Below are 57,671 nucleotides of genomic sequence, written 5' to 3' on the forward strand. Positions count from 1 at the left end.
TGCGCCGCCCGTCCGGTTCATCGAGCCTGCTTATGGTCAGACTTTTTCAAGCGATGGTTCCGGGGTCAGCAGGCACGATACACCAAAAAAGAACGAACGTTCAATTTATTCCGGAATGGGGTTTCCCCTGGGACTCGGGGGTCAGCGGACAGCTGCGGCCGTCTTCGAGCGCGGACGGCAGCACGTGGTCGCGGAACAGATCGCGCAGCTTCAGCTTCTGCAGCTTGCCGGTCGCCGTGTGCGGCAGGTCGTCGACGAACACGACGTCGTCGGGGATCCACCACTTCGCGACCTTGCCGTCGTAGTGCGCGAGCAGTTCGTCGCGGGTGACGTCTTGCCCCGCGCGTTTGACGACGACGAGCAACGGGCGCTCGGTCCACTTCGGATGCGCGCACGCGATGCACGCGGCTTCCGCGACCGCCGGATGCGCGAGCGCGACGTTCTCGACGTCGATCGAGCTGATCCATTCGCCGCCCGACTTGATCACGTCCTTCGAGCGATCGGTGATGTGCAGGAAGCTGTCGGGGTCGATCGTCGCGACGTCGCCGGTCGGGAACCAGCCGTCGATGAGCGGCGAGTCTTCCTTGCGGAAATACCGGTCGATGACCCACGGCCCGCGCACGTGCAGATCGCCGAACGCGACGCCGTCCCAAGGCAGCTCGCGGCCATCCTCGCCGACGATCTTCATGTCGACGCCGTAGATCGCATGACCCTGCTTTTCGAGCAGTTTGCGCTGATCGGCGAGCGGCCGCTGGCTCTGCTCCCAGGTCAGCTTCGACAAGGTACCGAGCGGCGACATCTCCGTCATGCCCCATGCATGGATCACCTGCACGCCGTAGTCGTCCTCGAGTATCCGCAGCATCGCGGGCGGACAGGCGGAACCGCCGATCACCGTGCGCTCGAGCGACGAAAACCTCGCGCCCGTTTCGCGCAGGTGGTTCAGCAGACCGAGCCACACGGTCGGCACGCCGGCCGAGAACGTGACGCGTTCGCTCTCCATCAGTTCGTACAGCGACTTGCCGTCGAGATCCTTGCCGGGGAACACGAGCTTCGCGCCGGTCAGCGGCCCCGCGTGCGCGAGGCCCCATGCGTTGACATGGAACATCGGCACGATGGGCAGCACCGAGTCGCGCGCCGACAGGTTCATTGCGTCGGGCAACGCCGCGCCGAACGCGTGCAGCACCGTCGAGCGATGGCTATACAGCGCGCCTTTCGGATTGCCGGTCGTGCCCGACGTATAGCAGAGATACGACGCCTGGCGCTCGTCGAGCGCGGGCCAGTCGAAGCGGCCGTCCTGCCCGTCCATCAGCGTTTCGTAGCACAGCACCGACGTTTGCATCGGCGGCCGATGCGCTTCATCGCATAGTGCGATCCAGCCGCGCACGCGCGGGCATTGCGGCGCGAGCGTGTCGACCAGCGCGGCGAACGTCGTGTCGAACAACACGTACGCGTCGTCGGCATGATTGACGATGTAGGCGATCTGGTCGGGGAAAAGCCGCGGGTTGATCGTGTGACACACGGCGCCGAACCCGGTGGTGCCGTAATACGCTTCGAGATGCCGGTAGCCGTTCCACGCGAGCGTCGCGACGCGTTCGCCCGGTTCGACACCGAGCGCGATGAGCGCCTGCGCGAGCTGCTTTGCGCGCTGCTCGCAATCGCGATAGGTGTAGCGATGCAGGTCGCCTTCGATGCGCCGCGACACGATCCCGGTGCTGCCGAAATGCCGCGCGGCATGCGCGAGCAACGATGACACGGTGAGCGGCACGTCCATCATCTGGCCCAGCAGCGGCGTCGTCATAAGGCGGGGTCTCCTCGGCTTGTTAGTGGGTCGATGGGTTGGCGCAAGATCATGGCGGCGTCGAGCGCAGCAGCATGGTCCGAACGATGAAGGCGGCCGCCCAGCAGCGCCGCGGGCGCGGACTTACAATATCGGCTAATCCAGAGGCGCTCAACATGTCGTTTTCCCCAAGCTTTGCAGGGCTATCCGCAGCTTTGACGGATCTTTCCAACACACTCGCCACTCCCCCAGCCAACGCGTTCGCGCGGCTCGGCGGCACGTTCCTCACGCGCCTGCCCGCCGCGCCGCTCGACGCACCCTATCTCGTCGGCTTCTCGGCCGAGACCGCCGCGCGGCTCGGGATGCCCGAGGGCATCGAGCGCGATCCGGGCTTTATCGAGCTGTTCTGCGGCAATGCGACGCGCGACTGGCCGGCCGACACGCTGCCTTATGCGTCGGTGTACTCGGGGCATCAGTTCGGCGTGTGGGCCGGCCAGCTCGGCGACGGCCGCGCGCTCGGCCTGGGCGAGCTCGAACACGACGGCGAGCGCAACGAACTGCAGCTCAAAGGCGCGGGCCGCACGCCCTATTCGCGCATGGGCGACGGCCGCGCGGTGCTGCGCTCGTCGATCCGCGAATATCTGTGCTCGGAGGCGATGCATCATCTCGGCATTCCGACCACGCGCGCATTGTGCGTGATCGGCTCCGACCAGCCGGTGCGGCGCGAGACGATCGAAACCGCCGCGGTGGTCACGCGCGTCGCGCCGAGCTTCGTGCGCTTCGGCCACTTCGAGCACTTCTACGCGAACGATCGTGTCGACGCGTTGCGCGCGCTCGCCGATCACGTCATCGAGCGCTTCTATCCGCATTGCAAGGAGGCCGACGATCCGTATCTGGCGCTGCTCGCCGAGGCGGTGCGCTCCACCGCGGATCTGATGGTCGACTGGCAGGCGGTCGGTTTCTGTCACGGCGTGATGAATACCGACAACATGTCGATCCTGGGCCTGACGATCGACTACGGCCCGTTCGGTTTCATGGATGGCTTCGATGCCGGCCACATCTGCAATCACTCCGATACGCAGGGCCGCTACGCCTACCGGCTGCAGCCGCAAATCGCGTACTGGAACCTGTTCTGCCTCGCGCAGGGACTGCTGCCGTTGTTCGGCGAGAAGCACGACGAAAGCGTGCGCGCCGACAAGGCGGTCGAAGATGCGCAGCACGTGCTAGCCGGCTTCAAGGACCGTTTCGCGCCGGCGCTCGAAAACCGCATGCGCGCGAAGCTCGGCCTCGAACAGGCCCGCGACGGCGACGACGCGCTGGTCAACCGGCTGTTCGAAGTGATGCACGCGAACCGCGCCGATTTCACGCTGACGTTCCGCCATCTCGCGCGCCTGTCGAAACACGATGCGAGCGGCGACACGCCGGTGCGCGACCTGTTCCTCGATCGCGTCGCCTTCGACGCATGGGCGAACGACTATCGCGCGCGGCTCGCCGAAGAGTCACGCGACGACGTTGCGCGCGCCATTGCAATGAATCGCGTGAACCCCAAATTCGTACTTCGCAACCATCTGGTGGAAACGGCGATCCAACGCGCGAAGGAGAAGGATTTCTCCGAGGTGGAACGGCTCGCGGCCGTGTTGCGTCACCCGTTCGACGAGCAGCCCGAATACGCGTCGTATGCGGGCCTGCCGCCCGACTGGGCGAACTCACTGGAAGTGAGCTGTTCGTCATGACGCGCCGGCGCGGTTGATTCGCCACGGCCGCCCCACGAGAAAGCACCGAGACAAACCCGAGACAGGAACCCGACCATGAACAACCCCGACGATCTCAAGCATGACGCCCCAGCCGTACAGAAAAGCGACGCCGAGTGGCGCAAGCAGCTGACCGACATGGAATACCAGGTGACGCGCCATGCGGCCACCGAGCGCCCGTTCACGGGCCGCTACGACGATCACTGGGAACGCGGCGTCTACGACTGCGTGTGCTGCGGCACGCCGCTGTTCGAATCGGACACCAAGTTCGACGCCGGCTGCGGCTGGCCGAGCTATTTCCGCCCCATCAACGGCGAAGTGATCGCCGAGAAGACCGACCGCTCACACGGCATGCTGCGCATCGAGGTGCAGTGCAAGAACTGCGGCGCGCATCTGGGCCACGTCTTCGAGGACGGACCGGCGCCGACCGGTCTGCGTTACTGCATCAATTCGGCTGCGTTACAATTCGAGCCCAAGTAACGCGGCGCGGCAGCATCCCTGCCCGCCTTCGGCGCCGCATTGGAAGTGCGCGCGGCGCCCTTCCAATGCGGCCGTCCCGCTCGCCAGCGGGCACCGCGCACCTTGCACGCCAGGCGGGCGCGCTTCAACGTTCGACTCACTCTCCGACTTCCCGATCAGATAATGAAATTCCTGTTCGATCTGTTCCCGATCATCCTGTTCTTCGTCGCCTTCAAGATCTGGGGCATTTTCACGGCGACGGCAGTGGCGATCGTCGCCACGCTGGTGCAGATCGCGTGGGTGGCGTTCCGCCACCGCAAGGTTGACCCGATGCTGTGGGTGAGCCTCGGCGTCGTCGTCGTATTTGGCGGCGCGACGCTCGTGCTGCACAACGACACCTTCATCAAATGGAAGCCGACCGTGCTGTACTGGGCGTTTTCCGTCGCGCTGATCGTGTCGCAGCTCGGCTTCAACAAGAACCTGATCGAAGCGATGATGGGCAAGCAGATCACGCTGCCGCACGCGATCTGGGGCAAGCTGAACCTGATCTGGGCGGTGTTTTTCGTGCTGCTCGGTCTGCTGAACCTGTTCGTCGCGTATCACTACACGACCGATCAGTGGGTCAATTTCAAGCTGTTCGGCGCGACCGGCTGCCTGCTCGTGTTCATCGTCGGACAGAGCCTGTGGCTATCGAAGTACATGAAGGAGGAATGACATGAGCGACCTGTTCATGCACGCCACCACCGCCGAGCGCGCCGCGCTGATCGAGGCGCGCCTCGCGGCCGCGCTCGCGCCCGTCGAATCGATCCGCATCACCGACGACAGCGCGCAGCACGCGGGCCACGCTGGTGCCGCCGCCGGCGGTCATTTCAGTGTCACGATCGTGGCCGTCGCGTTTGCCGGCAAGCCCCGCGTGGCGCGGCATCGCATGGTGTATGATGCGCTGGCCGATGCCATGCAGCGCGGCATTCATGCCCTTGCCATCACGGCGTATACGCCCGAAGAATTTGCTTTGTTGCCCCGCTAGGAACCTTTCGATGACCTTGAAGAAAACCCGCCTCTGGGTATTGCTGGCTGCGTTCGCGGCCGCACCTGCATTCGCACAGAACATCGCCGTGGTGAACGGTACGCCGATTCCGAAGTCGCGCGCCGATGCGTTGATCCAGCAACTGGTTCACCAGGGACAGCAGGACACGCCGCAACTGCAGCAGGCCGTGCGCGAAGAGCTCGTGAATCGCGAAATCCTGATGCAGGAAGCGCTGCGTCGCGGGCTGCCGAACCGTCCGGACGTCAAGGCGCAAATCGCGGTCGCGCAGCAAACTGTCGTGCTGCGCGCGCTGATCGAAGACTTCGTAAAGAACAATCAGCCGACCGACGCCGAAATCACCGCGCGCTACAACGCGCTCGTCAAGGATGCGGGCGGCAAGGAATATCACCTGCACCATATCCTCGTCGACAACGAGCAACAGGCGAAGGACCTGATCGCGAAGATCAAGGCCGGCGCGAGCTTCGAGGCCCTGGCCAAGCAGTACTCGAAGGACCCGGGATCGGGCAAGAACGGCGGCGATCTCGACTGGTCGGACCCGAAGGCCTACGTGCCTGAATTCGCGGACGCGGCCACGCATCTGCAGAAAGGCCAGATGACCGACACGCCGGTGCATACGCAATTCGGCTGGCACATCATCCGTGTCGACGGCATCCGCGCCGTCACGCCGCCGCCGCTCGAGCAGGTGCGCGCGCAGATCGTGCAGCAGATCCAGCAGGAAAAGCTGCAGGCGTTCGAAGAGAATCTGCGCAAGAACGCGAAGATTCAGTAAGGGTCGGCGGGCAGATTGTCTTCGGATAGTCCGCCTGGCTCTGAAGCCTGAATGCGATAAAGCCGCCCGTGGGCGGCTTTTTTGTTGCCGCAAGATTTGCAGCGGCGGCGTGCGTGGCTGCCGCAAACAGGAGCCGCCGCACGCGGGCGGCAGCCCCCTGACTCATCAACCGAGCCAGCGACGCGCGTTCTGGAACACGCGCAGCCACGGGCTCGCGTCCGTGCCGATCTCGCCCCAGCCCTGCGGATGCCAGCTCATCTGCACCGCGCGATGCACGCGCTCCATGTGCGGCATCAGCACCGTGAAGCGGCCGTCGGCCGTCGTGACCGAGGTGATGCCCTCGGGCGAACCGTTCGGGTTGAACGGATACTGCTCGGTCGCCTGACCACGGTGATCGACATAGCGCATCGCGACCGCGACCTTCGACTTGTCGCCCTGCTGCGAGAAGTCCGCAAAGCCTTCGCCGTGCGCGACCGCGACCGGAATGCGCGAGCCTTCCATGCCGGCGAAAAAGAGCGACGGCGATGCCTGCACCTCGACGAGCGAGAAGCGTGCCTCGAACTTCTCCGACTTGTTGCGCGTGAACTTCGGCCATGCTTCGGCGCCGGGGATCATCGACGCGAGGCTGCTCATCATCTGGCAGCCGTTGCAGATGCCGAGCGCGAACGTGTCGCCACGACTGAAGAACGCGGCGAACATGTCGGCCAGTTGCGCGTTGAAGCGGATCGTCTTGGCCCAGCCTTCGCCGGCGCCCAGCGTATCGCCGTACGAGAAGCCGCCGCACGCGACCGCGCCCGCGAAATCGGCGAGGTTCGCGCGGCCCGCAAGCAGGTCGCTCATGTGCACGTCGTGCGCGTCGAAGCCGGCGCGATCGAATGCATAGGCCGTCTCCAGATGCGAGTTCACGCCCTGCTCGCGCAGGATCGCGACGCGCGGACGCGCGCCCTTGCCAACGCCCCGAAGGAAGTCCCCTTGGGGGACGCCCCGAAGGAAGTCCCCTTGGGGGACGAAGGGCGCGGCGACATCGTCGGCCGGATCGAAGCTCAGCACCGGCGTGATGCCAGGGTCCGACGCGTCGAGCAGCGCGTCGTATTCGGCGTCGGCGCAAGCCGGGTTGTCGCGCAGACGCGCGATGCGCCAGCTCACTTCGCTCCACGTGCGATGCAGTTCGGCACGCGGCGCCTCGTAGAGCTTCTTCGCGTCGCGATAGATCTCGATCACGTCGCGCTCGTTGGTCCTGCCGATCACGTGCGAGCACGCCGACAGACCGTGTTCGCGCAGCGCGGCGAGCACCGCGTCGCGATCGGCCGCGCGCACTTGCACGACGGCGCCGAGCTCTTCGTTGAAGAGTGCGCGCAGCGTGCGGTCGTCGCGGCGGCCGCTGGTCTGCTTCGCCCAGTCCTTCGCGTCGCCGTAATCGGATTCGTGGTGCGCGTCGAGCACGAGCATGTCGACGTTCAGCGACACGCCCGCGTGACCCGCGAACGCCATTTCGCAAACCGTCGCCCACAGGCCGCCGTCCGAGCGGTCGTGGTACGCGAGCAGCTTGCCGTCGCTATTGAGCGCCTGGATCGCGTTGAAAAAGCGCTTCAGATCTTCCGGATCGTCGACGTCCGGCACCGTGTCGCCGACCTGCTGCGTGACCTGCGCGAGAATACTGCCGCCCAGACGCTGCTTGCCGCGGCCGAGATCGATCGCAATCAGCACCGACTCGCCGACTTCGCTCACGCGCTGCAGTTGCGGCGTCAGATGCTTGCGGACGTCTTCAACCGGCGCGAACGCGGAGATGATCAGCGACACCGGCGCGACCACTTCCTTCGCGACGCCGCTCTCTTCCCAGCGGGTGCGCATCGACAGCGAATCCTTGCCGACCGGAATGCCGATACCGAGCGCCGGGCACAGTTCCATACCGATCGCCTTGACCGTGTCGTAGAGCGCGGCGTCTTCGCCAGGCGCGCCGCACGCGGCCATCCAGTTAGCCGACAGCTTGAGTTTGTCGAGCGACGCGATCGGCGCCGCCGCGATGTTGGTGATCGCCTCGCCGACTGCCATACGGCCGGAGGCCGGTGCGTTGATGACGGCGAGCGGCGTGCGCTCGGACATCGTCATCGCTTCGCCGCTGAAGCCTGCGTAGTCCATCGTCGTGATCGCGACGTCGGCCACCGGCACCTGCCACGGACCGACCATCTGATCGCGCGCGGTCGTGCCGCCGACCGAGCGGTCGCCGATCGTGATCAGAAACGACTTGCTCGCGACCGTCGGATGACGCAGCACGCTCTGCGCGAGGTCCTGCAGCGCGAGGCCGGTCACGTCGACCGGTTCGAGCCTGCGCTCGGCACGCTTTACGTCGCGGTGCATACGCGGCGCCTTGCCGAGCAACACTTCCATCGGCATATCGACTGGCTGGTGCGCGCCTTCCTGCAGTTCGGAATCGATGAGCTTCAGCTGACGCTCGGCGGTGGCCGTGCCGATCACCGCGAACGGGCAGCGCTCGCGCTTGCACATCGCCTCGAACACCGGCAGATCGGCCGGCGCGATCGCCAGCACGTAGCGCTCCTGCGCTTCGTTCGACCAGATTTCGCGCGGCGACAGACCGCTTTCTTCGAGCTGGATCTTGCGCAGTTCGAACAGTGCGCCCTTGCCCGCACCGTCCACCACTTCGGGGAACGCGTTCGACAGACCGCCCGCGCCGACGTCGTGAATACTGAGGATCGGGTTCTTGTCGCCGAGTTGCCAGCACGCGTTGATCACTTCCTGCGCGCGTCGCTCGATTTCCGGGTTGCCGCGCTGCACCGAGTCGAAGTCGAGCTCGGCCGTGTTGGTGCCGGTCGCCATCGAGCTCGCGGCGCCGCCCCCCATGCCGATGCGCATGCCCGGGCCGCCGATCTGGATCAGCAGCGAGCCTTCCGGCAGATCGTGCTTGTGCGTGTGCTGGTCGGAGATATTGCCGATGCCGCCCGCGATCATGATCGGCTTGTGATAGCCGCGCACGAGACCCGCGACGTTCTGCTCGTAGGTGCGGAAGTAGCCGCCGAGGTTCGGCCGGCCGAATTCGTTGTTGAACGCGGCGGCGCCGAGCGGGCCGTCGATCATGATCTGCAGCGGCGAGGCGATGCGGTCCGGGCGGCCGTACGCTTCGTGCTGGTCGGCCGGATTGCGCTGCACGAGCGGCTGAGCGGTGTCGCGGGCGTTTTCCCACGCCTCGACGCCGTCCGGCAGTTCGAGGTTCGATACCGTGAAGCCCGCGAGGCCCGCCTTCGGACGCGCGCCGCGTCCGGTCGCGCCTTCGTCGCGGATTTCGCCGCCTGCGCCGGTCGCGGCGCCCGGGAACGGCGAGATCGCGGTCGGGTGGTTGTGCGTTTCGACCTTCATCAGCGTGTGCGTGAGCTCGACGCTGCGGCCATAGTGCTCGGGCAATTCGCTCGCGCCGAGGTCGGCCGGCGTGCGCGGGAACCAGCGCTCGGCCATGCCGCCGACCATGATCGCCGAGTTGTCCGAATACGCGACGATCGTGCCCTGCGGGTTCAGCTTCTCGGTGTTGCGGATCATGTTGAACAGCGACATGTCCTGCTTCTCGCCGTCGATCGTCCAGTCCGCGTTGAAGATCTTGTGGCGGCAGTGCTCGCTGTTGGCCTGCGCGAACATCATCAGCTCGACGTCGGTCGGATTGCGGCCGAGCTTCGTGAATGCGTCGACCAGATAGTCGATTTCGTCGTCGGCGAGCGCGAGGCCCAGTTCCGCGTTGGCGGTTTCGAGCGCGGCGCGGCCGCTCGCGAGCACGTCGACGGTTTGCAGCGGCTTGGCCGGCAATTCGTCGAACAGATGCAACGCGTGGTTGCGCGACGGCGCGACGCTCTCGGTCATGCGATCGTGCAGCGCGGCGGCGACGGCCGCGCGCGCTTCGTCCGACAGCGTCTTCTTGCCGCCGAGCAGGCCGCTTTTCAGCGTCACCGAGTACTCGACGCCGCGCTCGATGCGGCGCACCTGCGTGAGCCCGCACAGATGCGCGATGTCGGTTGCCTTGCTGGCCCACGGCGACACGGTGCCAAAGCGCGGCACGACGAGGAAGGTCTCGACCGCGCCACGCTCCTTGCCTTCTTCGAACGGATCGCCGTAGTGCATCAGCGCCTCGATCTTCGCGCTTTCTTCAGCGGACAGTTCGGTCTGGGCATTGATGAAGTGCAGATACTGCCCGCGCACGCCGGTGATATTCGGGTCGATGCGCGTGAGCGTGTCGAGCAGGCGGGTTTGACGGAAATCGGAGAGGGCCGAAGCGCCGGGGAAACACGAGAAGTGGGCCATGGGACTTGACGTTGCGTCGCTCATTGATGCCGGGGAGCCGCGCATGCATGCGACGTGAGGCGGAAAGGAAGTCGCAGATTATACCCCGGGAACGGGCTTCCAGCGGGCTCCGGGGTGCGTGGGCGGCGGGCCGCGCCGGCCCGCGCGAGGCGTCGCCGCGGTGCCCTTCGCGTCGCCGCGCGGGTGTTTTGACTGCTATCATTCGCGTTTCACCAGATCGGCGCACGCGACCCGGGTTTCACCCGGCGGCGCGCCGCATGTCACAGCCAGCGGGAACGCGCGCGAGCCGCCCGTCGGCACATCGAATCAGAGCATGGATGTCATCGTCATTGGCGGCGGGGTAGCGGGCGTCGCCACCGCTTATCACCTGCGCGCGGCCGGCCACCGGGTATGCGTCGTCGAGCGTCACGCGACCGTCGCGCAAGGCGCCACCTACGGACAAGGCGGCAACGTGCTGCCGACGCCGCTCGACGTCTGGTTCGGCCCGACCTTCATGGCGAGCCGCTACAACGCGAAAAATGGCGTGATCAGCAAGACCGGCTTCAACGGCGCCGCGCGGCAGTTCATCAAGCAGCTCGGAGCATGGCAGGAGCCCGAGGCGTTCGCGCGCCAGTACGCGCTGCTGCGGCCGCTGATCGAATCCTCGCGCGATGCGATGGCCGACGTCGAAGCCCGCTTCGGCCTCGAATTCGAACAGGCGAGCGGTCTGCTGTACCTCGTACGCAGCGCGCACGAATGGGAGCTGAACGCAGCCGCGCTCGATCTGCTGCACCGGTTCGAGGTGCCGCATCACGTGCTGAGCCCGGCCGAATGCGCGGCGTTCGAGCATGCGGTCCCCACAGATCCTGAATTCGCCGGCGGTGTGCTGTTCGAGCACGAGCGCACCGCGAACTGTCCGCTTTTTACCAAGCTCGTCAAACAGGTGCTCGATACCCAAGGCGGCGTGCAGTTCATGCCGAACTGCGAGGTGACCGGCATTCGTCTCGAAAGTCAGCGCGCGGCGGTCGAACTGGCGCCGCGCGACGGCGCGCCCCGCTCGCGCGAGATCGACGTGGTCCAGGCCGACGCCGTCGTGGTCGCCGCCGGTTACGGCAGCCTCGCGCTGCTCGAACGCGCGGGGCTCAGGCTGCCGCTGCATCCGCTGCGGCTGCATTCGCTGGTCGCGCCGATCGCGCACGAGGAATGCGCGCCGCACGTCGCGATCGTCGATGCGGTCAAGCGCATCGGCATCAGCCGCATGAACCATCGGCTGCGGATCGCGGGCGGCGCGGTGCTGCAAAGCGCGAGCCAGATCGACAAGCCGCTCGGCGAAGCGCTGACCAAGGAGGCGCTCGCGTTGCTCGGCCAGGCGACGCACGACTGGATTCCGGGCGCCGCGCGCATTTCGGCGGCGCTGCCGTGGGAAGGCGTGAAACTGCTGTCGCCCGATGGCTTGCCGGTGATCGGCAACGCGCTGCATCCGCGGCTGTTCATCAACGTCGGGCATGGCCCGGCCGGCTGGGGCCTCGCCTGCGGCGCGGGCAAGCTCGTTGCACAGCTGATGTCGGGACAGACGCCGACGTTGCCGCAAGACACGCTCGCTGCATTGAGGCCGGAGCGGTTCCAGTAAGGTTTCGTGCGGTTCCAGGCGGGTATGGCGGGCTGACAGCCCGCTGTCGATACCCCGCGTTCATCGCGCCGCTTCCGCCGCACCCACCGAAACAGCCGCACGCCGTGCGCCTATCGGCACTAACATAGCGATTCCAAAGTCTGCCCGCCGCGCCGCGGGCGCACCGCCAGGTTTCGCCATGACAGACGCAGAAAACTCGCTGCTCTCCCTTTTCGATCCGCTGACCGACTCGCAGCCGCTTGCGCTGCCGCTGCTGACGCTGACCGACTTGCGGATCGCCGAATCCCAGGCCGCCGCGGCCCTGCCCGAGCACACGCTGATGGCGCGCGCCGGTCACGCGGCCGCGCGCTGGCTGCTCGAACGGATCGCCGCGGATACGTCGGTGACGAAGTCGCAGCAGCGCGCGTGGCTGGTCGCCGGCCCCGGCAACAATGGCGGCGACGCGCTGGTCGTCGCGACGGAACTGCACAAGGCCGGCATCGCAGTAGAAGTCTGTATGCCGGTTGAAGTGAAGCCCGCCGACGCGCGCTGGGCGCTCGACGCCGCGCGCGTCGCCGGCGTGCCGATCGACGCGGCGCCGCCCGCCTCGCTCGACGGCTATGGCTGGCTCGTCGACGGTATGTTCGGCATCGGTCTCGCGCGGCCGCTCGACGGCGTCTTCGCGACGCTCGCGCGGCAGTTGTCGCAGTGCACGAAGGCGCGCCCGACACAAGGCGCCGTGCTCGCGCTCGATGTGCCCAGCGGGCTCGACAGCGACACCGGCGCGGTGATCGGCGGCAACGGCGCGGCGGCGGTCCATGCGACGCACACGATCACGTTCATCGGCGCGAAGCCGGGGCTTTTCACCGCGCAAGGCCGCGATCTCGCCGGGCGAGTGACGGTCGCACCGATCGGGCTCGTGGCAGGGATCAACGGCGGGGGCAGCCAGCACGCTGCCACCAGCGCCTCACGTGCGGCGATCCAGCTCAGCGCGCCCGATCTCTTCGGCCCCTTCATGCCCCCACGCAACTTCGCGACCAACAAGGGCACCTTCGGCAGCCTCGCGGTGGTCGGCGGCGACACCGGCATGTGCGGCGCGCCGATTCTCGCGGCACGCGCGGCGCTCTACACCGGCGCGGGCAAGGTCCACGTCGCGCTGCTCGGCGAAGGCGCCCCGCCCTACGATCCGCCGCACCCCGAACTGATGCTGCATCCGATCGACACGCTGCCGCTCGATTCGATGGACGCACTCGCGATCGGCTGCGGCATGGGGCACGGCGAACGCGCGACGCGGGTACTGCACGACGTGCTGCAACTCGACGTGCCCAAGCTGTTCGATGCCGACGCGCTGAACCTGGTCGCCAAGGATCCCGCGCTCGCCGCGGAAGTCACCGCGCGCGGCGTGCAAGGCGATCCGTGCATTTTCACTCCGCATCCGCTCGAAGCGGCGCGCCTGCTTGGCAGCGATGCGGCGAGCGTGCAACGCGACCGTCTCGCGGCCGCGCGTGCGCTCGCGGCGCGTTTTGCGAGCGTCGTCGTGCTGAAGGGCGTCGGCACGATCATCGCCGCGCCCGACGGCCGCCTCGCGCTGAACCCGACCGGCAACGCCGCGCTCGCGACGGGCGGCACCGGCGACGTGCTCGGCGGCATCATCGGCGCGCTGCTCGCGCAGCATCTGCCACGCTTCGAGGCGGCGCTCGCGGGCGTCTATCTGCACGGCCTTGCCGCCGATACGCTGACCGCGCAGGGCCACGGCCCCGCCGGGCTGACGGCCGGCGAGCTGGCACCGATGGTGCGTACCTTGTTGAACCGGCTGTTCTATTCGGCGCCGCTTGCTTGACGCGCGCGATTGCTCTGAATACGAATCGCGTTCGCGGCGCTCGTTCACACCGATGAAACATCGCGATCCCAATCATTGCGAGCGCGCGCAACGCCCTGCTGCCCGTCGCGCAACCCCGCTATACTGATTGCCTGCGCCGCGCGTCGGATCGATCGCGGGTCGCGGCGATACTCCAGCGGGCGCGGGCGCCGCCTCGCGTTTTCGCGAAGTTCACCCGCTTCGCGAAGTATCGTCGGCACCTGTCCCGCTCCGGGCCGCGTGGCATCGCTCTGAGTGCATCGCCGCATCATTCTCGGCCGCGCTTCATGCGCGCGCCTTCCTTCGTGCTCCTTGGTTAGACGGACGCTATGACCCAGAACTCGCTCCCCTCCTGGTCCTCGCTGCAGACGCATTACGACACGATTCGCGATGCGCATCTGCGCGACTGGTTCGCCCCCGAGAACGATCCCGCTCCCACGCGCGCCGAACGCTTCACGTTCGCGGGCGGCGGTCTCTCAGCCGATTTCTCGAAGCACCGCATCACCGACGAAACCCTGCAACTGCTCGTGCAACTCGCCCGCGAAGCCGGCGTCGAAAAGCGCCGCGACGCGATGTTCGCGGGCGAGGTCGTCAACCCGACCGAAGGCCGCGCCGCGCTGCACACGGCCTTGCGCGCAACCGACCCGAAGGCGCCGTTCTTCGCCGAAGTGCAGGCCGAGCGCAAGAAAATGGCCGCGTTCGCCGAGCAGGTCCGCAGCGGCGCATGGACCGGCTATACCGGCAAGCGGATCCGTCATGTCGTGAACATCGGCATCGGCGGCTCGGATCTAGGGCCGAAGATGGTCGTGCACGCGTTGCATCATCTCGCGACGCCCGAGATCTCGACGCACTTCGTGTCGAACGTGGACGGCGCCGATCTGTACAACGTGATGCAGCAGATCGATCCCGAAGAGACGCTCGCGATCATCGTGTCGAAGACTTTCACGACGCTGGAGACGATGACCAACGCGCGCTCGCTGCGCGACTTTTTCATCCAGAAAGGCTGCCCGGAAAGCGCGCTGGCGAAGCACTTCGTCGGTGTGTCGGCCAATACCGCCGAAGTCGTCAAGTTCGGCATCGCGCAAGAGAACGTGTTCTCGATGTGGGACTGGGTCGGCGGACGCTACTCGCTGTGGTCGGCCGTCGGCCTGTCGATCATGATCGCGGTAGGTCCGCAACAGTTCGACGAACTGCTCGCCGGCGCCAACGAGATGGACCAGCACTTCCGCACCGCGCCGCTCGACAGGAACCTGCCGGTGCTGCTCGGCATGATCGGCATCTGGTATCGCAACTTCTTCGGCTCGCAGAGCTATCTGGTCGCGCCGTATTCGCAGGCGCTGCATTTCCTGCCGTCGTATCTGCAGCAGCTCGAAATGGAGAGCAACGGCAAGTCCGCGCGTCTCGACGGCGCGTTCGTCGACTATGCGACTTCCGCAGTCACATGGGGCGAGCCGGGCACGAACGGTCAGCACGCGTTTTTCCAGATGCTGCACCAGGGCCCGACGATCGTGCCGATCGATTTCATCGCGCTGCTGACGCCCGAGCATCCGCTCGCGAGCCATCATCCGAAGCTGCTCGCGAACTGCTTCGCGCAGAGCGAAGCGTTGATGCTGGGTCGCACGCTCGAGGAAGCGAAGAAGGTGGCCGGCCCCGACAAGCCGGAACTCGCACCGCACCTGACGTTCCCCGGCAACCGCCCCACCGCGACGCTGCTGCTCGACGCGTTGACCGCGCGCACGCTCGGCGCGTTGATCGCGCTTTATGAGCACAAGGTGCTGGTGCAGGCGTCGGTGTGGAACATCAACCCGTTCGATCAGTGGGGCGTCGAACTCGGCAAGATTCTCGGCAAGGTGGTCGAGGCCGATCTGGGCGCGGCGAGTGCCGACGTGAAGAAGCATGACTCGTCGACGGCGGCGCTGATCGCGCGGGCCCGGGCTGCGTTGAAGCGCTGAATGGAAGTCTGGAGCGCACGATAGCGGGCGATAACGCGCCACAAACAGAACGAAGCGGGCTATGGCCCGCTTTGTTTTTGCTTCGACGACGACATGCCCGAGGTACGCGAGCGCAAGCCCGCGATCCGCCGGACCATCAAGCGAGCCGCCCCGCTTCGATCGTCACCGTCGTATCGCAACGCCGCGCGAGTTCGATGTCGTGTGTCACGAGCACGAGCGTCGCGCCGTGCGCGCGATTCATCTCGAACATCAGATCGATCACCGCGTGGCCGGTGGCCGCGTCGAGACTGCCGGTGGGTTCGTCGGCGAACAGGATCGCCGGGCGCGTGACGAACGCGCGCGCGAGCGCGACGCGCTGCTGCTCGCCGCCCGACAGCAGCTTCGGATAATGACCGGTACGCTGTCCGAGCCCAACCTGTTCGAGCAGTTCACGCGCACGCGCGGCGGCCTCGCGTGTGCCGATGCCGCCTTGCAGTTCGAGCGGCAACGTGACGTTTTCGAGCGCGGTCAGATGCGGCATCAACTGAAACGACTGGAACACGAAGCCGACCGCGCCGCTGCGCAACGCGGCGCGGCCGTCTTCGTCGAGCTCGCCGAGTTCGCGCCCGAGCAGCCGAACCGAGCCCGCGCTAGCACTGTCCAATCCCGCGAGCAAGCCGAGCAGCGTAGACTTGCCCGACCCGGATGCACCGACGATCGCGACGCTGCTGCCGGCATCGATGGCAAGATCGATGTCATCGAGAATCGTCAGTTCGCCCGCAGCATCCTTAACCCTCTTGCACAAACCCCGCACTTCAATGACTGGATCAGTTCTGTTTGGCATGGTGAAGCGTAGGTTGAAAGTGCGCGCCATCGCCCCTCGCGCCGCGGCGCTGTCTGCGGCATTCGGCGCGACCATGATGGCCGCCGCGCTGGTTTCGTTACCGTTGCGGGCTCACGCGGCGAATACGCCCGAACCCGCAAAGCCGGTGATCGTCGTGCTCGGCGACAGCATCTCCGCTGAGTACGGGCTGCCCCGCGATACGGGCTGGGTCGCGTTGATGCGTCAGCGTCTGGCCGAAGAGCGCATCGATTATAGCGTCGCCAATGCGAGCATCAGCGGCGACACGACGAGCGGCGGACGCGCGCGTCTGCCCGCGCTGATGGAACGGCTCAAACCGAGCATCGTGATCGTCGAGCTCGGCGCCAACGACGCGTTGCGCGGCGTGCCGCTCTCGACGACCGAGGACAACCTGCGCACGATCATCGAACAGGCGCAGCAAGGCCACGCGAAGGTCGTGCTCGTCGGCATGTACGTGCCGCCCAATTACGGCCCCGACTATACGCAAAAGTTCCACGGCCTCTACGGCCAGCTGTCGAAGGAGTTCCATGTGCCGCTCGTGCCGTTTCTTCTCGCCGGCATCGCGGATAAACCGGACATGTTCCAGGCCGATCAGCTCCACCCGACGCAGCAGGCACAGCCGCTGCTACTCGACAACGTGTGGCCCGCTGTCAAGCCACTTCTTCGCACAAGTTCGCCGCACTGAAAGACCTGCTAACGACTTGTTTCCGGAACCTGGGGAACACGGATCGCCGAGCCGTTCGACATATGGGCAATCCCTGCGACCCGGCTCATTCTTGAGCGACTTCTGAGGAGATAACGTTGAAATATTTACCGTTAATCGCTTTGACCATTGCCATCTCGGCCTGCGCGGCTCAACCGCCGGCCGGCGTTCAGTCGGTGGGTCAAAGCCAGCAGCCGCCTCGCGCCGTCGCAACCTGCATCGCGCAGAAATGGGCGGATAGTTCGCAACAACAGGTGGTCTCGCAAACCATCCTCGCCAACGATCAGGCCATGGACGTCTACGTCCCGGGCCAGCAGCCGCCCAACGGCGCGGCCGCGGTGGTCCGTCCTTCGTATAGCGGCAAGGGCACGTGGGTCGGCTTTCGCGCCGGCGGCGCTGGCGGTGGCAACGCCACCGGCGCGATCAGCGGCTGTCTGTAAAGCTGCCACCCGGCTGTAGATAAAAAAAGCCCCGCAAATGCGGGGCTTTTTTTGGACGAGCAGGTAATGCTTACTGCGGCTTACTAATCGGACGGCTGGGCGGCGCTGTCGAGCGTACCGTAGAACTTCACCTTCGAGCGCTCGCGCAGCGCTTTCAGATAGGCTTCGGTCTGCGACTGCGCGTCCACCTGCGCGATCTGCTGCTGCGCGACAGCGAGATGCTGCGCGTCGGTGGCCGCGGGCTGCACGATCTGGTTCACGCGATAGATCGCATAGCCGTCGTCGCCGAGATCGACACCGACGTAGGCCGGCAACTTTTGCGCATCGACCTTGTAGATTGCGCTCAGTGCGGCAGGTGGCACGCCCTGCGCGTCATTGCGCGACACCTTCAGCGGCGACGAGAAACCGGCGGTCGTCTTCGATTTCTCGAACTCGGCCAGTTTCGCGACGCCGTCCTTGTGCGCTGCTTCGTTCGCCTGCACGGCGATCACCTTCTGACGCACCGCGTCCTTCACCACGTCGAATGCGGGCACGGCAGCGGGCTTGTAGTCGGTCACACGCGCGGCGATCAGCGTGTTGTTGCCGACGTCGATGGCCTGCGTATTGTTGTGCGCCGATACCGAGTCGTTCGCGAACACGGCTGCGAGGAACTTCGGGTTGTTCAGCGGGCTGTCGGGCGGCAGCTTCGGATCCGGCTGCGGCGTGACCGTCGCGGTCTGGATCTGCAGCTTGAATTTGTCAGCGGCCGGCTGCAGGCTCTTGGCCTTTTCATAGACGAGCGACGTGAAACCTTCCGAGCTGTCGGTGAACGCCTTGCTCGCCAGTTGCGTCTTCAGCTCCCTGGCGATCTGGTCCTTCACTTCGTCGAACGACTTCGTGACCGCCGGCTTTATATCGGTGACCTTGATGATGTGGAAACCGAAGTCGGTCTGGACGATGCCGCTGATTTCGTCCTTCTTCAGCGCGAACACCGCGTCGTCGAACGCCTGGCCGCCCGCGATCATGCCGCGGCCGAAGTAACCGAGATCGCCACCCTTCGATGCCGAACCCGGATCCTGCGAGTTCCGCTGCGCGATCTGCGCGAACTGGTCCGGATGCGCCTTGAGCTGCGCGAGCAACTCCTCGGCCTTCTGCTTCGCTTTGGCCTTGTCGGCCGCGCTCGCGTCCTTCGGTGCCGCGATCAGGATATGGCTCGCGCGCACTTCGCCTTCGGTGCGGAAGTGGGCGATGTTGTCGTCGTAGTACTTCTTCAGGTCCGCGTCGCTCGGCTGCACCGATGCGCTCAGCGCGGCCGGCGACATCACCAGGTACTGGATCGTCGCCGTAGCGGGCGTCGCGAAGTCGTTGCGATGCGCGTCGTAGTACGCTTGCAGTTGCGCATCGGTCGGCTGGATCTTCGCCGCGTAATCGTGCGGATGGAACGCGATGCCCTGCACTTCACGCTGCTGCTGCGCGAGCTCGGTCAAGTGCTGCGCGAGCGTCTTCGACGTGAACGCGCTCGCCTCGATGCTCGCGGGCAGTTGTTGCATAGCGAGGTTGTAGCGCACGCGCTCGTCGTACTGATCGGGCGTCATGCCCTGCATCGCGAGCAGTTGCTTGTAGCGGTCGAGGTCGATCGACCCGTCGGGATTCTTCAGCGACGAGATCACCGGGTCGGACAGCAGCGCGCGGCGCACCGCTTCGTCCGATGCGCTCAGATGCAGACGCTGCGTTTCGTCGGCAAGCACACGCTGCTCGATCATGCCGTCGAGCATCTGGCGACGGCGCTCCGGCGTGTCGAACGACTTCATGTCGAACTTCGCGCCGAGCATCTGACGCCCGCGGTCGATCTGCTGGCGCATCGCGTCGTCATATTCGACACGGGTGATCTTGTGACCGTTGACACTCGCGACGTTTGCACTTTCGTCAAAGAAGCCGCGGAAACCCTGAATACCCACGAAACCCAACCCCGGCAAAATGACGAGGATGAGCATGAACATCATCAGGCGTTGGTGATTGCGGAAAAAATCGAGCATGCGTGAGGGGTGCCAAAAACAGAAGGCCCGATCTTACAACAGCGGGCAACAAAAAAGGCGAACCGGAGTTCGCCTTTCGTGGATACTGGCGGAGTGGACGGGACTCGAACCCGCGACCCCCGGCGTGACAGGCCGGTATTCTAACCGACTGAACTACCACTCCTTATACTGCACTTTTGCGACTGGAAACACTGCGGCCGAATCTGAAACTGGTGGGTGCTGAGAGGCTCGAACTCCCGACCTACGCCTTGTAAGGGCGCCGCTCTACCAACTGAGCTAAGCACCCGTTTCCTGATTCAGTGCTTGATGTGTTTTCTGCCTTGCCGCTGCCCTCCCCGTGAATCGTTCATGCAGTCGGGTTAAGCAATTCCTCAAGCAGCAAGCGCACTAGTTTAGCGCATCCTTCAGAGCTTTGCCAGGCCTAAATTTAGGAACTTTTGCTGCCTTGATTTTGATCGCGGCGCCCGTGCGCGGATTGCGTCCGGTGCGCGCGGTGCGCTTGCCGACCGCGAACGTGCCAAAGCCGACCAACGTCACAGATCCGCCCTTCTTCAACGTGTTTTTGACGCCCGCGATGACTGCATCGAGCGCACGGCCCGCCGCGGCCTTCGAAATGTCGGCTTGCTGTGCGATGTGATCGATCAATTCCGTCTTGTTCATTCAAACCCCCGTGAATGTTTATTGGCAATCGTGACAGTGCTTTCCAGCACCTCCCGCCACGCGGCCGGCGCGAACGCCAGGCCGCCTCATTAGAAGCGGCCGAAACCCTTGTGTCAACCGGGGTTGAGCCTGATCGGCGTTATTTTGGAGGGGCGCTTTTGTCACAGTATGTTGCAGCGGAAAGACTGGCGATGCGGCCTGGCGACGAAGCCGCGCGGGCAAAAAAAACCCGCGGCTCTTGACCGCGGGTTTTCTGCTTCAGCGAACGACACCGCTGCAGAATGCTTTGGCGTCAGCGCATTCTGATGCGCATCGAACCTTAGTGCTTGACGACGTCCGTCGCGGCATCCTTGCCCGGCTCAGCCCCAACCGGCGCCGAGGGCTTCGGTTCTTCTTCCGGTAACGCCTGCGGTACACGCTCGAGCGCAAGTTCGAGCACCTTGTCGATCCAGCGGACCGGCACGATTTCGATCGCGTTCTTCACGTTGTCCGGAATCTCCGTCAAGTCCTTGACGTTTTCTTCCGGAATCAGCACCAGCTTGATGCCACCGCGATGCGCCGCCAGCAGCTTTTCCTTCAGGCCGCCGATCGGCAGAACTTCGCCACGCAGCGTGATTTCGCCCGTCATTGCGACATCGGCGCGCACCGGAATACCGGTCAACACCGACACCAGCGCGGTCGTCATCGCGATACCAGCCGAAGGACCATCTTTCGGCGTCGCGCCTTCCGGCACGTGGATGTGAATGTCCTGCTTCTCGAACGCTTCGTCCTTGATGCCAAGACGACGCGAACGCGAACGCACGACCGAGCGCGCCGCTTCGACGGATTCCTTCATCACGTCGCCGAGCGAACCCGTGCGGATCACATTGCCCTTGCCCGGCATCACCGCGGCTTCGATGGTCAGCAGATCGCCGCCCACTTCCGTCCACGCGAGACCCGTGACCTGGCCCACCTGATTTTCCTTCGCGGCCAGACCGAAGTCGTACTTGCGCACGCCGAGGAACGTGTCGAGGTTGCTGCCGTCGACCTTCACCGCGCCTTCCGCCTTCTTCAGCAGAAGCATCTTCACGACCTTGCGGCAGATCTTCGAAATTTCACGCTCGAGCGAGCGGACGCCCGCTTCGCGCGTGTAGTAACGAATGATGTCGCGGATCGCGGTTTCCGTCACATCGACCTCGCCATCCTTGAGGCCATTGTTCTTCTTCTGCTTCGGCAGCAGATAACGCTGCGCGATGCTGACCTTCTCGTCTTCCGTATAACCGGACAGACGAATCACTTCCATCCGGTCGAGCAGCGGCGGCGGAATGTTCAGCGAGTTCGACGTCGCGACGAACATCACGTCCGACAGATCGAAGTCGACTTCGACGTAGTGGTCGGCGAACGTGTGGTTCTGTTCCGGATCGAGCACTTCCAGCAGGGCCGACGACGGATCGCCGCGGAAATCCTGACCCATCTTGTCGACTTCGTCGAGCAGGAAGAGCGGATTGCGCACGCCGACCTTGGTCAGGCTTTGCAGGATCTTGCCCGGCATCGAACCGATGTACGTGCGACGGTGGCCACGAATCTCGGCTTCGTCACGCACGCCGCCCAATGCCATGCGCACGAACTTGCGGTTCGTCGCGCGCGCGATCGACTGACCGAGCGAAGTCTTACCGACGCCCGGAGGCCCCACGAGGCACAGGATCGGCGCCTTGACCTTGTCGACACGTTGCTGGACCGCGAGATACTCGAGAATGCGTTCCTTCACTTTCTCGAGACCGAAGTGATCTTCGTCAAGCACGCGCTCCGCATTCGACAGGTCGTTGTTGACCTTGCTCTTCTTGCGCCACGGCAAGCCGATCAGCGTGTCGATGTAGTTGCGCACGACCGTCGCTTCCGCCGACATCGGCGACATCAGCTTGAGCTTCTTCAGCTCGGCGTCGGCCTTCTTCTTCGCTTCCTTCGGCATGCGGGCGGCCGTGATGCGCTTCTCGAGTTCTTCGAGATCCGCACCTTCTTCGCCTTCGCCGAGTTCCTTCTGGATCGCCTTGACCTGTTCGTTCAGGTAGTACTCGCGCTGACTCTTCTCCATCTGACGCTTCACGCGCCCGCGGATACGCTTTTCGACCTGCAGGATGTCGATCTCGGCTTCGAGTTGCGCGAGCAGATGCTCGAGCCGCTCGATCACCGGGAACATCTCGAGGATGTGTTGCTTCTGGTCGAGCTTGAGCGGCAAATGCGCCGCGATCGTGTCGGCGAGACGCCCTGCCTCGTCGATACCCGACAGCGAGGTCAGGATCTCCGGCGGGATCTTCTTGTTCAGCTTCACATACTGGTCGAACTGCGACACGATCGCGCGACGCAGCGCTTCGGTTTCAGCGCTGTCGGCGTGGTCAGGTTCGAGCGGCATGACTTCGCACGAGAACTGCGTTTCCTGTTCTTCGATGGAAAGCGTCTTCGCGCGCTGCAAGCCTTCGACGAGCACCTTCACGGTACCGTCGGGCAGCTTCAGCATCTGCAGGATGTTGGCGATACACCCTACTTCGTACATGTCCTTTTCGGTCGGCTCATCTTTCGCAGCCGTCTTCTGGGCGACGAGCATGATGTGCTTGCCGCCTTCCATCGCTGCTTCGAGAGCCTTGATCGACTTCGGGCGGCCTACGAAGAGCGGAATCACCATGTGCGGGAAAACGACTACGTCGCGCAGCGGGAGCAGCGGCAGCGTAATGCGTTCCGGCGGGAGGAGTTGGGTTCCTGACATTTCATTTCCCCATGAGTGGAATCAGTTCGTTCGATAGGTGAGGCCAGCAAAAAATTTTGCAAGCCTCCGCGTGTGGGAAAAGTTCAGTGACTCCGAAGGTTCAGTGACTCCATAGTTGAGAACAACCAGCCTGACCACACGATAAACGAAAAAGCCGTTCACGTCGCCATGAACGGCCTTTTTGCAGAACTCGAAAGCCGATCAGTTCGAACCCGCGACCTTCGGCGCGTCTTCGTAGATCAGCAGCGGTTTGCCGTCGCCGTCGATAACGTTGTCGTCGATGATGACCTTGCTGACACCTTTCATTTGCGGAAGGTCGTACATGACATCAAGCAACGCCTGTTCCAGAATCGAACGCAGGCCCCGCGCGCCCGTCTTGCGGCGGATCGCCTTGCGCGCCACGGCCTGCAACGCGGCCGGACGGATTTCGAGCTCGACGCGCTCCATGCTGAACAGCTTGTGATACTGCTTGACCAGCGCATTCTTCGGTTCGACGAGAATCTTCATCAGCGCCGCTTCGTCGAGCTTGCCGAGCGTGGCGACCACCGGCAGACGGCCGATCAGCTCCGGAATCAGGCCGAATTTGATCAGATCTTCCGGCTCCACTTCGCGCAGCACTTCGCCGGCGTCGCGGTCCTGCTTGCTCTTCACGCTCGCGCCGAAACCGATGCCGGTCTTCTCGGTGCGATCGACGATGACCTTCTCAAGGCCGTCGAACGCACCGCCGCAGATGAACAGGATGTTCGTCGTATCGACCTGGATGAAGTCCTGGTTCGGGTGCTTACGGCCACCTTGCGGCGGCACCGACGCCATCGTGCCTTCGACCAGCTTCAGCAGAGCCTGCTGCACACCCTCGCCCGACACGTCGCGCGTGATGGACGGGTTGTCGGACTTACGACTGATCTTGTCGATTTCGTCGATGTAGACGATGCCGCGCTGAGCCTTGTCCACCTCGTAATTACAATTCTGCAGCAGCTTCTGAATGATGTTCTCGACGTCTTCGCCGACATAGCCGGCTTCCGTCAGCGTGGTCGCGTCGGCGATCACGAATGGCACGTTCAGAAGGCGCGCGAGCGTCTGCGCAAGCAGCGTCTTGCCGGAGCCGGTCGGGCCGATCAGCAGGATGTTGCTCTTGGACAGCTCGATTTCATCCTTCTTGTCGAGATGCTTGAGGCGCTTGTAGTGGTTGTAGACCGCGACCGCGAGGATCTTTTTCGCGCGCTCCTGACCGATCACGTACTGGTCGAGAATTTCGCGGATTTCCTGCGGGGTCGGCAGATCGGACTTGGACAAGCCGGCCTCGATGCCCGCGCCTGCAGCCTCGTCACGAATGATTTCGTTGCACAGATCGATACATTCATCGCAGATGAATACCGACGGGCCAGCAATCAGTTTCTTGACCTCATGCTGGCTCTTGCCGCAAAACGAGCAATACAACAGCTTTTCGCTGTTAGAACCTTTCTTGTCCGCCATAGATGTGTGAGCCTCCGGACACCGGATTAGATAATACGCCGTTTGCCCCCGCCACGCAGTTTGGGCGCGGCAGGGCTAGTGAGCACGATAACGGCGCTTGCCGCAGACGCCCGGACGGAAGTTGAACATTCACAACCGACCCGATGACGGTTTTGCCGCAACAGTGGGCAAAACAGCAGGGCAAAACCGTACCAGATCAGGGACGCTTGTGCGCCACCTGGTCGACGAGGCCGTACGCCTGCGCGTCATCGCCGGACATGAAATTGTCACGGTCGGTGTCACGCGCGATACGTTCGACCGGCTGACCGGTGTGGTGCGCGAGCAGATGATTCAGCCGATCCTTCAGGTACAGGATTTCACGCGCCTGGATTTCAATGTCCGATGCCTGGCCGCGCGCGCCGCCGAGCGGCTGATGAATCATCACGCGCGAATTCGGCAGCGCGAAACGCTTGCCCTTAGCACCGGCCGCGAGCAGGAACGCGCCCATGCTCGCCGCAAGCCCCATGCACAGCGTCGAGACGTCCGGCTTGATGAACTGCATCGTATCGTAGATCGCCATACCGGCAGACACGGAGCCGCCCGGACTGTTGATGTAGAAGTAGATGTCCTTGTCCGGATTCTCGCTTTCCAGAAACAGCATCTGCGCAACCACCAGATTGGCCGTCTGGTCGTTCACTTCGCCCACGAGGAACACGATGCGTTCCTTCAGCAGACGCGAATAAATATCATAGGAGCGCTCGCCCCGACCGCTCGTTTCCACGACGATCGGCACCAGACCGAGTGCCTGCGCTTCGAGATCCCGGGACGACTGGGAGGTCAACGTGTCCAGCATTTGGGCGCGAAAGGTCATGCAATGGATCCTTGTCTGGAAATATTCTGAATATTAGCTGCTGGACACAGGTTGGTGCGACGAGCCCGTATTCAAGTGCCGTCTTCGTGTGCGCCGCACGACCGGATCCGGTACGTCACACAGATTCATGGCACAAAAAAACGGCGTGCCGGCCGTCGGTCGCTCCGACAGCCGGCACGCCGTTGCAGCGACGCTTACGCTTGCGCCGTTGCGCTTGCCAGTTCCTCGAAGCTCACTTCCTTGTCCGTCACCTTGGCCTTGCTGAGGACGAAGTCGACGACGTTGGCTTCAACGACATACGCTTCCATTTCAGCAAGACGTTGCTGGTTGGAATAATACCAGCGGACGACTTCCTTCGGGTCTTCGTAGCTTTTCGCGAATTCATCGACTTCGGCACGGATCTGCTCCGGCTTCGCCTGCAGTTCGTTCGCCTTCACGAGTTCGGCCAGCACGAGACCCAGCTTGACGCGGCGCTCGGCCTGCTCCTTGAACATCGCGGCCGGGATCGGCGCGTCCTTCGCGTTCGGCACGCCGCGCTGTTCCAGATCCTGGCGAGCCATCGCGACGAGGCGCTCCTGATCCTGCTCGATCAGCGCGTTCGGGACGTCGAGCTCCGAGATTTTCAGCAGTGCGTCCATCACCTGGTTCTTGACGATGGCTTGCGTGCGGCGCTTCGCTTCGCGCTCGAGGTTGTCCTTGATTTCAGCGCGCATCTTGGTCAGATCGCCGTCTTCGATGCCGAGCGATTTCGCGAATTCGCCGTCGACTTCCGGCAGATGCGGCCATTCGATCTTCTTCATCGTGATCGTGAATTGCGCCGTCTTGCCCGCCACTTCCTTGCCGTGGTAGTCGTCCGGGAACTTCAGGTCGAATTCCTTCGCTTCGCCGACCTTCAAGCCGAGCGCCGCTTTTTCGAATTCCGGCAGCATGCGGCCTTCGCCGAGGATGAAGCCGAAGTCTTCGGCGCTACCGCCCTGGAATGCTTCACCGTCGATCTTGCCGACGAAGTCGACCGTCACGCGGTCGCCGTCTTTGGCGGCCGTGTCCGCGCCGCCGTCACCGTGCTCGCCTGCCTCGCCGCGAGCGTGGAAGTGCACGCGCTGTTTGCGCAGGATGTCCAGCGTGCGGTCGATTTCCGCTTCGCTGATGCTGGTCATGGTGCGCTCGATTTCAGCCGTGGCGACGTCGCCCAGCTTCACTTCCGGATACACCTCGAAGGTCGCGTCGAACGCGTAGCTGCCTTCACCAGCGTCGGTCTTCGGCGCGAAGCTCGGCTGACCCGCGACACGCAGGTTTTCGGTGCGGCTGATGTCGAAAAATTCCTTGCCGACCTTGTCGCTCAGCACTTCGGCTTCCACCTGGCCCGAATACTGTTGCGTCACCATCTTGAGCGGCACCTTGCCCGGGCGGAAACCCGGCATGCGCACGTTCTTCGCGAGTTGACGGATACGCGAATCCACTTCCTTCTGCACGGCATCCTTCGGCAGGGAAATCGTCACGCGGCGTTCGAGCTTGCCGAGGTTTTCAACAACGTTAGCCATGACTTCAATCGTCCTAAAATTATTCGAGCGAATCAGTTATCTTCTCCGTGCTGCCCGTCGATGTCGCTTCGCATCGATTTGCGCCGATTGCATCGATCACGCACCTGCGCCGCGGGCTTGCAGGCCGTCGGCAGCACGGTTGAGTCCAAAGAGCCGAATATTTTAGCAAACTATTTGCGCGCCTAGCCGGGATTCAATGATTGCATCGAGTTTTCCCTGCATTCCGGGCGTTTTGAGGGCCATTTTCGGTTAGTTTTGACACAGCGAGCGCGATTTGCCGCTGGCATCGCTATCCGGTTAGCGTCGTGCGTTCCTCGGCGCTCTTTCGTCATGCAACAGAACGTTCGCGTGGACGCTCACACCCGCTCGCGGCCGACGTGTCGTGGCGGCGATCCCGCCTATGCCTTTCGACATATTCAGCCGACGCCCCCATGCTGATAAGCTAACGCACTCGGTCGGGCCGCCACCGCCGGTCACCAGCAACTGGTCGCTTCATCCGCTCCAGCAACCGCTTACAACGACTCAAACCTCTCAGAGACACCATGCCGAATTCGTCGTCCTCGCCTGTCGTCGTCATCGCTCCCGATTCATTCAAAGGCTCGCTCAGCGCGGAACAGGTCGCGCAGGCGATCGCATCCGGCGTCCAGCGCGCACGCCCCGACGCGAGCGTGCGCATCTGTCCGATGGCCGACGGCGGCGAAGGCACGCTCGACGCAATGCTCACGAGCGGCGGCGAGCGCCGCACGCTTAGCGTGCGCGGCGCGGCCGGTCCGACGCGCGCAGCGCTGACGGGCCTGCTCACGGACGGCGGCGCGATCATCGAAACGGCGGAAATCGTCGGCATTACGGACCCCGTCGGCATGGGCGTGCCGGTCGAGGCGCGCAGCACGCGCGGCATGGGCGAAGCGATTCGCGCGCTGCTTGATGCCGGCGTGCGGCGCTTTTTCGTCGCGCTCGGCGGCAGCAGCACGAACGACGGCGGCGCCGGCCTGCTGACCGGCCTCGGCTTGCAACTGTTCGACGCGCAAGGCAACGTACTCGAAGGCACACCCGAGCAGCTTGCGCGCGTGGCGCGGGTCGATGCGTCGCTGCTCGACGCGCGGCTTGCCGACACGCAGTTCGTCGGCATGTCGGACGTCGACAATCCGTTGACCGGCGAGCACGGCGCGACCGCGATCTTCGGTCCGCAAAAAGGCGTGAAGCCAGAACAGGTCGCGCCGATCGACGCGGCGCTCGCGCGCTTCGCCGATCTGCTCGAAGCCGCGCTCGGCCGCACGGCGCGTGACCTGCCGGGCGCGGGCGCGGCGGGCGGCCTCGGCTTCGCATTGCACATGCTCGGCGCGCAGTTCGAGCCGGGCGCGGAAACCGTCGCGCGGCAAATCGGCCTCGACGCCGCGCTCACGGGCGCCAACTGGCTGATCACCGGTGAAGGCCGTTCCGACGTACAGACGCTGCACGGCAAGGCGCCGTTCATCGCCTGCGCGCATGCGCGCGCCGCGGGCGTGCCCGCCACGCTGCTGTCCGGCGCGATCGACCCCGCCGCGCTGCCGCGTCTTGCCGAATACTTCGGCGGCTGCTTTTCTCCGGCGCCGGGGCCGATCACGCTCGACGTCGCGATTCGCGACGCGGCGCGCCTGCTCGCCAACGAAGCCGAGCAGCTGACGCGCCTGAAATACGGCGTGCGTTGACCCGTGAAACGGTTGCCGCAACAATCACAGCGCCACGACCGTTCCACTCATCACGGGGTGACCATGAAGGACTCCGCCAAAGCCGGGCTCGAGCAGTTCCTCACGTATCGTCTGCATGTACTGAACAAACTGGCCGAGCGCGGCATCAGCGCGCGCTACGCGGCGAAGCTCGACGTGACGCTGCCCGAAGCGCGGGTGATTGCGACGGTGGGATCGTTCGGACCGTTCTCGATCATGGAGTTGGCACGCCATGCCAATCTCGACAAAAGCCAGGCGAGTCGCGCGGCCGAAGCGCTGATCCGGCAGGGACTCGTGCAGCGCGAAGCGAGCGCCGCGGACGGCCGCGTCGTGCTGGTCTCGCTGACGCAGGAAGGCCGCGCGCTGTATCGCAAAGTGATGCCGATCGCGCGCAAGTGGAACGGCGATATGTTCGAGTGCCTCGACGAAGAGGAAAGGGCCGCGTTCGGCGCGGCGCTCGACAAGGTGATCCGTGCCATGAACGCGCGGGAGTGATAGCGCGCGGCGAACCGGCCGTGTTTGAAAAGCGCCGTTTCACGGCATTGGGCGGCGCGTGTCAAAATTGAGCCTCGGTCAACGCGCCTTCACCCTCTTTTTCATCCAGGGACGTTTCAGTGGACATCAACAAACAGGTCGCGGCACTCACCGCGTCGGAACTCCAGACCGCCGGCGCGAGCCAGGCGACCGCGATCGCGGTCAGCGTCGTGCTGCGGCATCTTCGTTCGCCGGAACTGGCGAAACTGCTGTCGTCGGCATTTGAAAATCATCAGGCGGTGATGCTGCAAACGCCGTGGCCGGACCAGATGCTGCAGGCGTTCGAGTCGACGCGCCGTTTCCTCGAAGGCGCCGCGCAAGCGGAATTGCCGGGCTCGCAGGAAGCGCCGGGAACGCCGGGTGCCTGAGTCGCGCGGTCGCGATGAAAGGCAGCGGAGCAACACTGAGGCCTTTCAGAAGACCGCGCAAAAAAGAAAAAACCCCGTCGGTCCAAAGACTTGACGGGGTTTTTCTCGACTACCAATAAGTGGTGCGAGGGAGGGGACTCGAACCCCTACACCCTTGCGGGCGTCAGGACCTAAACCTGGTGCGTCTACCAATTTCGCCACCCTCGCAGCCGGGTACGCCGCAATGCGTCGCACCCGATTGTCCTGTGCACTCCCAAGCGCGCTGAACACGTGCCCGAAAGCGTAAGCGCGAGATTCTAACCGATTGATTCGCGCTTGTCTGCACCCGGCGGTATCTGCGCGCGCGACGCCGATGCTACAATTTTCGGCTCGTCGAGACGGGCGCCGCGACGGACGTCGGCGCCCTTCTCGCCAGTCCTTCCCCACACTCTCATCCCGTGAATTTCGACGACTATTGCCAGCAGAAAGCGGCGCCCCCAGGATCGAGCACCTACTATGCGCTTCGCCAGGCGCGCGCCGCCAGTCAGCCGCTGTTGACGGCGCTCTTCGCATTGCGTCGCGAGTTCGAGGAAACGGTCAAGGAGACGAGCGATCCGGCGGTCGGCCGCACGAAGCTCGCGTGGTGGCAGAAAGAAATCGCCGCGCTGGCCGCGGGCTCGCCGTCGCATCCGGTGTCCAAGGCACTCGCGGCCTATCTGCCCGACGCGCAGGCCGAATATCGGGCTCTGCAGGAACTGCTCGCGGGCTTCGAGATGGATCTCGACCAGGCACGCTATCTCGACTATCCGAACCTGCGCCGCTATGTGCATGGTGTCGGCGGCAATTTTGCGTCGCTGGTGTCGCGCGCGGCTGCAACCGGATCGGCCGACGATGCCGCGCATGGGTCGGCGTGGGCCGCTCCGCTCGGCGAGGCGCTGATGCTCGCGCAGTTCGTCGCCGAAACCGGCAACGATGCCCGGCACGGCCGCATCTACGTTCCGATCGACGAGATGCAACGCTACAACGTCACCGCCGCCGATCTGATCAACCGCAAATACACCGACGCTTTCACCGAGCTGATGCGGTTCGAAACGAATCGCGCGCGCGACGCGGTGCAGACCGCGCTCGCCGCGGTGCCCGCCAGCGCGCGGCGCGCGCAGCGCACGCTGCTCGCGCTCGCGGCGCTCGCGTTGGCGTTGCTCGATGAAATCGAGCGCGACGGTTATCACGTGCTGCATCAACGCATCGCGTTGACGCCGATCCGCAAGCTATGGATCGCGTGGCGCGCGAAGTAGCCTGACAGCCGGGCGCGTCGATTCGCGCCCAGCGCCCAGCGCTCACGCCCGCAGCAACGGCAGCGGCTCGAACCGCTGCTGCAGAGTCGCAGGCGCGTCCAACCCCCACCAGGGCCCGAGCACCGTCGCATAAAGCTGGCGAAAATCCACGCCGACCGGCAGGTTGCCATTCCCCTCGAGCCGCGCAAGCATCGGCGGCACGCCAAACAAACCGCCCTGCACGCGACCGCCCGTGACGAAGTCCGGCGCCACCGTGCGGTGATCGGTGCCGTTGCTCTGGTTCTCGCGCGGACGGCGCCCGAATTCCGCGTACGTCATCACGAGCGTATCGTTCCACCGGCCCTATTCAGCGTGTTCCAAGCGGCCAGCACCTGCATTGCCGGTTTGATCGAACTGCCGAACGCGCCGCCCGGAAACGCGGTCTTCAACTGAGGCTGCCCTTGCGTCGCACGCAGACGATCGGCCGCTTTCACGATGTCGTTTTCGACGTCGAGAATAGGCGCGAGCGCGGGATTGCGCTCGTGCAAGGACACTGGCGTCGCGAGTCGAGAGGCCCTGACGAACTGCGCGGGATTGACCAGCGCGATCGCGCGCGCGCCGTTTGCGAGCGGCCCCATTTCGGCGCTGCCGATCACGACGCCGTCGGCCGCGAAACCGATGGGCACCGGCCTCATCGCGAACGCGCGCGTGAGCCAGCCGTCGCGCAGATATTGGTCGGAGCGTGACGCGGTATCCCAGATCTCGATCCAACGGAAATGCGACAGGTTCGGCTGCGCATAGCTGACGCCCTGCACGATCGCGAGCTGCCGGCTGCGCCAGAGCGGCATCAGCGGCTCCAACGCGGGATGCAGCGCGGTGCGCTCGTCGATCTGGATCATCTGTTCGCGTTTGATGCCGATGTTTTTGCGCAGCACGAGGTACGCGGGATCGGCGAACGGGATCACGGTGTTCAAACCGTCGTTGCCGCCTTTCAGCGTCGAACTGTTGATCCAGGACGCGCCGCCCGGCCATCCTTTGACGTTCGGCGGATAGAATAGGTTCTCGCCGAGCGCGCGTAGCGTCACCTCGATGTCATAACCGCTCGCGCGAAACTGCATGGCGATCGGCTCGACGCGTGCCGGGTCCGGCGTGTCGGAGATGTGACGCTGATCCGGCGTCCATGCGTTGCGCTCGGCGCGCGTTGGGATCGGCTTGAATACAGTCGGGAGGTCGCGATATCGCTTCGCGGCGCGCGCTCGTGAGTGCAACGGGATTTTTCACGCGGCAATGCGCGCGCTGGGATTAACGCTTGTACAACTCGCGCACGGCGTCTTCGATGTGCTGCCGCAACAGCCGACGCTCTTCGGGCGTCATATGCCCGTCGCGGCGACGTTGATCGAGATCGGGGGGAACCGCGGTGCGCAGCATCGCGTCAGAGGCAGGGCGATCGATGCTCGGGTTGTGGCGGCTGGTTCTGCCATTACCCGAGCGGGGCGCATGCTCGCTCGCCGCTCTATCCGCGGACGGCTGCGCATGAGCGAGCGTCGGGCCCAGTGTGCCTGCCAGCGTACCGGCAACCGCCAGTACAATCACGCTCAGGCGCACGTTTGGCCAAACCCCTCCCTTCATGTTGTTCCCTTCGTGGCGCGGCAACCGGCTACCTCAGATGCGTATACAAACCCCGGTAACAGCCGGGTGCGAGAGTTTTGTCGAGTGAAGTATCCACCGAACAGCCGCATTCAGTAAAGCAGTCTAAACGCGCATACTTTACGTCGCGCCACACCGCGGGTAAATTTTGTAACCGACTGTAACCCCAGAAATGGTGTAACCGCGCACCACTTTCTAATCGCGCTAAGATGCCGACCATGGAAACCAAAAACCCTTCGAAAATCCTCGTCGTCGACGACGATCCACGCCTGCGCGATCTTCTGCGCCGCTACCTCGGTGAACAAGGCTTCAACGTCTACGTCGCCGAAAATGCGCCGTCAATGAACAAGCTCTGGGTGCGCGAGCGCTTCGATCTGCTGGTGCTCGATCTGATGCTGCCCGGTGAGGACGGCCTGTCGATCTGCCGGCGACTGCGCGGCAGCAACGACCGCACGCCGATCATCATGCTGACGGCCAAGGGTGAGGATGTCGATCGCATCGTCGGCCTCGAGATGGGTGCCGACGACTATCTGCCCAAGCCGTTCAATCCGCGCGAACTGGTCGCGCGCATTCACGCGGTCCTGCGTCGCCAGTCGCCGTCCGAATTGCCGGGTGCTCCGTCCGAGACCACCGAGGTCTTCGAGTTCGGCGAGTTCGCGCTGAATCTCGCCACCCGCACGCTAACCAAGGCCGGCCAGGAAATTCCGCTCACCACCGGTGAGTTCTCGGTGCTGAAGGTATTCGCGCGTCATCCGCGTCAGCCGCTGTCGCGCGAAAAGCTGATGGAACTCGCACGCGGGCGCGAATACGAGGTCTTCGACCGCAGCCTCGACGTGCAGATCTCGCGTCTGCGCAAGCTGATCGAGCCGGATCCGGGCAGCCCGCGCTTCATTCAGACCGTGTGGGGCCTCGGCTACGTCTTCATCCCCGACGGTGCAGCCTGAGTTTGTGCTCCGTTTTCGTTTCTGTGTCACATAAGAAGGGCCCATGCGGATCGACCGGCGCCTCCTGACGCTCGCGTTCGGCGGCCTTTTCTGGCGGACCTTTCTGCTGATCGCGCTGTTGATCGCAGTCAGTCTCGCCGCGTGGTTCCAGAGCTTTCGCGTGATCGAGCGTGAGCCGCGCGCGCAGCGCGTGGCTCTGCAACTCGTCGCGATCGTCAAGCTCACGCGCACCGCACTCCTCTATTCCGATCCCGACCTGCGGCGCGCGCTGCTGCAGGATCTGGAGAGCAACGAAGGGGTGCGCGTGTACCCGCGCGAAGCCACCGACAAATACAAACTCCAGCCCGACGAATCGTTGAATCGCCTGATCGAGCACGATATCCGCGGCCGTCTCGGCGACGACACCATAATCGCGCAGAGCGTCAACGATATCAACGGCGTATGGATCAGCTTCAAGATCGACGACGACGATTACTGGGTCGCGCTCGACCGCGATCAGCTCGACAACGCCACCGGCCTGCAATGGGCCGGCTGGGGCGTGTTCGCGCTCGCGCTGTCGCTGTTCGGCGCGGCGTTCATCACGAGTCTGGTGAACCGGCCGTTCGCGCGTCTGGCGATGGCCGCGCGCCGGGTCGGCTCGGGGCAATCGCCCGAGCCGCTGCCCGAGCGCGGCATGGGTGTGGCCGCCGAAACCAATCGAAGCTTCAACCAGATGGTGCGCGACCTCGAACAGCTCGAGGCGGACCGCGCGCTGATGCTCGCGGGCATCTCGCACGATCTGCGCACGCCGCTCGCACGGCTGCGGCTCGAGACCGAAATGAGCCCGTCCGATCAGCCCACCAAGGACGCGATGGTCGACGACATCGAGCAGATGGACATGATCATCGGCCGCTTCCTCGACTACGCGCGTCCCGTTCAGCGTGTGCCGGAACCGGTGGACCTCTCGGTGATCGCGAGCGAACTCGCCGCACGCATGCAAAGCGAGGACAGCATGCGGCTGATCACGCGGCTCGCTCCGTCGGCGGTGATCGAGGCCGATGAAACCGACATGCGTCGCGTGGTCGGCAATCTGCTCGAGAACGCGCGCAAATATGGCCTCAGCGACGGCGACGGTGTGCCGCACGTGATTCTCGAAACGCGCGTGTCGCACTCGCGCGTCGAACTCTCGGTGGTCGACGAAGGCCCCGGCATTCCCGAAGACCAGCTCGCGCTCGTCACGCGGCCGTTCTATCGTGTGAATTCGGCGCGCACCCAGGCCAACGGCACGGGCCTCGGCATGGCGATCGTGCAGCGGCTCGTCGCCCGTTATCGCGGCGCGCTGCGGCTGCGCAACCGCTCGCCCGGACCAGGGCTTGAAGTGACGATCGAGTTTCCGCTCGCGAGAAGCGCGTGAGCCGACGACGCGCGGCACCGCGCGCCGTCGCCATTCGAAACACGCCGCTTGTTGCGACTTCCGAAGGAGCCTTTGCATGAAAACCGTTGGCGATAAACTCGAAGCGTTCACCGTCATTGCCGCCAAGCCGGGCTTCAACCATCACGAAGAACACGGCGTCTCGGCGTTCGAATACATCACCGAGCAGTCGTTTCGAGGCAAATGGAAAATCATTTACTTCTATCCGAAGGATTTTTCGTTGGTCTGCCCGACGGAAATCGTCGAATTCAACAAGCTCGTCAAGGAGTTCGAGGACCGCGAGGCCGTGCTGCTCGGCGGCAGCGTCGACAATGAATACGTGAAGCTCGCGTGGCGCCGCGAGTACAAGGAGCTCGACCGGCTCAACCACTACTCGTTCGGCGACGTGAAAGGCGAGCTGATCGACCAGCTCGGCGTGCGCGACAAGGAAGCGGGCGTCGCGCTGCGCGCGACCTTTATCGTCGATCCGGACAACACGATCCAGCACGTGTCGGTCAACAATCTGTACGTGGGCCGTAATCCCGAAGAAGTGCTGCGCATCCTCGACGGCCTGCAAACGGACGAGCTGTGTCCGAGCAATCGGACGATTGGCGGCGCGACGCTGTAAGCGGCACCGCCCGTCACCCAAACAAAAATCCCGTTCAGCTCCTGACCAGCAACACCGCGGCCTGCGCCTCGATGCCCTCGCCGCGGCCGAGATAACCGAGCTTCTCGTTCGTCTTTGCCTTGACGTTCACGCGCTCGATCGGCAGACCGAGGTCCGCCGCGATATTGGCGCGCATCCCTTCGATATGCGGTGCGAGCTTCGGCGCCTGCGCGATCACGCTGCTGTCGACGTTGCCGATCGCAAAGCCGGCCGCCTTCACGCGCGCCACGCATTCGCGCAGCAGCACGCGGCTGTCGGCGCCGGCGAACTTCGCGTCGGTATCGGAGAAGTGGCGGCCGATATCGCCCAACGCGGCCGCGCCGAACAGCGCGTCGGTGATCGCGTGCAGCAGCACATCCGCGTCCGAGTGACCGAGCAACCCGCGCTCGTACGGAATCGTTACGCCGCCGATGATCAACGCGCGTCCCGGCACCAGCGCATGCACGTCGTAGCCCTGCCCAATTCTGAAATCCATGTGCGTCACGTCCTCAAGTGCTGAAGCTTTTAAAGCTTCTTTAAAGCCTTTCTAAATCTTTCCAATGTGCCCAGGCGCGGTTTCACGAACCGGCGGGGCGGCTCAGAATCGCCTCGGCCAGATCGAAATCTTCCGGATACGTGACCTTGAAGTTACGCAGGCTGCCTTGCACGAGCTTCGGCGCGTGGCCCGACCATTCGATCGCGCTCGCCTCGTCGGTCAGATCGTGGCCGTCGGCCTGGGCGCGCAGGATCGCCTCGCGCAGCATGCCGATGCGGAACATCTGCGGCGTCTGCGCCTGCCACAAGCCGTCACGCGCTTCGGTATGGGCGATGCGGCCATCGGCCGACGCGCGGTCGATACGCTTCAAGGTATCGGCGACCGGCAACGCCATGATGCCGCCGACCGCATCGTCCTTGAGCGAACCGATCAGCGTACGGATCAGCGCCGGCGTGATGCCCGGCCGGGCCGCGTCGTGCACGAGCACCCAGTCGGCGTCGTGGGCGCCGAACTCGGCGAGCGCGTGCAGACCGTTGAGCACCGACGCCTGGCGCGACGCGCCGCCCACGCGACGCACCGCGAAGCGCAGATTGCCGAAGCGGCGGGCGTCGAAGTGCTGGTCGTCGGGCGCGATGACGACGAGCGTCTGCGTGAATTCGCTGCACGCGTCGAACGCGGCGAGCGAGTAATGCAGCATGTCGCGGCCGGCGACAGTGCGGTATTGCTTGGGCATCGCGGCACCGGAACGGCTGCCGGAGCCTGCGCACGGGATCAGGGCAAAGAGACGGGAAGTCACGAGTGCGGATGCCGCCAAATCAAAGTAAAGGACGGATTTTATAATAGGTCCTTCGCATCCACGCCCGTACACGCGTAAACTTGGCCGTCGCGTGAGCCCCGAGCCGCCCCTTTTTCTCCTTTATGCCAGACATCGCCGCATCCTCGCAGTCCTCCCCGCCCGTCGCGCTCGTCAAGGCCGGCCAGCGTTTCGCCTTCGACGGCACGCGCGGTTCGTCCGACGCGCTGCTGATCGCCCGCTACCATCTCGCGTATCGCGAGAAGATGCCGCTGCTTGCGGTGGTCTGCGAAAGCGCGGTCGACGCGCAGCGGCTGTCGCAGGAAATCGGCTTCTTCGCGCCGGACGCGCGCGTGCGCCTCCTGCCCGACTGGGAGACGCTGCCTTACGACACGTTTTCGCCGCACCAGGACCTCGTCTCCGAGCGTCTCGCGACGCTGCACGACCTCGGCGAAGGCCGCTGCGACATCCTGCTCGTGCCGGCCACGACGGCCTTGTACCGGATGCCGCCTGCATCGTTTCTGGCCGCCTACACGTTCTCGTTCTCGCAAGGCGAGCGGCTCGACGAAGCGAAGCTGAAGGCGCAGCTGACGCTCGCCGGCTACGAGCACGTGAGCCAGGTGGTGCGTCCCGGCGAATATTGCGTGCGCGGCTCGCTGCTCGATCTGTTCCCGATGGGCTCGCCGCTGCCCTACCGGATCGACCTGTTCGACGACCAGGTCGACTCGATCCGCGCGTTCGACCCCGACACGCAGCGCAGCCTCTATCCGGTCAAGGACGTGCGCCTGCTGCCGGGCCGCGAATTCCCGTTCGACGAGGCCGCGCGCACCGCATTCCGCAGCCGCTGGCGCGAGACTTTCGAGGGCGATCCGAGCCGCGCGTCGATCTATAAAGACATCGGCAACGGCGTGCCGTCGGCGGGCATCGAATACTATCTGCCGCTGTTCTTCGAGGAGACGGCCACCCTCTTCCATTACCTGCCCGACGGTTCGCAACTCGCGTTCGTCGGCGATCTGGACGCGGCGATCCGGCGCTTCACCAACGACACGAAGCAGCGCTTCAATTTCCTGTCGCACGACCGCGACCGGCCGATTCTCGAACCGCAGAAGCTGTTCCTGTCGGACGAGGATTTCTTCACCTTCGCGAAACCGTTCGCACGGCTCGTGCTGCCCACCAACGGCGACGGCGCCTGGTCGATCGCGCTGCCGAACCTCGCGATCGATCGTCACGCCGACGATCCCGTCTCGGCGCTGCGCGCGTATCTGAGCACGACGCCGAACCGGGTGCTGTTCGCCGCCGAATCGGCGGGCCGCCGCGAGACGCTGCTGCAACTGCTCGCCGACAACCAGCTGAAGCCCGCCTCGGCCGACAGCTTCGCCGACTGGCTCAAGAGCGACGCGCGTTTCTCGCTCGGCGTCGCGCCGCTCGCGAACGGCTTCGCGCTGCCGGGCGACGGCATCGCGATCATCACCGAAACCGAGCTGTACGGGCCGCTCGCGCGCCGCTCGGGACGCCGCCGCCAGGAACAGGCGAGCAACGTCGATTCGATGGTGCGCGATCTGTCCGAACTGAAGCTCGGCGACCCGGTCGTGCATTCGCAGCACGGTATCGGCCGCTACATGGGTCTCGTGACGATGGATCTCGGCGAAGGCGAAACCGAGTTCCTGCACCTCGAATACGCGGGCGACAGCAAGCTCTACGTGCCGGTCGCGCAATTGCACGTGATCTCGCGCTATAGCGGCGCCGATCCGGACAGCGCGCCGCTGCATTCGCTCGGCTCGGGCCAGTGGGAAAAGGCCAAGCGCAAGGCCGCGCAGCAGATCCGCGACACCGCCGCCGAGCTGCTTAACCTGTACGCCCGCCGTGCCGCCCGCGAGGGCCACGCGTTCGCGCTCGAACCGAAGGACTACGTGAAGTTCGCCGAGAGCTTCGGTTTCGAGGAAACGCCGGACCAGGCCGCCGCGATCGCGGCCGTGATCGGCGACATGACGAGCGGCAAGCCGATGGACCGGCTCGTATGCGGCGACGTCGGCTTCGGCAAGACCGAGGTCGCATTGCGCGCGGCGTTCATCGCGGTGATGGGCGGCAAGCAGGTCGCGCTGCTGTCGCCGACCACGCTGCTCGCCGAGCAGCACACGCAAACCTTCAGCGACCGCTTCTCCGACTGGCCGGTGCGCATCGCCGAGCTGTCGCGCTTCAAGTCGACCAAGGAAGTCAACGCGGCGATCCGGCAGATCAACGAAGGCGCGGTCGACATCGTGATCGGCACGCACAAGCTGCTGTCGTCCGATGTGCAGTTCAAGCGGCTCGGACTCGTGATCATCGACGAGGAGCATCGCTTCGGCGTGCGCCAGAAGGAGGCGCTGAAAGCGCTGCGCGCGGAAGTCGACGTGCTGACGCTGACCGCGACGCCGATCCCCCGTACGCTCGGCATGGCGCTCGAAGGCCTGCGCGACTTTTCGGTGATCGCAACGGCGCCGCAAAAGCGCCTCGCGATCAAGACCTTCGTGCGGCGCGAGGAAGACAGCGTGATTCGCGAAGCAATGCTGCGCGAGTTGAAGCGCGGCGGCCAGGTCTACTTCCTGCACAACGAAGTCGAGACGATCCAGAATCGCCGGCAGATGCTCGAAGAGCTGGTGCCCGAAGCGCGCATCGCGGTCGCGCATGGACAGATGCACGAGCGGGAACTGGAGCGGGTGATGCGCGACTTCGTCGCGCAACGCGCGAACGTGCTGCTGTGCACGACGATCATCGAAACCGGCATCGACGTGCCGAGCGCGAACACGATCCTGATCCACCGCTCCGACAAGTTCGGCCTCGCGCAATTGCATCAGCTGCGTGGCCGCGTCGGCCGCTCGCATCACCAGGCGTACTCGTATCTGCTCGTGCACGATCCGCAGGGGCTCACCAAGCAGGCGCAACGGCGGCTCGAAGCGATCCAGCAGATGGAGGAACTCGGCTCGGGCTTCTATCTCGCGATGCACGACCTCGAAATTCGCGGCACCGGCGAGGTGCTCGGTGACAAGCAGTCGGGCGAGATTCACGAGATCGGCTTCCAGCTTTATACCGACATGCTCAACGACGCAGTGAGGGCGCTCAGGAACGGCAAGGAGCCAGACCTCACCGCGCCGCTCGCCGCGACCACCGAGATCAACCTGCATTCGCCGGCGATCCTGCCGTCGGACTATTGCGGCGACGTGCAGGAACGTCTGTCGCTGTACAAGCGCCTCGCGAACTGCGAACACAACGATTCGATCGACGGCATCCAGGAAGAGCTGATCGACCGCTTCGGCAAGCTGCCGCCGCAGGCGCATGCGCTGGTGGAGACGCATCGACTGCGGCTCGCCGCGAAGCCGCTCGGCATTTCGAAGATCGATGCCGGTGAAGCGGTGATCGGCCTGCAGTTCATCCCCAATCCGCCCGTCGACGCGATGCGGATCATCGAGATGGTGCAGAAGCACAAGCACATCAAGCTCGCGGGTCAGGACAAGCTGCGTATCGAAACGCGCAGCCCGGATCTCGCGGTGCGCGTCGCGACCGTCAAGGAGACCTTGCGCGCGCTCGGTTCGCCGAGCCGCGGCACGGCGGCGGCGCCGGCTCGCTGAGCGCGGCACGCTGCGCGCACAGGCTCGTGAAAACCGCAGAAAACGGGGGGACGTCCCCCGTTTTTTGCATCGATGCTGCGCTGCGCCAACGCGAGCCCGGCTTTTTGGACATCCTTACGAAAATGCAATTTGGGATATGATCGATAGACACAAAACGCTGGAGTCATGTCATGTCTCGCGTCGCTGAAACAGCGCGATCGTTGCAGTCGTCCGCCACCTCCGCGTCCCCCGCTTCTCCGATATCTCTGCCCTGGGTCACCCGTCTCGTGTCGATGGACACGGTGAGCCGCAATCCAAACCTCGGCCTGATCGAAACCGTGCGCGACGAACTGCGCGCGGTCGGTATCGACGCGACGCTGACGCACGGCAAGGGCGGCAAATGGGCGAACCTGTTCGCGACCATTCCCGCGCACGACGGCGAAACGAACGGCGGCGTCGTGCTGTCGGGCCACACCGATGTCGTGCCGGTGGACGGCCAGCAATGGGACAGCGATCCGTTCAAGCCGGAGATTCGCGGCGACAAGCTCTATGGCCGCGGCACCTGCGACATGAAGGGCTTCATCGGCGCGGCGCTCGCGCTCGTGCCGGACATGCAGCGCACGAAGCTCGCGAAGCCGATCCACTTCGCGCTGTCGTTCGACGAGGAAGTGGGCTGCGTGGGCGCGCCGCTTCTGATCGCCGATCTGATGAAGCGCGGCGTGAAGCCGGACGGCTGCATCGTCGGCGAGCCGACCAGCATGCGCCCGATCATCGCGCACAAAGGCATCAACGCGTATCAGTGCTGCGTACGCGGCCAGGCCGCGCATTCGTCGCTGACGCCGAAGGGTTTGAACGCGATCGAGTACGCGGCTCGCCTGATCTGCTACATCCGCGACATGGCCGACCAGTTCCGCGCGCAAGGCCCCTTCGACGAACTGTACGACGTGCCGTTCAGCACCGCGCAGACCAGCACGATCACGGGCGGCAACGCAATCAACACGGTGCCGGCCGAATGCCAGTTCCAGTTCGAGTTCCGCAATCTGCCGACGCTCGATCCCGAGCCGATCTTCGCGCGCATCGACAGCTACGCGCGCGAAACGCTGCTGCCGAAAATGCTGCGCGAGCATCCGTCGGCCGCGATCGAGATCACGAAGATCGCCGCGGCGCCCGGACTCGATTCGTCCGAACAGGCCGCGATCACGCAGCTCGTCCGCGCGCTGACGGCCGACCAGGACAAGCGCAAGGTCGCATACGGCACCGAGGCCGGCCTGTTTTCGAACGCGGGGATTCCGAGCATCGTCTGCGGCCCCGGCGACATCCAGCAGGCGCATAAGGCGAACGAATTCGTCGAGCTCGAGCAGCTCGTCGCGTGCGAGCGCTTCTTGCGCAAGTTCATCCACAGCATGTCGGTCGAGGCCGCTTAGCCCGTTTCGTTGCAGCGGCGCGCAGCCGCAGTGAACCTGCGCGCCGAGCCACGGGCCTCAGCGACATCGACGACTCCGGAGCGACCGCCATGTCCAGCGCCATGCCGCAGCACACGGATCACACGATCGACGGTGAGCCGATCCCCACGCTCGACGACATCGCCGCGCAGCACTTCGCGTTGACGCCCTGGGTCGCGCGCACGCCGGTGTTCGACCGGCTCGACTTCTCGTCGCTGCGCGGCACCGTCGTCAATTTCAAGTTCGAGCTGCTGCAGGCGGGCGGCAGCTTCAAGGCACGCGGCGCCTTCACGAACCTGCTCGCGCTCGACGACGCGCAGAAGAGCGCGGGTGTCACCTGCGTGTCGGGCGGCAATCACGCGGTGGCGATCGCCTATGCGGCGATGCGGCTCGGCGTCAGCGCTAAGGTCGTGCTGTTCAGCGCAGCGAATCCGGCCCGCGTCGCGTTGTGCCGCGAGTACGGCGCCGACATCGTCTATGCGGAAGATCTCGCCGAAGCGTTCGAACTGGTGCGCCGCGTCGAGGCCGAGGAAGGCCGCTATTTCGTGCATCCGTTCAACGGCTATCGCACGGTGCTCGGCTCGGCGACGCTCGGCTACGAATGGGCCACGCAAACGCCCGACCTCGAAGCGGTGATCGTGCCGATCGGCGGCGGCGGACTCGCGGCCGGGGTCTCCACCGCGCTGCGGCTCGCGAATCCGAACGTGCACGTGTACGGCGTCGAACCCGAAGGCTCGGACGTGATGAGCAAGAGTTTCGCCGCCAACCATACGGTCAGAATGGGCCACATGCACAGCATCGCCGATTCGCTGATGTCGCCGCATACCGAGCAATACAGCTACGAGCTGTGCCGCCGCCATGTCGATCGGATCGTCACCGTGTCCGACGACCAGTTGCGCGAGGCGATGCTGATCCTGTTCAATCAGCTGAAGCTCGCGGTCGAGCCGGCTTGCGCGGCCGCCACGGCCGGATTGCTCGGACCGCTGCGCGAACAGTTGCAGGGCAAACGCGTGGGCGTGCTGCTGTGCGGCGCCAATATCGACCCGGTCAGTTTTGCCGCGCATCTGGAGCGCGCGCGCCATAGCGAGTCACAGTTTCCTCAATAGCGACGCGCAGCAAATGCGCTTGTTGCCTTGCGGCTAAAGCACTAGCCTATCCGCTTCGGGTTGGTATGATTCGGCTATTCACATCAGGGAGGTGTATGTATGAGCATGATCCAGGAATTTAAAGAATTTGCCCTCAAAGGCAACGTGATGGATCTGGCGGTCGGTGTGATTATCGGCGGCGCGTTTTCCACCATTGTCAATTCCGTGGTTAAAGACCTGATCATGCCGGTTGTCGGGGTCGCTACCGGCGGCCTCGATTTCTCCAACCTGTTCGTTCGCCTGGGCCATATTCCGGCCACTTACAAAGGCAACCCCGAATCATATAAAGACCTGCAGACGGGTGGCGTGGCGGTGTTCGGTTACGGTTCGTTCATTACCGCGACGATCAACTTCATCATTCTCGCGTTCATCATCTTTCTGATGGTCAAGTTCATCAACAAACTGCGCAAGGAGCCGCAAGCCGCGCCGGCGGAGCCGCCGCCGCCGCCGGAAGACGTGCTGCTGCTGCGCGAGATCCGCGATTCGCTGAACAACCAGCAGCGTTAATCGTCGAATCAAGCTCGGGTTGGACGGCCTGAGCCGGTGAAATCAAAAGGCCTGTTGCGATCGGCGTCGCAACAGGCCTTTGTGTTTTCACGCTGCCTTCAGCGCGCTGCGCTTTATCGAGCCTTACTCATCCTTTCGCCGCTTCAATTGCGCGGCATTTTCGATCATCGCTTCGAGCTGGCCGAAATTGACCGGCTTCGTCAAATGCGATGTAAAGCCCGCGCTCAAACAGCGGCGCACGTCCTCGTCGGTGCCGAAGCCGGTCAGCGCGACGGCTGGCACGTCGGAATGTTCGCGAAACGCCTTGACGAAATCGAGACCGGTGCCATCGGGCAATCCGACATCGCTGACAACCAGATCGAACCTGTGCAACTGCGTCGCCGCAAGCGCATCGTCGACGCGCCCGACCACCATCACCTGATGACCCAAGCCGCGCATCAATTGGGCCATCACGTCGGCGGTGTCGGCATGGTCCTCGATCAGCAGCACGGACAGCGAACTCGCCGGCTGCACGTTGCTCGGCACGATGACCGGCGGCGCGGGGGCCGGCGCGGCGGCGGTCGGCAGCGTGATCGTGAAGGTCGCGCCGCAATGCGGACCGGGACTCTGCGCGGTCACAGTGCCGCCGTGCACGTCCGTCAAAGCCTTCGTGATCGCGAGACCGAGACCCAGGCCGCCGAACTGCCGCGTCATGCTTTGGTCGCCCTGCTCGAACGCATTGAACAGCTTGCCGATCTGCTCCGGCTCGATGCCGATGCCGGTGTCTTCGACCGAGATCTGCACCTGCATGCGTTCGTCGCGTGTGCGCACATAGATATGGCCGCCGTCCGGCGTGAACTTCGCGGCATTGCGAATCAGGTTCCACAGCATCTGTTGCAGCCGCGCGCGATCGGCGAGCACGTAGTGATGCGTCGCGTGCTTCTCGACATGCACGTCCTGCTGCTTGACCTGGATTTCGCTGCGAAAGAGTTCGAGCACGCTGTCGATCACCTCGTGTACGTCGACGGTCTCCAGCGACAGCCGCAGCTTGCCGTTCGCGACGCGCGTCAGATCGAGCAGATCGTCGATCAGCCGCGCCTCCAGTTCGACGTTGCGGCGGATCATGCGCACGCTCGCACGCGCCTGCTCCGGCAGTTCCGGGATCATCTCGAGCACGCTCGCGCCCGCGAGCACCGGCGTGAGCGGTGTGCGCAATTCGTGCGACAGCATCGCGAGAAAACGGTCCTTCGCGCGATTCGCCTGTTCGGCCGCCTGGCGCGCGGCCTGCTCGGACTCGAGCAGTCGCTCGCGCTCCTCGATCGCCTCGCGCTGCGAGTGGATGTCGGTGCAGCTACCGAACCATTTGCTGACGTTGCCATCGGCATCGCGCATCGCGACCACGCGCACGTCGAACCAGCGGTACTCGCCGTCGTGGCGGCGAATCCGCAGCTCGTGCCGATAGTCGCCGCTGCGGCTCGCGACGGCCTTCAGCCAGCTTTGCCGGATCTGCTCGCGATCGTCGGGATGCACGGCGTCGAGCCACGCGAGACCCTGCGAGCCATGTTCGGGCAAGCCGGTGTAGTCGTACCACTGCTTCGACAGGAAGTCGCAATCGCCGGCCGCGTCGCAGGTCAGCACGAGATGCGGCAACGTCTCCGACAGCGTGCGGTAATGCAGCTCGCGATCGCGCAGCAGTAGCGCTTCGTCGGACGCGCGTTGCAGCCGCACCTGCGACAACACGCGCTCCACGGCCTCTGGCAGATAGTCGAGATAGTCGCCGGACTTCGGCACCACGTCGGACACGCCCGCGCGCAGCGCTTCGATCACGCGCGACTCGTCGGTGAAGCCGGTCACGAGGATCGCCGGAATGCGCACGCCCTCCGCGCGCAGACGCCGGAAGAAATCGAGCCCGGTCTCCGGTCCGCTCAGCTGATAATCGAGCACGAGCAGATCGGGGGCGCGGCTCGCGAGCCGCTCGCGGGCCGCCTCGACGCCGGCGCAGATCGTCACCCGGCAGCCGGCGCGTTCGAGCGACTTGCGCGCGAGCCGCAAGATGCCCTCGTCGTCATCGACGACGAGCACATAGGCGGCGTGCGGCGTGGACACTTCTTCGATCATGCAGGTGCTCTCCGGCTCGATACGGTGCTCATCTTGTCATGAACGGCTTTCGGACAGCTTCAGGGCGGCGCGAGCCGCTGCCCCGGCGGCAGTTTGACCACTTGCAGGAAAAAGCCGAGCCGACGCACGGCCTCGATGAACGCATCGTATTCGACCGGCTTGCAGAGATAGACGTTGCAACCGAGTTCGTAGCAGCGCGCGATTTCGCGCGGATCGTCGGTCGTGGTCAGCACGATCACGGGCACGGCGGCGGTCTCGGGGGCTTCCTTCAGACGCCGCAACACCTCGAAGCCGTCGACGCGCGGCATCTTCAGATCGAGCAGCACGACGAAATTCGCCAGATTCTCGCGCGGCGGATAGGGATGGCCGTCGGCGTCGGTCAACGGCTCAGCGGCCGCGGGGCCAAAGAAGTAATCGAGCGCCTGCTGGCCGTCGCGAAAGCGCACGAAGCCGTTCGAAATGCCCGCGCGGCGCAGATTCCTCTCGACGAGCGTCGCGTGGCCGTCGTCGTCTTCGATCAGAACGATGCTGACCGCTTGCGCGTGATTCATAGGCTCTCCGTCCCAACGATTCGTCATCCATGCCGCCGGGAGAATGGCAGCGGCAGTGCCCGCGCCGGCGTGCGCGGCGCTCAGAGGCGCGCCGGCTGCTCGGGCAGCACCACGAAAAAGGTCGATCCGGCGCCTTCGGCCGATTCGACCCAGACGCGCCCGCCGTGCCGCTCGACCGCGCGCCGCACCACCGCGAGGCCGATCCCCTCGCCGCTTGCAACGTCCCCGTGCAGACGCTGGAACGCGCGAAACACCTTCGACAGATACACGGCCGGAATGCCGAGCCCATTATCGCGGACGTAATAGGTGCGCATACGGACCGCGCGCGGCTCGCTTTCGTCGACGGGTTCGGGCGCGAGCGCGCCGACCTCGATGCGCCCGCGGCGCGCCGGATCGAGGAAAGTCAGCGCATTGCCGATCAGGTTGCCGAAGATCTGCTCGACCGCCGCCGGATCGCCCCATGCGGGCGGCAGCTCGCGCACCGTGACGCTCGCGGCGCGCTGGCCGATCGTGCCTTGCAGCCCATCGACGACTCGCGCCACCGCGCGCTCGACGCTGACCCGCTGCCACTGATATTCGAGCCGTCCCGCGCGCGAGATGCGCAACAGCGCCTCGATGATCGCCGCCGCGCGCGCGACCGCGGTGCGCAAATAGTGCAACGATTCGCGCACGTCGCCATCGAGGATCTGCGTCATGCGCCGTGCTTCGTTCTCCGGCAGACGAGCCTGTCCGACGAGCACGTCGAGTTCGTCGCACGACACGTGCAGTTCTTTCGAAAACCCCTGCAGATTGACGAGCGGCGAGCGCAGATCGTGCGACACGCTGTAGATGAACATCTCGTTGTCCTGCGTTTCCTGGCGCAATTCCTCATTGACGGCCGCCAGTTCGCGCGCCCGTGCTTCGAGCTCCGTCTTCAGCGCCTCCTGCCCGGCTTCCGCCTCGCGCAGACGCGCATCGGTCTGATGCAGCACCGTGTCGAGCGCGGCGATTTCGTCGCTGCCCGACAACGGCGCCGCGAGCGGCCGGCCGCTGCCGAGCCGCTCGGCGTTATCGGTCAGCACTTCGAGGCGTTGGCCGATGCCGCGCGCGAACACGAAGGCGGTGACCGCCCAGATCAACATCGAGCCGAACACCGCGGCGATCAGCACGCGCTGCTGAAGCACGCGCCGCTCGCGGAGCGCGCTCGAGCGCTCGACGTCGAGCGCCGACGCCGCCGCGCCGAACTGGGCCAACTCGTCGCGGAACACGGCGATCTGCTCCGGCAACTCGCCGGTTTCGAGCGCGATATAGGGGCGTAGACTGCGCCCCTCGTGCAACGCCTGCGAGATCGCGACACTCTGTTCGCGATACGCGTCGATCGCGCGCCGCATGCTGCGCACGCGCTCGGCCTGGGCCGGCGTTTCGGCGACGAGCGCATCGAGCTTCGCGAGCCGGTCATTCAGGTCGACCCACACCGCATGGCGGTCGATCAGCGAGGCGCTGCCCGTCACCATCGCCGTGCGCACGCGCGCGGCCTGACGCAGCAGCGGATCGACGATGGCCGACGACTCGTAGAGGATCTGCTTGCTGTTGTCGACCCATCGCGCGGCCTGCGCGGTCCGCTCCTGGGTATCGAAGACGACCCCGAGCAGCGCGAGTTCGACCACGCTCGGTATCGCGATCAGCAGCAGACCTTTGGTAAATAGTTTCATGGTTCCGTCAGGGCGTTCAGGCTGTGGTTCAGGCTGTCACTCGAACGGCGGGGCTCGCGCGCACCCGTCGCGCCCTGCAAGGCGGGCGCCGCGCGGCTGGACGGGCCATTATCGACGTGAATCAGAGATATTTCAACGACGCGCCAGCAAGCGCTCGACCACACAAAGATGACTTTTTTATTGGGATGGGATGTTTTTTCCGCGCCGCCTGCGTCTATGATGGAGACAAGGTGTGCTGGGATGCGAATGCGCGCGGCGAGGCGGTTCGGCATGATTCGTGCGGGAGGCGGTGGGGCGATGCGGTAGCGTCGAATCATCGTGAATCCGGCCTTGTCGTATGCTATAAAACATCGACGTGCGGCGCGCGAAAGCCGGGAGTGGTCGCATGAGGACGCAGCGATTCTTGCAATTCTTTTTCAGGCGAATTTTTATGTCCTTCCCGAAAAAGCGTAGACGCGCGAAGGTGGACGGCGACGAGTCGTTCCTCGCGGTTCTGCGGCATTTCAAGCCGTTCGGTCAACTCGACACCAAGATTGCGCGGGCTCGCGCGCAGGACGAACCGGTGCTCTATGCACACGTGCTGCCCGGACTCGACGTGCTTCTATGCAGTGTGCGCGGCGCACAGCCGCCCTACCCCGCACCAGCCGAATTGCGGCGGCGCTGCCTCGAATCCATTACCAACGCGCTGGAGCAGCCGCTCGATGGTCTCGAGAACGGCGGCTACTGGTACGAGGCCGACGGCTTCGGCTTCCTCGTGTTCGCGAGCCGTGCGCGCGGCAAGATTCTGATGGAGTTCGGCGCGACACGAATCGGTACCCGGCGCGGCGTGCGTCGCCAGGATGCGTCGGGCGATGCAACACCACGTTCGCTCAGATAGGCCAATCGGGCACCCTGAAGTTCAGGGCTGCTGACAGGTCGTTCTCTTCGCTTCATCGAAACCCTGGCTCGACGGCAACCGCGCGCAGCTCTTCACGCGGCATCATGCCGTTGATTCGGCGATCGCATCATCGACGCGCTCGCCGCGCCTCAGCTGCCCTTGTATTCGGCCGCGCTCGCCGGCGACGACGTCGCTGGCTTACGATCCACCGCGGCTGGCGACGACGCGCCGCCCGAAGACTTGTTGACCGGCGCGCCCTCGAGCGATATCGGCGCCTTCGGCTGCTGCTTGACGCCCGGCGGCGGCGCCTTCGGCATCTGCCGCACTTGCGCGAGCAATTGCGCGCACGGCAGCGGCTTGTTGTTGCTCGGCGCAAGCAGCGGGATCAGCGCCGCGAACGGATTGATCAGCCCGAGCCCGACCGCCGCGCCGCCGCGCAACGCGAGCGCGGCCGCATTGACGCCGACGTGCGGATCCTTGAAGGTGCCCTTCACGTACAGCGGCGAGCGCAGCGAAAAGACCCGGAAGCCCTTCGTATGCGGATGCACGCCCAGGTCCATCGTCTCGTCGCGCAGATTCACGTGACCGTCGATGTTGATCACCGCGTCGCCGGTGTCGAGCGCGAACACGCGCGCTTCGAGCACGCCGTCGGTCGCGACGAAATCGGCGGCCGCGCAATTGATCTTCACGTTGCTAGTGCCGAACAGCTTTTCATAGACGACGTTCGCGACGTTGAGCCCGGCCGCCTCCATCAGCAGACGACTCACGGTGCCGTCGGTCACGAGCGCCTTCAACTCGCCGTTCGAAGTCGCCGCGAGCGCCGCCGGCGAATTACCGGTCGCGGACAGCGACGCATCGCCGTTGATCTCGCCGAGCGCGTTCTGCATCGTCTTGAAGCTCGGGAACAATTGCTTCAACTTGACGTGCCGCGCCGACATCGCGAAGCGGCCCTTCAGCGGCGCCGCGCTGCCATCGAGATGAATGTCCGACGCGAGCGAGCCGCCCGCGACGCCGAACTTCAGCGGCACGAGCGACAGCACGCCGTCGGTCATCACGACGTGCGTGTACAGACCGGTGATCGGCAGGTTCGCGTTCTTGATGATGCGCCGGCCGGTGAACTTGACGTCGGCGTCGATCGCCTTCCAGCGCTCGGTGCGGAACTCCTCGACCGGCAGTGCGCGGTTGCCCGGCTGCGCGGCCGCGTCGCCTCGCCTCGCCTTGCTCGCGTTCGAATCGGCGCCGATCACCGGCGCGAGATCCGAGAACTGCAACAGATGCGACTCGAGTTCGCCCTGCAGCAGCGGACGTGGCTCGCGCGCGGTATAGGTCAACGAACCGTTCAGATCGCTGCCGCCGACCCGGCCTGTAAAGTTTTCATACGTGAACACGTTGCCGCTCGATTTGAACTGACCGATCAGACGACCCTCGGTCGCGTACGGCGGGGTCTCGGGCAAGGTCACGCCGGTCAGCGAATACAGGCGCGCCATGCTGTTGCCCTGCAGCCAGAGACGCAGATCGAGCGCCGCGAGATGCGCCGGATCGGTGATCGTGCCGACGAAGGCGATATGCAGATCGCCGGCTTTGACATCGGCCTGCACCGGGAACGGCCGGTTCGCGTCTTGCAGCGCGAGCACGCCGCCGAGCTTGCCGTTGCCCGACACCGGCGTGCGGTTGTAGGTGCCCTTGACGGTCCAGCCGATCGCATAAAGCGGCGTCGCGCGCCTGGCGCCAGGTGCGGTGCCGCTCGCCCCCGAGACAGCCGCGGCCGGGCTGGCGCTCCCGCTGGTGGTTTCGGCTGGGGCGGCGGCGCCGCTCGTCGCGAGCGCGCCGGAAACCGCGGCCACGCCCGACGTTGCGGACGCGCCCGATGCGCCCGACGCCTGCGCCGCCGCTTCATAAGCCGCCGCTGCGGAAGCCGCCTTCACCTCCGAGGCCGCCTGTGCCTCGGCCTGCGCGGCGAGTTGGCGCGCGCCCGCCCGGCCGACGGCCTGAGCCGACGCGCTGCGCGAGGCCGCTTCCTGCTGCTTCAGCGCGTCGCCGATCGGGATCGGCTGCCCGAGCGTATCGACGACCATCTGCACCTCGACCTTCTTCTGCTGATCCGACAGCGCGATGTTGCCCTTCGCGAACGCGATATCGTGCAGATCGAGCTTCCACTCGGTGGGTCCGCTCGACGACGGCAGCTTGAAGGTCCAGTTATTGCGCCCGTCGACAAGACGTTCCAGATCGACCGACGGATTCACGAGGTTGATCGCCGGAATCACGATGTCGTGCGCGAGCAGCGGCAGCACCTCGACCTCGAAGTCGATTTCGTCGAGCGTCGCGAACTGCGGCTGTTTGGTCCAGTCGGGATTGCCGATCGTGATGTTGGCCGCCGAAAAGCGCGGCCAGGGCACCCAGCCGCGCCAGCCGGTCTCGCCGACCGCATGACGCCAGCCCACCTTCAGGTCGCCGTTGATCGCAAACGGCCGGCCGATCGCCTGGCTGACCTTGTCGTCGATGTAAGGCCGCGCGCGGTTCCAGTCGAAGCTCAGGATGAAGATGACGAGCGCGACGATCAGGATCACGAGCGCCGCCAGCAGCCATGCAAAGATTTTTCCGACCCGTCGTCCGGTGCCGCTCGACCCTGCCATTGAAAAGCTCCGCGTATTGTTCTACGTTGTGCACCGTGCAGCAGTTATCGTACCTGGCGCGCGAGCATGAATCGCCGCGTCGGTCGTGCGCTGTTGCGCCTCGTCGTTTTATCATGGCGCACGCTTTGCCGACAGCCCCACCGGCGCACCCTCCCCACGACGTTCCAACCATGACCGATGTTCCCTTCGTCCTCGCCGACGGCATCGTGCGGCGCGATGCGCAACGCGGCCAGACGCTGTTGCAGCCGACCACCTTCGCCCTGCGCGCCGGCGAGCGCGTCGCGATTACCGGACCGTCCGGCTCCGGCAAGAGCGTGTTTCTGCGCGCGCTCGCGCTGCTCGATCCGGTCGATGCGGGGCGCATCCTGTGGCATGGCGCGCCGCTCGAGCGTGCGCGGATTCCGCGCTACCGGCGCGCAATCGCGTATATCCGGCAGCGGCCCGCGCTGATCGACGGCAGCGTCGAAGACAATCTGCGCTATCCGTTTGAGCTGCGGGCATATCGCGACGCGCGCTTCGATCGCACGCGCGCGGCCAGTCTTGCGATGCAGGCCGGCCGCGGCGAGGACTTTCTCGGCAAGCGCGCCAGCGAATTATCGGGTGGCGAAGCGCAGATCGCCGCACTGATCCGCGTGCTGCAACTCGCGCCCGAAGTGCTGTTGCTCGACGAGCCGACCGCATCGCTCGACCCGGCGTCGTCGCGCGCGATCGAAGCGCTCGTGCAGGCGTGGTTCGATGCCGCGCCGGGCGCTCACGCATCGATGTGGGTGTCGCATGATCTCGAGCAGGCGGCACGCATGAGCGAACGGCATCTGACGATGCGCGCCGGCGTACTGGCCGAACACACTTCCGTGCGGCGCGATGCGGACCAACGCGCTCCCGCGGACCAGCGTCGGGAGCCCCGCCAATGAGCCTGCAGAATCTGAGCTTATGGGACGTAGCGATCGCGACGCTGCTGATCGTCGTGAATGGCGCGGTGTCGGTCGCGCTGAAGCTCGATCTCGAGCGCAAGCTCGCATGGGCGGCGGTGCGCACCGTGGTCCAGTTGCTCGCGATCGGCTATGTGCTCGGCTGGGTGTTCAGTTTCGCTCGCTGGTACGTGGTGCTGCCGCTGATGATCGTGATGACGCTGATCGCCGGTTTCGCCGGCGCGCAGCGCGGCAGCCACACCTATGCCGGACAACGCGCCGACAGCGTGCTGTCGATCTGGGTCAGCTCGTGGCTCGTGGCCGCGGTGGGACTGTTCGTCGTGATCCGCATCCATCCGTGGTACGCGCCGCAATATGCGATTCCGATTCTCGGCATGATCCTCGGCAACACGCTGACCGGTGTATCGCTCGGCATCGAGCGGATGACCGAGGAGCTGACCGCGCGGCGCGACCGCGTCGACATGGCGCTCGCGCTCGGCGCGACACGCTGGGAGGCCGCGCAGGCGCCGGCGCGCCAGGCGGTGCGCGCGGGCATGATGCCGACGTTGAACCAGATGGCGGTGGTCGGCGTCGTCAGTTTGCCGGGCATGATGACCGGTCAGGTGCTGGCCGGGCAGTCGCCATTGCAGGCGGTGCGCTATCAGATCGTCATCATGTTTCTGATCGCCGCGGCAGCGGCGCTGGGGACCGTGGGCGCGGTGCTGCTCACGTACCGGCGGCTCTTTTCGGCCGAGCATCAGTTCTTGCCGGCGCGGCTCGGCGAGCGTGAGGCACGCAAAGGATGACGCACAAGGATGACGCGCTAGCGCGTGCTACGGTCGCGCACGCGGCCATCACGCCGCACGCTCGAACCTTCAACGCTTCGCGGTGACGGCGATCTGCGTGCCGTCGGTCAGCGTCAGCGTTTTCGTCGTGCCGTTGACCGGCATCGTGAAACGCACGATCTGACTCACGCGCATATCGTTCGGACACTTGAGCGTCTTGCCGCCGCTCGTCACGGTTTTCACGCCATGCGGCGTCTGCGCCTGGAAGCTCAGCTGGACGGCCGCGGTGCCGTCGCTCGACACCACCGGCGCGAAGCGGATCTGCGTCTGGCGGATCATCGCGCCATTCTCGTCGACCGGCAGCGACGCATAGTCCGGGCATGCGTCCGTCGCGGCCACCGGACCGCCGGGCGGCACGGTCTTCCACGTGAAGTCGTCCGATTCGCCCGAGCGGATCGTGCGGGTCTCCTGGGAATTGCCGAACTGTTTCGACGTGACGCGAACGGTGTAGCGGATCGGACCGTCGAGCGCGGCCTTGTTGGTCACCGTGATCGGCGTGGCTGCGCGAGCAGCCGGCACGAGCGCGCAGGCGAGAGAAGCGACAACGGAAACGGCGGAGAGTTTGAAGCTGAAGCTCATACTGTCACCTCCTTGTTGTGCCGCTGCGCGCTCGCGTCGACGCGACTGCCTGTGCACTGTTCGCGCACTGCCGAGGGCCGGCCGGTTCATACCGGTTGGCCTCGCCGCAAGACACGCAACCGTTTTGGCATGCTGCGTCGTCAGTCTAACGCCAAGCGCGCTGCCGCGCGTGTCGTGTCGGCCCGGGTGTTAACCCGCTTGCGGCGACGCGCTTTCTGCGCGTCGATTTCATCTCAGAAGCCGGTCAGCACCAGCTTGCCGATCGCGCGTCCTGCTTCGAGCAACCCATGCGCGCGACGCAGATTCTCCGCGTTGATGCGGCCGAGGTCCTGGCCGAGCGTCGTGCGCAACGTGCCGGCATCGACGAGCCGCGCGACCTCGGTCAGCAGCTTGTGCTGCTCGATCATGTCGGTCGTGCCGAACATCGAGCGGGTGAACATGAACTCCCAGTGAAACGCGGCGCTCTTCGCCTTCAGCAATTCGACGGGCACGGCGGCGCTGTTCTCGACGATCGTGCAGACGCCGCCTTGCGGCTTGATCAGTTGCGCGGCGGCCGGGAAATTACGGTCGGTGTCGTTGAAGATCAGCACGTAGTCGACCTGCTCGATGCCGATCTCCTTCATCTGCGCGGGCACGTCGCCGAAATGATCGACGATGTGATCCGCGCCGAGCTCCCGTGCCCATTTCGCCGATTCGGGCCGCGACGCGGTCGCGATCACCTGCAGCTTGCCGAGCTGCTTCGCGAGCTGGATGCCGATCGAGCCGACCCCGCCCGCGCCGCCGAAAATCAGCACCGTACGGCCTGCGTCGGCGCCCTGCGGCGATACGCCGAGGCGATCGAACAATGCTTCCCACGCAGTGATCGCGGTCAGTGGCAGCGCGGCCGCGTGCGTGAAATCGAGCGACGCCGGCTTGTGCCCGACGATCCGTTCGTCCACCAGATGAAACTCGCTGTTGGCCCCCGGCCGGGTAATGCTGCCCGCATAGAACACCGGATCGCCGACCTTGAACAGCGTGACCTCGGGCCCGGCCGCGACGACGGTGCCTGCCGCATCCCAGCCGAGCACGCGCGGCGTCTTCTCGAGCGTGTCTTTCGGCGCGCGCACCTTGGTGTCGACCGGGTTCACGGAAATGGCTTCGACCTTGACCAGCAGATCGCGGCCGGTCGCTTCGGGTTGCGGGATCTCGACGTCGACGAGCGCTTCGGCGTGATCGATGGGCAGATAACGGTAGAGTCCGACGGCTTTCATGGCTGCTCCTTGTGGGTTCGGTTGATGTGCACGCATGACTCGTATCGTAGGATGGTTCTTATTCTGATAAAACAGCCATAATCACTGAATCATTTTTTGGTATTTCAGAATAATGGACGATTCAAGCCCGGCCGGCCGGTCCGTGCCCAGCGAACGCGAACGGCTCGATCTGCTCGACGTCGCGTTGTTCGTGCGTGCCGCGCTGCTCGCCAACGTGTCGGCGGCCGGGCGCGAGTTCGGTTTGTCGGCGGCGGTCGCGAGCGCGCGGATCGCACAACTCGAAAAAATCCTCGGCGCGCGTTTGTTGCATCGGACCACGCGCCGCATCAGCCTCACCCAGGACGGTGAAGTGTTCATGACGCGCGCCGCGGCGCTGCTCGACGCGGCTGCCGCCGCGCGCGCATCGGTCGGCCGCGCGCAGGCCGAGCCGCAGGGACGGCTGCGCGTGTCGATGCCGTCGTCGTTCGGGCGTCAGCATGTGTCGCCGGTGATCAGCGAGTTTCTGCGCCGCTATCCGGGGGTCAGCGTCGATCTGCGCCTGACCGATCAGGTGGTCGATCTGGTCGACGCGGGAATCGATGTCGCGATTCGCGTCGGCGTGCTGAAGGATTCGTCGCTGGTCGCGCGGCGGCTCGCGGTCAACCGCCGCGTGCTGTGCGCGGCCCCCGCCTATCTGGCCGCGCGCGGCACGCCGCATCATCCGTCGGATCTCGCGCGGCACGAGTGCATCATCCTGTCGGCGCAGCGCGACTGGCGCTTCGTGACGCCCGCCGGTCCCCTCGACGTGCGCGTGAGCGGCCGCCTCGTCACCGACAACGGCGAGGTGATTCGCGACGCGCTGCTCGCGGGCTTCGGCATCGCGCTGAAATCGACATGGGACGTGGCGCCCTATCTGCGCAGCGGCAAACTCGTCAGCGTGCTCGACAGCTATCCTCTCGCGGACGACGTCGCGATCTGGGCCGTGTATCCAAGCCGCGCGTTCCTGCCGCCGAAGACGCTCGCCTTCATCGACTTCGTCGCCGCGCATTTTGGCGATCCGCCGCACTGGGATCGCGAGCCGGTTGGCCTGGCGGGCGCGTAGGCGGCGCGATGCCCGCTACGCCGCGTCAGCGCTTGCCGCCCTTTGCGCCGCCCTGCTTGCGATCCGAGTTCACATCGGCATGCGCGTCGTTCTGCGTGCGTTGCTGATACTCGCCGCCGCCGCGGCGGTCGGTATCCTGCTGCCCATGCTCGATGTCGTCATGCGCCTGCTTGCCGACATGGCGCGGCTCGTCCTCGTGCTGCGACTCGGGATGCTGGTCGGCTTCATGCGGCAGCGGCGCCGCGGCTTCCTGCAACGACTTCGGATCCTTGTTCGCGTGCGGGTCGGCTTGCGGGTCGCCATCGGTCGATTGCGGCTGGGTCTTCATTGCATTGCTCCTTCGCGAAGCGCGTTCGCGCGCCAAGTACGCACGGCGAATTCGCGGGTTGGATTCAGCCCCCCGGACGAGCGCTCATCACGCGACGCCCAGACGCTTTTTCATCGCCGCGGTGATGCGCTGACGCGTCTTTGCGTAGTCGGCCCACGGGTCGTTTCTGAGGCCGTCCACACGCTCGTGGACATTGCGGATGCCCCATTGATCGCCGCTCGTCGTGCTCTCCAGTTCGTCCCACGCGAGCGGCACCGACACCCCGAGCCCCGGCCGCGCGCGCGCCGAGAATGCGGCCACCGTGCTCGAGCCACGGTTGTTGCGCAGATAGTCGATGAAAATCTTTTTCTTGCGATTCTGCGCGCCCATCTTGGCGCTGAAGTACTGCGGCAGCGTCGTCGCCATGTGCTGCGCGACCGCCTGCGAGAAATCCTTCACTTCGTCCCAGCCGGCCTGCTTCGCGAGCGGCACGACCACGTGCAAGCCCTTGCCGCCGCTCGTCTTGCAGAACGACTTCAGGCCCAGTTCGTCGAGCAGCGAGCGGGTCAGTTGCGCGGCCTCGACCATGCGTTCCCAGCCGAGCGATGGGTCCGGGTCGAGATCGAACACCATGCGATCGGGCTTTTCGATATTCGACGCGACCGCATTCCACGTATGAAACTCGACGGTGCCCATCTGCGCGGCGCCGACCAGCGCGGCAAGCGTGTCGATCGTGATCAGCGGAGGATGGCCCGGATCGAGTCCCTCGTGCTGCGTGACGTGCGGAATCGACAGCTTCTGGCTGTGCTTCTGGAAGAACAGCTCACCGCCGATATCCTCGGGCGCGCGCACCAGCGCGACGGGCCGCTCGCGCAGATGCGGCAGCATCCATTCGGCGATTGATTCGTAGTACTGCACCAGTTCGAGTTTGCTTGCGCCGCTGTCTTTGTCGATCACGCGATCGGGATGCGAGATGCGCACGCCGGCGATTTCGCTCTGTGCACGCGAGCGTGTTGCCGTGGTTCGAGCGGGCGCGCTTTCCTTGGCGGCGGGCCTGGCGGCACTGGCGGTCTTGCTGGTTGCGCGCTTTTTCGGCGCGCCTGTTTGCGGCGTATCGGCGCTGGCGGTTTCGGTTTGCTGTTGCACGTCGACTCCTTGTCGGGCGGTTTCCCTGACGATCTGGCGGGCCGGCTTGTCGTCGCGCAGGCTGACGAACGACGCCTGGCGCACGATGCCGTCGCCCGTCCATTCGGCGAAGTTGCATTCGGCAACGAGCACCGGCTCGACCCAATGCACGGGCGTGCGGCTGCGCTCGCGCGGTGTGCTCGCGAACGGCATGCGCTTGCTCGCGTGCGCGTCGAGCGCATGTTTGACCGAGCGCAGCAGCGCGGCGTCGAAGCCGGTGCCGACGCGGCCTGCGTACTGCAGCCGGCCATCGGCGTCGTAGACGCCGAGCAGCAGCGCGCCGAACGCCGCGCGGCTGCCGCCCGGCTCCGAATAGCCGCCGATCACGAACTCCTGGCGGCGCCGGCACTTCAGCTTGATCCACGACGGCGAGCGGCCCGACACATAGCTGCTGTCGCGCCGCTTGCCGATGATGCCTTCGAGCGCCATGTCGCACGCGCTCTTG

Annotated in this window: 46 protein-coding genes, 3 tRNA genes and 1 pseudogene (1 of these 50 only partly in view); 25 read left to right on the plus strand and 25 right to left on the minus strand. The window is 65.0% G+C overall.

Annotated features, from left to right (window positions below; all coding sequences use genetic code 11):
• Window positions 1–100 precede the first annotated feature (100 nt).
• Window positions 101–1,798, minus strand: a complete 1,698-nt coding sequence (locus HDG32_RS04035; RefSeq protein ID WP_184063561.1) for a 3-(methylthio)propionyl-CoA ligase — start codon at window positions 1,796–1,798, stop codon at window positions 101–103.
• Window positions 1,799–1,953: 155 nt separating this feature from the next.
• Here HDG32_RS04035 and HDG32_RS04040 point away from each other — a divergent pair, with 155 nt between their 5' ends.
• The 5 genes from HDG32_RS04040 (at window position 1,954) to HDG32_RS04060 (ending at window position 5,804) form a co-directional block, all read left to right on the plus strand.
• Window positions 1,954–3,510 (plus strand): YdiU family protein, encoded by a 1,557-nt coding sequence (locus HDG32_RS04040; protein WP_184063564.1) that lies wholly within the window; start codon window positions 1,954–1,956, stop codon window positions 3,508–3,510.
• A gap of 75 nt (window positions 3,511–3,585) precedes the next feature.
• Window positions 3,586–4,008, plus strand: a complete 423-nt coding sequence (msrB, locus tag HDG32_RS04045; protein ID WP_184033490.1) for a peptide-methionine (R)-S-oxide reductase MsrB — start codon at window positions 3,586–3,588, stop codon at window positions 4,006–4,008.
• A gap of 162 nt (window positions 4,009–4,170) precedes the next feature.
• Window positions 4,171–4,701, plus strand: a complete 531-nt coding sequence (locus HDG32_RS04050) for a septation protein A (protein WP_085481354.1) — start codon at window positions 4,171–4,173, stop codon at window positions 4,699–4,701.
• Window position 4,702: 1 nt separating this feature from the next.
• Window positions 4,703–5,014, plus strand: coding sequence for a BolA family transcriptional regulator (locus tag HDG32_RS04055; RefSeq protein WP_013089413.1), 312 nt, complete (start codon window positions 4,703–4,705; stop codon window positions 5,012–5,014).
• Window positions 5,015–5,024: 10 nt separating this feature from the next.
• Entirely contained in the window at window positions 5,025–5,804 is a 780-nt protein-coding gene (locus tag HDG32_RS04060) for a peptidylprolyl isomerase (protein ID WP_184063566.1), read from the plus strand.
• Between the two features lie 165 nt (window positions 5,805–5,969).
• Here HDG32_RS04060 and purL read toward each other — a convergent pair whose 3' ends face one another.
• Window positions 5,970–10,106 carry a phosphoribosylformylglycinamidine synthase gene (gene purL / locus HDG32_RS04065; protein ID WP_184063570.1) on the minus strand — a complete coding sequence of 1,379 codons (4,137 nt, stop codon included), beginning with the start codon at window positions 10,104–10,106 and terminating at the stop codon, window positions 5,970–5,972.
• Window positions 10,107–10,419: 313 nt separating this feature from the next.
• Here purL and HDG32_RS04070 point away from each other — a divergent pair, with 313 nt between their 5' ends.
• The 3 genes from HDG32_RS04070 (at window position 10,420) to pgi (ending at window position 15,504) form a co-directional block, all read left to right on the plus strand.
• The gene (locus HDG32_RS04070) at window positions 10,420–11,715 is read left to right on the plus strand and encodes an FAD-dependent oxidoreductase (protein WP_184063573.1); all 1,296 of its coding nucleotides are present in this window, start codon (window positions 10,420–10,422) and stop codon (window positions 11,713–11,715) included.
• Window positions 11,716–11,893: 178 nt separating this feature from the next.
• Window positions 11,894–13,534 (plus strand): NAD(P)H-hydrate dehydratase, encoded by a 1,641-nt coding sequence (locus HDG32_RS04075; RefSeq protein WP_184063577.1) that lies wholly within the window; start codon window positions 11,894–11,896, stop codon window positions 13,532–13,534.
• 347 nt (window positions 13,535–13,881) lie between these two features.
• Window positions 13,882–15,504 carry a glucose-6-phosphate isomerase gene (gene pgi / locus HDG32_RS04080; RefSeq protein ID WP_184063580.1) on the plus strand — a complete coding sequence of 541 codons (1,623 nt, stop codon included), beginning with the start codon at window positions 13,882–13,884 and terminating at the stop codon, window positions 15,502–15,504.
• 136 nt (window positions 15,505–15,640) lie between these two features.
• Here pgi and HDG32_RS04085 read toward each other — a convergent pair whose 3' ends face one another.
• Window positions 15,641–16,327: an ABC transporter ATP-binding protein gene (locus tag HDG32_RS04085; protein WP_026225394.1), complete on the minus strand. Its 687-nt coding sequence runs from the start codon at window positions 16,325–16,327 to the stop codon at window positions 15,641–15,643.
• On the opposite strand from HDG32_RS04085, the gene HDG32_RS04090 reads away from it, so the two are divergent.
• Both HDG32_RS04090 and HDG32_RS04095 read left to right on the plus strand, forming a co-directional pair.
• On the plus strand, window positions 16,326–17,030 hold the full coding sequence (locus tag HDG32_RS04090; protein ID WP_184063583.1) for an arylesterase: 705 nt from the start codon (window positions 16,326–16,328) through the stop codon (window positions 17,028–17,030). The two genes, HDG32_RS04085 and HDG32_RS04090, sit on opposite strands and share 2 nt — an antisense overlap.
• A 116-nt stretch (window positions 17,031–17,146) precedes the next feature.
• Window positions 17,147–17,488 (plus strand): hypothetical protein, encoded by a 342-nt coding sequence (locus HDG32_RS04095; RefSeq protein ID WP_184063586.1) that lies wholly within the window; start codon window positions 17,147–17,149, stop codon window positions 17,486–17,488.
• Window positions 17,489–17,571: 83 nt separating this feature from the next.
• Here the strand turns inward: HDG32_RS04095 and HDG32_RS04100 are convergent, their stop codons facing one another.
• The 8 genes from HDG32_RS04100 to tig all read right to left on the minus strand — a co-directional run bounded on the left by HDG32_RS04100 (window position 17,572) and on the right by tig (window position 26,767).
• Complete coding sequence (locus HDG32_RS04100) at window positions 17,572–19,503, minus strand: SurA N-terminal domain-containing protein (protein ID WP_184063589.1); 1,932 nt, start codon at window positions 19,501–19,503, stop codon at window positions 17,572–17,574.
• 86 nt (window positions 19,504–19,589) lie between these two features.
• Window positions 19,590–19,666 (minus strand) — tRNA-Asp (locus HDG32_RS04105).
• A 47-nt stretch (window positions 19,667–19,713) separates the two neighbouring features.
• Window positions 19,714–19,789 (minus strand) — tRNA-Val (locus HDG32_RS04110).
• Between the two features lie 101 nt (window positions 19,790–19,890).
• Window positions 19,891–20,163 carry an HU family DNA-binding protein gene (locus HDG32_RS04115; RefSeq protein WP_018418077.1) on the minus strand — a complete coding sequence of 91 codons (273 nt, stop codon included), beginning with the start codon at window positions 20,161–20,163 and terminating at the stop codon, window positions 19,891–19,893.
• Between the two features lie 319 nt (window positions 20,164–20,482).
• Window positions 20,483–22,903 carry an endopeptidase La gene (lon, locus tag HDG32_RS04120; RefSeq protein WP_018418078.1) on the minus strand — a complete coding sequence of 807 codons (2,421 nt, stop codon included), beginning with the start codon at window positions 22,901–22,903 and terminating at the stop codon, window positions 20,483–20,485.
• Window positions 22,904–23,104: 201 nt separating this feature from the next.
• Window positions 23,105–24,376 (minus strand): ATP-dependent Clp protease ATP-binding subunit ClpX, encoded by a 1,272-nt coding sequence (clpX, locus tag HDG32_RS04125; RefSeq protein ID WP_013089402.1) that lies wholly within the window; start codon window positions 24,374–24,376, stop codon window positions 23,105–23,107.
• A 196-nt stretch (window positions 24,377–24,572) separates the two neighbouring features.
• Complete coding sequence (gene clpP / locus HDG32_RS04130; RefSeq protein WP_013089401.1) at window positions 24,573–25,226, minus strand: ATP-dependent Clp endopeptidase proteolytic subunit ClpP; 654 nt, start codon at window positions 25,224–25,226, stop codon at window positions 24,573–24,575.
• Window positions 25,227–25,420: 194 nt separating this feature from the next.
• Window positions 25,421–26,767: a trigger factor gene (gene tig, locus HDG32_RS04135; protein WP_184063592.1), complete on the minus strand. Its 1,347-nt coding sequence runs from the start codon at window positions 26,765–26,767 to the stop codon at window positions 25,421–25,423.
• Window positions 26,768–27,309: 542 nt separating this feature from the next.
• On the opposite strand from tig, the gene HDG32_RS04140 reads away from it, so the two are divergent.
• The 3 genes from HDG32_RS04140 to HDG32_RS04150 all read left to right on the plus strand — a co-directional run bounded on the left by HDG32_RS04140 (window position 27,310) and on the right by HDG32_RS04150 (window position 29,375).
• Window positions 27,310–28,455, plus strand: coding sequence for a glycerate kinase (locus HDG32_RS04140; protein WP_184063594.1), 1,146 nt, complete (start codon window positions 27,310–27,312; stop codon window positions 28,453–28,455).
• 63 nt (window positions 28,456–28,518) lie between these two features.
• Window positions 28,519–28,968, plus strand: a complete 450-nt coding sequence (locus HDG32_RS04145; protein ID WP_184063596.1) for a MarR family winged helix-turn-helix transcriptional regulator — start codon at window positions 28,519–28,521, stop codon at window positions 28,966–28,968.
• 119 nt (window positions 28,969–29,087) lie between these two features.
• The gene (locus HDG32_RS04150) at window positions 29,088–29,375 is read left to right on the plus strand and encodes a hypothetical protein (protein WP_184063597.1); all 288 of its coding nucleotides are present in this window, start codon (window positions 29,088–29,090) and stop codon (window positions 29,373–29,375) included.
• A 120-nt stretch (window positions 29,376–29,495) separates the two neighbouring features.
• Here HDG32_RS04150 and HDG32_RS04155 read toward each other — a convergent pair.
• A tRNA-Leu gene (locus HDG32_RS04155) sits at window positions 29,496–29,582 on the minus strand.
• Window positions 29,583–29,812: 230 nt separating this feature from the next.
• Between HDG32_RS04155 and HDG32_RS04160 the strand changes: the two genes are divergently transcribed.
• Entirely contained in the window at window positions 29,813–30,649 is an 837-nt protein-coding gene (locus HDG32_RS04160) for a squalene/phytoene synthase family protein (protein ID WP_184063599.1), read from the plus strand.
• Window positions 30,650–30,691: 42 nt separating this feature from the next.
• On the opposite strand, the pseudogene HDG32_RS04165 reads toward HDG32_RS04160, so the two are convergent.
• Together HDG32_RS04165 and HDG32_RS04170 are read right to left on the minus strand one after the other, a co-directional pair.
• Window positions 30,692–31,623: pseudogene (locus HDG32_RS04165) on the minus strand (DUF1501 domain-containing protein); the annotation flags it as partial.
• A gap of 307 nt (window positions 31,624–31,930) precedes the next feature.
• Window positions 31,931–32,257: a hypothetical protein gene (locus tag HDG32_RS04170; RefSeq protein WP_184063601.1), complete on the minus strand. Its 327-nt coding sequence runs from the start codon at window positions 32,255–32,257 to the stop codon at window positions 31,931–31,933.
• 227 nt (window positions 32,258–32,484) lie between these two features.
• On the opposite strand from HDG32_RS04170, the gene ompR reads away from it, so the two are divergent.
• The 3 genes from ompR to HDG32_RS04185 all read left to right on the plus strand — a co-directional run bounded on the left by ompR (window position 32,485) and on the right by HDG32_RS04185 (window position 35,237).
• The gene (ompR, locus tag HDG32_RS04175) at window positions 32,485–33,219 is read left to right on the plus strand and encodes a two-component system response regulator OmpR (protein WP_006048917.1); all 735 of its coding nucleotides are present in this window, start codon (window positions 32,485–32,487) and stop codon (window positions 33,217–33,219) included.
• Window positions 33,220–33,262: 43 nt separating this feature from the next.
• Window positions 33,263–34,612: an ATP-binding protein gene (locus HDG32_RS04180; RefSeq protein ID WP_184063603.1), complete on the plus strand. Its 1,350-nt coding sequence runs from the start codon at window positions 33,263–33,265 to the stop codon at window positions 34,610–34,612.
• A 76-nt stretch (window positions 34,613–34,688) separates the two neighbouring features.
• On the plus strand, window positions 34,689–35,237 hold the full coding sequence (locus HDG32_RS04185) for a peroxiredoxin (protein WP_184063606.1): 549 nt from the start codon (window positions 34,689–34,691) through the stop codon (window positions 35,235–35,237).
• 34 nt (window positions 35,238–35,271) lie between these two features.
• Here HDG32_RS04185 and ispF read toward each other — a convergent pair whose 3' ends face one another.
• Window positions 35,272–35,751 (minus strand): 2-C-methyl-D-erythritol 2,4-cyclodiphosphate synthase, encoded by a 480-nt coding sequence (gene ispF, locus HDG32_RS04190; RefSeq protein ID WP_018432029.1) that lies wholly within the window; start codon window positions 35,749–35,751, stop codon window positions 35,272–35,274.
• Between the two features lie 82 nt (window positions 35,752–35,833).
• On the minus strand, window positions 35,834–36,547 hold the full coding sequence (gene ispD / locus HDG32_RS04195) for a 2-C-methyl-D-erythritol 4-phosphate cytidylyltransferase (RefSeq protein ID WP_184063609.1): 714 nt from the start codon (window positions 36,545–36,547) through the stop codon (window positions 35,834–35,836).
• A 122-nt stretch (window positions 36,548–36,669) separates the two neighbouring features.
• Here ispD and mfd point away from each other — a divergent pair, with 122 nt between their 5' ends.
• The 4 genes from mfd (at window position 36,670) to mscL (ending at window position 43,222) form a co-directional block, all read left to right on the plus strand.
• Window positions 36,670–40,149 (plus strand): transcription-repair coupling factor, encoded by a 3,480-nt coding sequence (gene mfd / locus HDG32_RS04200; protein ID WP_184063612.1) that lies wholly within the window; start codon window positions 36,670–36,672, stop codon window positions 40,147–40,149.
• 170 nt (window positions 40,150–40,319) lie between these two features.
• Window positions 40,320–41,552: an acetylornithine deacetylase gene (gene argE, locus HDG32_RS04205; RefSeq protein WP_184063615.1), complete on the plus strand. Its 1,233-nt coding sequence runs from the start codon at window positions 40,320–40,322 to the stop codon at window positions 41,550–41,552.
• Window positions 41,553–41,641: 89 nt separating this feature from the next.
• Entirely contained in the window at window positions 41,642–42,676 is a 1,035-nt protein-coding gene (locus HDG32_RS04210) for a threonine/serine dehydratase (protein ID WP_184063618.1), read from the plus strand.
• A gap of 99 nt (window positions 42,677–42,775) precedes the next feature.
• On the plus strand, window positions 42,776–43,222 hold the full coding sequence (gene mscL, locus HDG32_RS04215; RefSeq protein ID WP_090804694.1) for a large conductance mechanosensitive channel protein MscL: 447 nt from the start codon (window positions 42,776–42,778) through the stop codon (window positions 43,220–43,222).
• Between the two features lie 123 nt (window positions 43,223–43,345).
• Here mscL and HDG32_RS04220 read toward each other — a convergent pair whose 3' ends face one another.
• The 4 genes from HDG32_RS04220 to HDG32_RS04235 form a co-directional block, all read right to left on the minus strand.
• Entirely contained in the window at window positions 43,346–45,319 is a 1,974-nt protein-coding gene (locus HDG32_RS04220) for a response regulator (RefSeq protein WP_184063621.1), read from the minus strand.
• Between the two features lie 59 nt (window positions 45,320–45,378).
• A complete protein-coding gene (locus tag HDG32_RS04225; protein WP_184063624.1) occupies window positions 45,379–45,870 on the minus strand; it encodes a response regulator in 492 nt (163 codons plus the stop codon).
• A gap of 80 nt (window positions 45,871–45,950) precedes the next feature.
• The gene (locus HDG32_RS04230; protein ID WP_184063627.1) at window positions 45,951–47,561 is read right to left on the minus strand and encodes an ATP-binding protein; all 1,611 of its coding nucleotides are present in this window, start codon (window positions 47,559–47,561) and stop codon (window positions 45,951–45,953) included.
• Entirely contained in the window at window positions 47,558–47,878 is a 321-nt protein-coding gene (locus tag HDG32_RS04235) for a hypothetical protein (protein ID WP_184063630.1), read from the minus strand. Before HDG32_RS04235 ends, HDG32_RS04230 begins: the two co-directional genes overlap by 4 nt.
• A gap of 68 nt (window positions 47,879–47,946) precedes the next feature.
• Between HDG32_RS04235 and HDG32_RS04240 the strand changes: the two genes are divergently transcribed.
• Entirely contained in the window at window positions 47,947–48,438 is a 492-nt protein-coding gene (locus HDG32_RS04240) for a hypothetical protein (RefSeq protein WP_184063633.1), read from the plus strand.
• A 149-nt stretch (window positions 48,439–48,587) separates the two neighbouring features.
• Here the strand turns inward: HDG32_RS04240 and HDG32_RS04245 are convergent, their stop codons facing one another.
• Window positions 48,588–51,071, minus strand: coding sequence for an AsmA family protein (locus HDG32_RS04245; protein ID WP_184063636.1), 2,484 nt, complete (start codon window positions 51,069–51,071; stop codon window positions 48,588–48,590).
• Between the two features lie 170 nt (window positions 51,072–51,241).
• On the opposite strand from HDG32_RS04245, the gene HDG32_RS04250 reads away from it, so the two are divergent.
• Window positions 51,242–51,982, plus strand: coding sequence for an ATP-binding cassette domain-containing protein (locus HDG32_RS04250; protein ID WP_184063639.1), 741 nt, complete (start codon window positions 51,242–51,244; stop codon window positions 51,980–51,982).
• Window positions 51,979–52,785, plus strand: a complete 807-nt coding sequence (locus tag HDG32_RS04255) for an ABC transporter permease (protein ID WP_184063642.1) — start codon at window positions 51,979–51,981, stop codon at window positions 52,783–52,785. Before HDG32_RS04250 ends, HDG32_RS04255 begins: the two co-directional genes overlap by 4 nt.
• A gap of 69 nt (window positions 52,786–52,854) precedes the next feature.
• On the opposite strand, the gene HDG32_RS04260 is transcribed toward HDG32_RS04255, so the two are convergent.
• The gene (locus tag HDG32_RS04260) at window positions 52,855–53,403 is read right to left on the minus strand and encodes a DUF6013 family protein (RefSeq protein WP_184063645.1); all 549 of its coding nucleotides are present in this window, start codon (window positions 53,401–53,403) and stop codon (window positions 52,855–52,857) included.
• A gap of 233 nt (window positions 53,404–53,636) precedes the next feature.
• Window positions 53,637–54,653 (minus strand): zinc-binding alcohol dehydrogenase family protein, encoded by a 1,017-nt coding sequence (locus HDG32_RS04265; protein ID WP_184063648.1) that lies wholly within the window; start codon window positions 54,651–54,653, stop codon window positions 53,637–53,639.
• Window positions 54,654–54,765: 112 nt separating this feature from the next.
• Here HDG32_RS04265 and HDG32_RS04270 point away from each other — a divergent pair, with 112 nt between their 5' ends.
• Entirely contained in the window at window positions 54,766–55,734 is a 969-nt protein-coding gene (locus HDG32_RS04270; protein ID WP_184063651.1) for a LysR family transcriptional regulator, read from the plus strand.
• Between the two features lie 25 nt (window positions 55,735–55,759).
• Here HDG32_RS04270 and HDG32_RS04275 read toward each other — a convergent pair whose 3' ends face one another.
• Window positions 55,760–56,062 carry a hypothetical protein gene (locus HDG32_RS04275; RefSeq protein ID WP_184063655.1) on the minus strand — a complete coding sequence of 101 codons (303 nt, stop codon included), beginning with the start codon at window positions 56,060–56,062 and terminating at the stop codon, window positions 55,760–55,762.
• A gap of 87 nt (window positions 56,063–56,149) precedes the next feature.
• Window positions 56,150–57,671 carry the 3' portion of a DNA ligase D gene (gene ligD / locus HDG32_RS04280; RefSeq protein ID WP_184063658.1) on the minus strand. The gene runs 1,295 nt beyond the window's last position, so 1,522 of the gene's 2,817 nt are visible here — the last part of the coding sequence; its start codon lies beyond the right edge, outside the window; it ends in the stop codon at window positions 56,150–56,152.

Origin of the sequence: Paraburkholderia sp. CI2, assembly GCF_014201055.1 — a bacterium.
Taxonomy (GTDB): Bacteria; Pseudomonadota; Gammaproteobacteria; order Burkholderiales; family Burkholderiaceae; genus Paraburkholderia; species Paraburkholderia tuberum.

Coding starts and splice junctions, on each gene's coding strand:
- HDG32_RS04075 (WP_184063577.1), top strand. CDS start 11,894: ATGACAGACGCAGAAAACTCGCTGCTCTCCCTTTTCGATCCGCTGACC.
- HDG32_RS04100 (WP_184063589.1), bottom strand. CDS start 19,503: ATGCTCGATTTTTTCCGCAATCACCAACGCCTGATGATGTTCATGCTC.
- HDG32_RS04270 (WP_184063651.1), top strand. CDS start 54,766: ATGGACGATTCAAGCCCGGCCGGCCGGTCCGTGCCCAGCGAACGCGAA.
- ispF (WP_018432029.1), bottom strand. CDS start 35,751: ATGGATTTCAGAATTGGGCAGGGCTACGACGTGCATGCGCTGGTGCCG.
- HDG32_RS04225 (WP_184063624.1), bottom strand. CDS start 45,870: ATGAATCACGCGCAAGCGGTCAGCATCGTTCTGATCGAAGACGACGAC.
- HDG32_RS04275 (WP_184063655.1), bottom strand. CDS start 56,062: ATGAAGACCCAGCCGCAATCGACCGATGGCGACCCGCAAGCCGACCCG.
- argE (WP_184063615.1), top strand. CDS start 40,320: ATGTCTCGCGTCGCTGAAACAGCGCGATCGTTGCAGTCGTCCGCCACC.
- HDG32_RS04235 (WP_184063630.1), bottom strand. CDS start 47,878: ATGATTCGACGCTACCGCATCGCCCCACCGCCTCCCGCACGAATCATG.
- lon (WP_018418078.1), bottom strand. CDS start 22,903: ATGTCAGGAACCCAACTCCTCCCGCCGGAACGCATTACGCTGCCGCTG.
- HDG32_RS04140 (WP_184063594.1), top strand. CDS start 27,310: ATGCCGAATTCGTCGTCCTCGCCTGTCGTCGTCATCGCTCCCGATTCA.
- HDG32_RS04040 (WP_184063564.1), top strand. CDS start 1,954: ATGTCGTTTTCCCCAAGCTTTGCAGGGCTATCCGCAGCTTTGACGGAT.
- HDG32_RS04055 (WP_013089413.1), top strand. CDS start 4,703: ATGAGCGACCTGTTCATGCACGCCACCACCGCCGAGCGCGCCGCGCTG.
- HDG32_RS04265 (WP_184063648.1), bottom strand. CDS start 54,653: ATGAAAGCCGTCGGACTCTACCGTTATCTGCCCATCGATCACGCCGAA.
- pgi (WP_184063580.1), top strand. CDS start 13,882: ATGACCCAGAACTCGCTCCCCTCCTGGTCCTCGCTGCAGACGCATTAC.
- HDG32_RS04255 (WP_184063642.1), top strand. CDS start 51,979: ATGAGCCTGCAGAATCTGAGCTTATGGGACGTAGCGATCGCGACGCTG.
- HDG32_RS04050 (WP_085481354.1), top strand. CDS start 4,171: ATGAAATTCCTGTTCGATCTGTTCCCGATCATCCTGTTCTTCGTCGCC.
- HDG32_RS04245 (WP_184063636.1), bottom strand. CDS start 51,071: ATGGCAGGGTCGAGCGGCACCGGACGACGGGTCGGAAAAATCTTTGCA.
- HDG32_RS04085 (WP_026225394.1), bottom strand. CDS start 16,327: ATGCCAAACAGAACTGATCCAGTCATTGAAGTGCGGGGTTTGTGCAAG.
- clpP (WP_013089401.1), bottom strand. CDS start 25,226: ATGACCTTTCGCGCCCAAATGCTGGACACGTTGACCTCCCAGTCGTCC.
- tig (WP_184063592.1), bottom strand. CDS start 26,767: ATGGCTAACGTTGTTGAAAACCTCGGCAAGCTCGAACGCCGCGTGACG.
- mfd (WP_184063612.1), top strand. CDS start 36,670: ATGCCAGACATCGCCGCATCCTCGCAGTCCTCCCCGCCCGTCGCGCTC.
- HDG32_RS04185 (WP_184063606.1), top strand. CDS start 34,689: ATGAAAACCGTTGGCGATAAACTCGAAGCGTTCACCGTCATTGCCGCC.
- HDG32_RS04060 (WP_184063566.1), top strand. CDS start 5,025: ATGACCTTGAAGAAAACCCGCCTCTGGGTATTGCTGGCTGCGTTCGCG.
- HDG32_RS04220 (WP_184063621.1), bottom strand. CDS start 45,319: ATGATCGAAGAAGTGTCCACGCCGCACGCCGCCTATGTGCTCGTCGTC.
- purL (WP_184063570.1), bottom strand. CDS start 10,106: ATGGCCCACTTCTCGTGTTTCCCCGGCGCTTCGGCCCTCTCCGATTTC.
- HDG32_RS04210 (WP_184063618.1), top strand. CDS start 41,642: ATGTCCAGCGCCATGCCGCAGCACACGGATCACACGATCGACGGTGAG.
- HDG32_RS04230 (WP_184063627.1), bottom strand. CDS start 47,561: ATGAAACTATTTACCAAAGGTCTGCTGCTGATCGCGATACCGAGCGTG.
- ompR (WP_006048917.1), top strand. CDS start 32,485: ATGCCGACCATGGAAACCAAAAACCCTTCGAAAATCCTCGTCGTCGAC.
- HDG32_RS04180 (WP_184063603.1), top strand. CDS start 33,263: ATGCGGATCGACCGGCGCCTCCTGACGCTCGCGTTCGGCGGCCTTTTC.
- HDG32_RS04090 (WP_184063583.1), top strand. CDS start 16,326: ATGGTGAAGCGTAGGTTGAAAGTGCGCGCCATCGCCCCTCGCGCCGCG.
- HDG32_RS04035 (WP_184063561.1), bottom strand. CDS start 1,798: ATGACGACGCCGCTGCTGGGCCAGATGATGGACGTGCCGCTCACCGTG.
- HDG32_RS04260 (WP_184063645.1), bottom strand. CDS start 53,403: ATGAGCTTCAGCTTCAAACTCTCCGCCGTTTCCGTTGTCGCTTCTCTC.
- clpX (WP_013089402.1), bottom strand. CDS start 24,376: ATGGCGGACAAGAAAGGTTCTAACAGCGAAAAGCTGTTGTATTGCTCG.
- HDG32_RS04115 (WP_018418077.1), bottom strand. CDS start 20,163: ATGAACAAGACGGAATTGATCGATCACATCGCACAGCAAGCCGACATT.
- HDG32_RS04250 (WP_184063639.1), top strand. CDS start 51,242: ATGACCGATGTTCCCTTCGTCCTCGCCGACGGCATCGTGCGGCGCGAT.
- HDG32_RS04240 (WP_184063633.1), top strand. CDS start 47,947: ATGAGGACGCAGCGATTCTTGCAATTCTTTTTCAGGCGAATTTTTATG.
- HDG32_RS04070 (WP_184063573.1), top strand. CDS start 10,420: ATGGATGTCATCGTCATTGGCGGCGGGGTAGCGGGCGTCGCCACCGCT.
- mscL (WP_090804694.1), top strand. CDS start 42,776: ATGAGCATGATCCAGGAATTTAAAGAATTTGCCCTCAAAGGCAACGTG.
- HDG32_RS04145 (WP_184063596.1), top strand. CDS start 28,519: ATGAAGGACTCCGCCAAAGCCGGGCTCGAGCAGTTCCTCACGTATCGT.
- HDG32_RS04170 (WP_184063601.1), bottom strand. CDS start 32,257: ATGAAGGGAGGGGTTTGGCCAAACGTGCGCCTGAGCGTGATTGTACTG.
- msrB (WP_184033490.1), top strand. CDS start 3,586: ATGAACAACCCCGACGATCTCAAGCATGACGCCCCAGCCGTACAGAAA.